Genomic DNA, 57,671 nt, shown 5'->3' on the forward strand with positions numbered 1-57,671 from the left:
GCGGGCGATCAGGGGATGATGTTCGGTTACGCCACCAACGAGACTCCAGAGATGATGCCGATGCCCATCGTTCTGGCACATAAGCTGGCCTCAAAGCTCAGCGAAGTTCGAAAGAGTGGGAAGATGGGTTATCTGCGGCCCGATGGAAAGAGCCAGGTAACAGTTGAGTATGACGACAACCACGAGCCGGTCCGCGTAGATGCCGTCGTTATCTCGACGCAGCACGCGGAAGATGTCGGCATTGACCAGCTTCACAAGGAGATCATGGAACATGTGATCAAGGCTGTGATCCCCGTCGAATTGCTGGATGAGAACACGAAATACCACATCAATCCAACCGGACGCTTTGTAATCGGCGGACCAATGGGTGACGCGGGATTGACGGGTCGCAAGATCATCGTCGATACCTACGGTGGTATGGGCCGTCATGGCGGCGGCGCGTTCTCGGGGAAAGATCCGACCAAGGTCGATCGCTCTGCGGCCTACATGGCTCGCTACATCGCAAAGAATATTGTGGCATCCGGTCTGGCGCGGCGATGCGAAGTGCAGCTTGCGTATGCGATCGGCGTCGCTGAGCCGGTATCAATTCGCGTAGGCACTTTTGGCACTGGCGAAGTCGCCGAGTCGAAGCTCGTTGAACTCGTTCGCAAGAACTTCGCTCTGACCCCGGCCGGCATTATCGAAAGCCTGAATCTGAGACGGCCCATCTTCCAGAAAACCGCTGCATATGGCCATTTTGGAAGAGAGGGCGACACCTTCACATGGGAAGTGACCGACAAAGCCCAAGTCATCAGAGATGGCACGAGGTAAGTCCCCATGAATCCGATCAGAGAGAGGAGCATGGTGTCGAATAGTAAAAAAGGCGCAGCCAAGAATAAGCGAGAGCAACCTGCGGAGTCCCCAGTCGCGGTCGAGCCGGCAGTCTTTCATCCGTCGCATGACGAGGTGGCACGACTGGCTTATCGATTCTGGGAGAACGAAGGTCGATCAGACGGCGATCAGGAACACTACTGGCATAAGGCGGAAGCGCAATTGCGAGCGATTGGACCATCCTAATCACCGCGGAGCGGAGACCGACCGTGTGAAGTAATGCAGGATTCTCTCCTTATAGTTTGCGGCTACTTTCGAGGTAACGTTGATTTATGGAGTGCTGGGCCATTTGCGACTTGGGGCACGTTCATTGGGGGACCGCCGGAGGTGCTGGCTTTCTCTTCCGCTACGTGCCGTTGGAAGGAGAACCCTGCTTTCTGCTTCAACAGCGTTCGTCTGCCGTTGATTATCCGGGCACATGGGGCATACCTGGCGGGGCCATTCGTGATCGAGAGTCGCCTGAAGCAGCTGCCAAACGAGAGTTTGGCGAAGAGATCGGGCGGCTGCCTTCCTATCGCATCACGGGGATAAAGATCCAGGATTGCGGAGGAAATTGGCAATTCCATGTGATCCAGGCGGACGTTGAAGAACCGTTTTCCGCTTACTGTAGTGCGGAAACGGATGCGACCGGATGGTTTACGCAAAACAACATGAGCAGTCTTCGGCTGCACCCGGGGCTCCAGAGCTGGCTTAGGGAACAGACTTGAGCTACCTAGTTGTTGCACTCGATGAGGCTCGCTCGACCACGTCATCCCATGTCTTGCGAAACTAAATTGGAAGCTGATAAGATGGTGGCCGCATCGATTGATGTCAACCAGATGCGACGGCGAAGGAGTTCGCCAAAACTGCTGTTCCATCCTGCTGCTTGATGGTCAGATGATGACTCCTGACGAGGCTCTCGTCGGGGTGTCTCCTGCCCATGTGAGAACCTCGATCAAATTTGAAGCCGCGCAAGGTTTCCAGTAAATCCTTGCGCCTCGAGGGCGGGCGTATGAAGATCGTTGTCGTCTCTGATATCCACGCCAATTTGGCTGCCATCAAGGCCCTTCCCGAAGAGAACTACGACTCGCTTTGGTGTCTTGGTGACCTAGTGGGTTATGGTCCTCGCCCCCACGAAACCATAAGGTGGGTGGACATACATGCCTCTGCAGTTGTCCGTGGCAATCACGACCACGCTGCAGGTTTCAACGTAACGCCGGACTGCTCTCCACCTTATCGCAGCCTAGCTGACGCTACGCGCCACTACACCCAAGAGGTCTGCACCAAGAACGACTTTGCGTTTCTACGGGAGCTGCCTCTCCGGAAGCAAGTCATCATCGACAAAACGAAGTTTCATCTCGTTCATGCGGTTCCATCGGATCCTTTGTTTGGATACCTCGCGGAAGACTCGGATCAGTGGTCCAACGAGGTGCAAAGGATCGATGCTGATGTTCTGTTTGTCGGCCACACTCACAAACCTTTTATTCGGCAAATCGACAGTTGTGTCGTCGTTAATCCGGGCAGCGTGGGACAGCCGAAAACAGGCCGCCCACTCGCCTGTTACGCCGTATGGGAAGACGGCCGGCTCGCACTCAAGGAGTACGAGTATCCGATCGAAGAGACGATCGAGGAGATCTCCCAGATGACAATTTCGGAACGGGATCGGCGCGCACTGACCTCGATTCTACTGACCGGTCAACTCGCTACTAACGGCGACATGATGGGGACATTCATCGGCTCTTAGGAGCCATGCTGAGTCATTTCATAAAGGAGCGTTTGATGATGCAGGTACTAGGAAAAGAACAAAGAACAAAAGCATTCAATAGCTTGTTCGGCGATTACGGTGGTCCGACTTTTGCCATTCATTTATGGGATGGATGGTGCTGGCATTCCTCAGAGAATCAAAAGCCCGCGTGCACGATTGATGTCCGCAGTGCCGATGCGCTCGGTCTGCTCATTGAGAATCCCGATGAAGTCGGCCTGGGAGAGGCTTTCGTTCGGGGCGATATCGATGTCAAGGGCGACCTCTTTTCTGTCTTCTCCGTCGGAGAGCATGTGCTAACCCGTCCGAGTACTCTTCGGCAAGAGCTATTTCAACTGCTCGCGGCGACCCTCGTCGGCGTCGGTAATTTCTTCCGCAATGGATCGCGCCACTCACCTTCCCGGGATCGTTCCGCAATCGAACACCACTACGATCAGCCGTTTGAGTTTTACCAACCCTGGCTTGGAAAGACGTTGACTTATTCCTGCGCCTATTTTCACGAAGAGGGTGAAACTCTGGATTCTGCACAAGAGCACAAGATCGATCTGCTCTGTCGTAAACTCCGGCTTCAACCGTTCGAGCAATTTCTCGACATCGGATGCGGGTGGGGCAGTCTCATCCTCCATGCCGCGAAGGAGTATGGAGCATACGCTCAGGGAATCACGCTCAGCAAGGAACAGGCTCGCGTGGCGGAGATGCGTATCGAGGAAGCCCACCTTACCCAGAGCTGCAAAGTGGAGCTGAGGGACTACCGCACACTAGACAATGTGACGGTCCCCTTTGACAAGATCGCGAGCGTCGGAATGTTCGAGCACGTTGGTCTCAAGAATCTGCCACAATACTTCACTACTGTCCGGAAGGCACTCAAACCAGGGGGTACTTTCCTCAATCACGGAATTGCCCGTGCCCATCATTCTCCAGCTCGGAAATCCTCGTTCATTGATCGCTATGTCTTTCCAGACGGGGAGCTCGTGACTCTATCGCAGGCTCTCACAGCGGCCGAGTCTGCGGGTTTCGAGGTAAGAGACGTCGAGAACCTGCGGGAGCATTATGACCTTACGCTGCGCCGTTGGGTTGAGCACCTGCAGCGTCATGCCAATGCAGTTCTTGAACATGTGCCTGAGTCTACCTACCGGACCTGGCTGCTTTACATGGCCGGTTCGGCTGCCGCATTTCGTCGAGGGGACATCGAGCTCTACCAGACTCTGCTCAGCCGTAGTACGGACCGAGGACAGTGCCATCTGCCTTTGACGCGGGAGGACTGGTATCTTCCCTCCGTTTGCAACGAAGGAGTAAAAGTATGAATGCCATCCCTCTCACTGCTCCTGAAGAATCGATCAAGCTTCTGATTCACGGCCTGGAATCACTGCATGACGGCGAAGGCGCCGAACGTGAACTTCTTTCCGCGGGCCAGCCAGCCGTACCTTTTCTGGCAGACTTTTTGCTGCACACACGTCCAAGGACCATCGCCGAACCGCGTTGCAGAGCGGTCCGGATCCTAGCAGGATTGGGGGCGTATGAGACCTTGACCGCCTATTTTCGTGAAGGGAAACTAGCAGCCGATGCCCAGGTCCTCTTTGCGGAGGACGCCGTGCGCAGTGCGGTGGCACACGCGCTTCTCCGATGGAAGACTCAGGAGACCTATGATGTCTTGCTGCATGCTGCAGAGCGGCGATCTACGGAAGGACTACTTTTCGCAATCGGAGAGTTCTGCCGCCCAGAGACTATACCTCTGCTATTCCGTTCTTTGGAGGATGACCTCTGCCGAGAAGCCGCGTTGGCCGCCTTGCGTAAGGTACCGGAGCAAGCCCGAACATATGCTGTGCATTCGCTCAAGGAGCTGACAAATGTCCAGGTCCGAGGAGGAAATGCACGATGGCGCTGCCGGGCGACCATGAAACTGCTACGGGAACTTGGTGTATCGGCGCATGACTGGCAAAAGATCCACGGCTTCCTTTTCGAGGAAGATGCAGGAATCGTGTTGAATGCCGCGCAGATCGGCTTGAAAATCGCTCCGAGCACCGAACACCCGGCGATCCTTCAAGCAGTTATACGTGTTGCAGACCGGTTCAATTGCTTCGAAGAACAAGAGGCTACAGAACTTTTCTTGTCCAATGGGCCTCTTGCGCGAAAAGCAGCGTCCTTAGCCGAGCAACAACGCATTAACCGCGGAGAAGAGCCGCGCTGGCAATTACCGTCGTGGAGAATTCTTCGGCATGTTCTCGATGGCAGCATAAAGGGAGGGACTATGGAACCGCATGAAACTCGACTGTTTGTCTCCGATGTAGATGGCACTCTTCTCAACGCACAGAAGGAGTTGACGGATGCTACCCGCAAAGCAATCAAGCGCCTGCGGGACGCAGGAATTCTCGTTTCCCTCATAAGTTCCCGCCCAGCCCGAGGATTGAAATGGTTGATTGACGAGCTTGAGCTCCAGCACGCGTGCGCGGCGCTCAATGGAGGCGTCATTATCGATCCACAATTGGACATTCTGTCGGCCTACCCTCTCCGCCCTGCGCTGGCTGAGGAAATCCACGGACTTGTCGAATCTCAAGGACTTTGGCCCTGGATCTATACCGAGACCAGTTGGTACGTACCGAATCTAGATGCAGACCATGTGCGCCACGAGACGGACGTGGTCAGATTCGAGCCCCTGCCATTCAAGACATTGGCTGACCTCGATGGTCCAATCATCAAGATCACGGGGATCAGCGATGACCATGACACGATCCTTGCAGCCCAAAATCTGCTGGCTAATAAGTTTGGTGAGCAGATCTCGCTTTCATGCTCTCTTGCGAACAGATTGGAGATCACTCATGCCGATGCCAACAAAGGGAGCGCCATCGAAGCGATCGGTGCAACGATCAACATTGCTCCCGAGGCGATCACGACGGCGGGGGATGGAGAGAATGACATCCTGATGTTCCGAAAGAGCGGCTTCAGTATCGCGATGGGCCAAGCTCCCGCAGAAGTAAGGCGTGCTGCTACTGTAACCGCGACGACATCCTCTCAGGATGGGCTGGCGTGGGCTATTGAGGAATTTCTTCTCAAACGTCGGACATAAGGCCGCATGCAAATCGGAGTGACCTCCGCTGCCCGGATGTTTCGTTCTAGCGATGATCATAGGGGGCTGGCGTGATACGGAAAACGAGCGCCTAAACGTGAAGACAAGACGGGCGCCGTCGCTTAAGACTTTACTGATCAGAATGTTCTGTCTTTCGGATATTAGGTCTTTCGCATATGGAATGGTTGCAATGTGACGCACACGACTTGATATAGCAGTCAAACCTCCATAGAATGGAGACGGCGATGGAATCCGCCCCAACTGCTTCCGACATGGAAAGCTGATGACTCCTACCTAATCGGGTAGGAGTTTGTATTTTCCCACCTAAAACGAAGCCGCACACGACGTCAGTGGATGTGTGCGATGAACGTTCAAGCATCTTCCCGTCGTTCCGGAGAGGAGGATCGCTTGGAGTTGTGTGCATCGAAAGGTGGTATCTGCCTTCATGAATCACGATCCTAGACTCTATTTTCTTGCCCTGGCAGAAGAGCGGGACCTGAAGCGCGCCGCACTTCGTTGGGGCGTAACTCAGCGCACGATCCGAATCTCCATCGCACAGCTGGAGAAGGATTACGGGACTGAATTGTGTGTTATTCAGACAAAAACAGCAAGTTTGACCGAGGCGGGAAGGCGTCTTCGCCGCTCATTATGTTCAGTTGATGTTGACGATGATGTCTTCCGTCGCATTGGCATCATGGAGGACGCTCAATCGGAACATGACATCGCGGACTGGATGAAACAGGCAGCAGTCGCCTCATGGCCTTTTATCAGAATCGGGGTATCGAGAGGCAACTTCAAAGAACAGGTTAGGGGGATCTACTCTGGAGCGATCGATATCGCATTGCTTTACGGCTGGCCAGCGGTTGACTTCTCCAGGCTGAGCTTTCGAAAGCTCTACGACCAGGAGATGATGGTTTTTTTGGTGCAGGAGCTGGCGAACAACGTTCGGCCCATTGACCTCGCATCGCTACGTCAAAGGACATGGGTGGTACCGTCAACCACCGTCATGCCGGGCGTCGACGATCTTCTTTCGTGGGAATGCAGGAAGGAAGGCTTTCGCCCGCGGCGGTCGGCCGCTCGTATCAAATCACATTTCCTCGAAGCGATTCGCCATGAGAGAGCGGTCGGTTTTGCGCCCGCTAATTTTCTAGCGGTCCTTCCGCCTGGTGTTGCGAGGCTTCCTTTGGACCGGCGAATCACCATCCCCTTTGGGTGTCTGCACAGAACTCATGAAGCCTCGACCTCGGTCCACCGATTTATTAACCTCATGTGCCGGTTGACCTCCATACAGAAAGGGACGGTACAACCGCTATTTCAGTCGCACGAGCTGACAACAGAGACAAGCGCTTCTGGAGAGGACGACCAAACGGCACTCGTCGTTGCGGGATCAAGATGCCGCAACGAGGCGCCACAAGACATTCAGTCAGACGATACAACGTACACAAGCTAGCAACCAAAACTTCGGAGGCATTGCAGTCCCCATGAATACATATGACCTATTCGTAATCGGTTCCGGACCTGCGGGACAGCGTGCGGCTATCGCCGGTGTTAAGAAGGGAAAGCGTGTCGCTCTTGCGGAGACACGAAATGTTGTTGGTGGAGTTTGTATCAACACTGGCACGATTCCAAGCAAAACTCTTCGTGAAGCCGTTCTCCATTTCTCCGGATATAGTTACCGGTCTATCTATGGTCTGAACTATCGCGTGAAGGAGAAGATCTCGATGGATGACCTCACGTTCCGAGTCCAGCATGTGATCAAAACGGAGATCGAGGTGATCCAATCCCAGTTGTCTAGAAATGGGGTCGAAGTCATGAATGGAACTGCGTCATTCCAAGACCCACACACAGTGCATATAGCCGGCCCGGACGGCGCGAATCTCATCCAAGCGGAAAACATCGTTATCGCGGTCGGGACCAAACCGGCAGCTTCACCGAAGGTCTCCCTCAACGGGAGGAACATCATCAACAGCGATCAGATCTTGGAGCTTAGGGAACTCCCAAAGACACTGATTGTGGTTGGCGGTGGCGTGATCGGTGTCGAATATACCTGCATGTTCGCGGCGCTCGGTATCCGTGTCGTGTTGATTGAGAAACGGCCAACATTGCTGGAGTTCGCGGACCACGAGATCGTTGAAGCTCTCAGCTATCACCTGCGGGATAGCCGAGTCACGATGCGATTGAATGAAGAGGTAGAGAGCGTCGCAGAGCAGGAAGATGGAACAGTGGTTGCAAATCTCGAAAGCAGGAAAAAGGTTTCAGGCGCAGCCTTACTTTATGCCGTAGGACGATCAGGAAATATCGAAGAACTCAACCTGACGGCCGCCGGAATCGAAGCAGACGCTCGAGGCAGAATTCCGGTTGATAAGGACTATCGTACCAACACCCCAAACATCTTCGCCGTTGGAGATGTCATCGGATTTCCCAGTCTGGCTTCCGTGTCGATGGAACAAGGCCGGATTGCAGTGGCTCGGATATTTGTTGATGAAACCGTGCGATCCCATGCGGAGGCATACCCATATGGTATCTACACGATCCCCGAGATCTCATTCATCGGGAAAACGGAGGAACAGCTCACAGAGGAAGACGTGCCCTACGAAGTAGGGGTGGCATATTACCGAGAGATTGCCAGAGGTCAGATCAGCGGCGACACAACCGGGAGATTGAAGCTCATTTTTCATCGCGAAACACGAGCGATTCTAGGGGTGCATATCATCGGAGAGGGCGCTACCGAGCTGGTACACATCGGCCAGGCGGTGATGGTGCTGAATGGAACGATCGACTACTTCGTCAATACTGTCTTCAATTATCCAACCCTCGCCGAATGCTACAAAGCGGCTGCATTCAATGGGATTAATCGCCTGGCCAGATTCGACTAGTTGCTGCTCGGCTCAAATAAAACCGTCAGAGCGCGTTGGCATCAGGAAGCAGTCTGTTCTAAACCAGAAGCTTGACTTTCAAACTCGAGAACAGCTACGCTTCCCATGATGATCGGACGGTGATGGAATCCACCGGAACCGCTGATGTTTCCCGCAGAGAGATCAGCTGATGACTCCTATGAAGGTTTCTTCAAGGAGCGCGTCTATGCCTATTTCTGTGCCCGGCTGCATCATCCTCATTTCAGCTTCCGTAAAGTCTACTGTCTGCGTGGGAGGTTGAAATGCCCACCTCTCAGGCTTTCTTGTCTTCTTCTGATACTGAGACAGCGACCCGCTCGCTGCCGGCCAACTTCCGCCATTACGCGGGGCCGCACTTCTCGTTTCGATTCTGGGACGGATCGATCTGGAGTTCGTCCTGCCAGCCAGCAACATTCATCATTTCGTTCCGGATTGAGGGTGCCTGGCAACAATTCATATCCTCGGCGAGCGACACCGCTGTCGCGGACTCTTTCATCACCGGAGAAATAGATGTTGAAGGAGACCTCTACACGGCGCTTCGTTCGTACAGGCTTATACGTGAAACGAGCGGTGGGGGTACTCACGCAATCATCCGCCGCGGGATTCGAACAGCCGAGAACCTGGCGATGCACGTTCGCACGTTTCTCCATCTCCGGCAGCAACGGGCAGTGGTCTCATCTTCCATTCGCCCCGAACGTCCTTATGAGTTTTACCGGCTGTGGCTTGGAAGCTCTATGGTCTTCTCTTCGGCGTATTTCCAGACACCTGAAGAAGACCTGAATCATGCGCAGGAGACCGGACTTGAACGAATATGCAACAAGTTGCAGCTAACCAAGACCGATCGGTTTCTGGACCTCAATTGCAACTGGGGAAGCCTCCTTCTACACGCGGGAGCATTTCACGAAACCCCGTCCCACGGGTTTTCGCAAAGCAACGAGCAGCTTACGACCGTCGAACTGAGACTTGTCGAGACCGGGCTCACTTCTCGTTGCGCTGTCCATCGTGGAACGTACAAAGATCTTCAGGAGGTCCGAGTTCCATTTACCAAGATCGCGAGTGTTGGGTTTACGGAACTGGCATTGGACGTTCAGCATTTGGATTACTTTCGGAGCATCTATCAGAAGCTGAGTCCGGGGGGCCTCTTTCTGGTTGATTTTGTTACGAGATCCTCTTCGCCGCTCGACCTTGAATTCGAAACAGGCTCGGGCTTCGCGTATCGCACCCTCCCGAAGCTTTCTCTAATTCTTGAGTCTGTAGAGAAGGCGGGTTTTGTCATTGCGAACATTGAGGAACTGAGAGATCAATTCGAAGCGACCCTCCGTCTTTGGTTTAGTGCCCTAGCGAAACATCGGCACGAATTATCGCGAATGACATGTCGAAGGTCGGTGAGAGCATGGGAGCTTTGTTTGGCTTGTGCCGTGGAATCGACACGAGCGGGTCAAATATCGCTTTATCAGATTTTGCTGAGACGGCCACTTGAGTATTCTCCTCAAAAGGAGGCCTCTGCTGCGGCGTCCCAAGCAGGCGGCGACCTCTATCCGCTGCCGGACAGCATGCCGGTTCGAGCAAGACGCGAAACTGGAAGTTGGTGAGCGGTCGAGTCACTTGCAGTATCTGCAGCGTTGGACAGCTTTTCCGTTCGTCTTGCGAAGTCTTGAACACACACCTCAGAAGAATGGTCGATCGATGATTCCATCCGGAACACCAGCAAAGGTTCACTTGCGAGCGATCCTTTTGATCGCCTCCTATAGCCTCATGTTTTGGCTATCTCTCATGGGGTTCGTGTTGAGCTTAATCGGGGCGTTCGTCAAACCCCAGCCTGAATTCGCATTCGGCTATGCATTCTTCGGCATCCTTCTTTCTGCTAGCCTCTTTGCTGCTGCCGCGGAATATCGCCGAAATGGTACGCAACACTTTGAACGTCGGGATAATGACATCGATTAGAAGCAACGGAGAGACTTATTGCTGGACAGGATCTATCAACTAGACGCGTACGAATATCGTTTGAGATACGCACTCCGGACCATCATGCGCGACCGCATCGTCAATGAGGGGGCCTTCAACAACTGCTTCGAAATGGGAGATGGAGGCAGGATCATTCTGGCCATCCTAAGGCGCGGCTTAAAAAATCCAAAGCTTCGCGTCGCGCTAGAAGGCAGCCATGTCATCGATCTGAATTCCTGGCTAATACGTTACCCGGAGTTCGTCATGAGATATCAGGAAGGTGGTAAGCGTCCGTTTGTCGCCGTATAGACGGACTTCCGGAAGCAGTTGCGGCGTAGGTCTCGGAACCAACCTGCAAACCTATCTCCGCCAGCTTCGCGTCGGGGTGGCAGTAAAGCGCTCGGCGTATCGTCGAAATACTCATCACTGGCTCGTCCACGAATAAATAAGCAGCTTGCGCTCCATCCTCAAGGCCCGAGTTCGTCATGGGATACAAGAAGACGATTCCTCCGAGATAGCAGTCAGGGAGTCCCAGGGATAGTCTTGAGTCTATGCAATGACTTGATAAGGCCGCATCATGTCGTTAGCCTCATGCTCCAAAATATGACAATGCCAAAGATATCTCCCCGAGTAGCCGTGGAAGGGTACGATGATTCGGGTGACCGTTCCTGCAGGGCATTGGACTACGTCCTTCCACCCAAGCTCATGAGGTTCAGGGAGCATCGACTCCCCCGTGTATCGCAGATTTCCGTCTGAGAGATAATCGTAGGTCGAGAAACTCCTCCGATCGAGAATTTGAAAACGCACCAGATGTAAGTGGATCGGATGAGTGTCTTCGGTCAGGTTGATCAAACTCCATATTTCAGTGGAATCCAGTTTCACGATCTCGGTCACGGGCTCTGCCCAATGCTTGCGGTTCAGCAACATGACCATCGCTTCGCCATTGTCGCTATCGAACTCGTTCAGGGTCAGCTCACGGGTCCGCACCGCCTTCGTTACATCGATCCGCTCGATCGGACGCAGCGCCATGGGAATTTGGTTATCATCGACTACGTGGTCACTGCCAACCCGGAACTGCATCAGCTGCAGATGATCGCTCATCAGGACGACAGCTTGACCGCGTGCCAGGCTAAAGTCCACGACGATGTCTGTGCGTTCGGCGGGAGCAAGCACCAGCCGCTTCATCTCCACCGGCGCAGAGAGCAGCCCCTGGTCAGATCCGATCACCTGAAAGCTCTGCCCATTCGAAAACGCAAGCGAAAAGAACCGCGAGTTTGCCGTATTGGCAATCCGTAATCGATACCGTCGCGGTTCGACATCGTGATACGGCTGGACCTTGCCGTTGACGATCATCGCATCCCCGATGAACTCCTGCGCCCACGCGCCTTCGTCGGGCGGATTCGGGTAGTAGAGCTGGCCGCGAGGATCGAAGCTCCTGTCATAGATCAGGAGCGGCAACTCATATTTCCCGGCCGGAAGGCGAAGCTTGTCCTCCACTTCATCGCGGATCAGATGCCAACCCATCAGGCCGGCGAATACGTTCATCCGGCTCACGCCCATCGCATGGTCATGCACCCATAGCCCCGCGGCGTCCTGATGGTTCGGGTAAAAGCACAACTTGTTCCGGCCGGGACCAAACCAATCTTCGGGATAGCCATCGCTGTCGGACGGCACGCGCGCACCATGCATATGTGCCACAGTGCGTGTCTCGGGAGCATCCTGCATATGAGGCATTGGGGCGTCGAGCGGCAGGAAGTGTTTCTCCGGCAACTCGTTCCACCAATCGATGAGGACGCCCTCGGCGCTACGGGTCTCAAAAACCACCGGAGCAGACGTTTCTCCATAACTCCACATCCGTGCCGGCGGGAGGTCACGATGCATGCTGCACGCGATCTCACGGATGTGGACGCGATAGTACGGAGCATTGACCGCCCGATGGATCTCTGAGGAACGCCGTCCGGCGGCGTGGAGGCGTTGCGGGAGTGGCAGAGGATCAACAAAAGCTTCCAGCTTCGTCGCATCCATCGTGCGAGGACGATGGGCAGGTGTTTCTTTCCTTCCACCCATCGCCATCCCGCCGCGTTGCATGGCGCGCACTTTTCTGCCGAACAGTCCGCTACCCGCGAGCATCCATCCTGCCTGTTTCATCAGGCGTCTGCGAGTCCACCTCTTCACCACTACCCGTCCCTCTGTTGGCCAGCGAATACTTGTCGCATCCGTCGAATCTCTCGCGATTACTTTGCCGAAGAAACCTCTCCCGTCTCCGGGTCGAGAAGTATTTTTCGCAGGTTTTGCGGTTTGCCCTTACTGAAGTCCAGCATACCCTTCAACGAGCCCGCCTTCTCATCGAAGGAGCCACCACCGAGACGCGCGCCATTCAGAAACGTGTCCTCAATCAGTCGCAGGATGGAGGTCTGGTCGGTCACGCTGTGGTCGACGTAGTTCGGCCTGGCCCACGGAGAGATCACAAGCAACGGAAGACGAGGGCCGTATCCACAGCGGCCAGCCGCGTGTTTTGTCTCGGGGCTAATGCCTCCTAGAGCGGTGGACATATCGCCACACTTGCCGGCGCCGCTTAGCTGGTCCAGTTTCGATTCGGAGCCATTCACCAATGGCCCCGTGAGATGGTCATACCAACCGTCCGAATCGTCGTAGGCAATGATCACCACGGTATGCTTCCACTCCGGCTGCTGCTGAAGGAAGTTGATCATCCCGACCACAAACTTCTGTTCGTCCAAGGGTGTCGAATATCCCGCGTGACCGTCCTGGTAGGCGGGTGCCTTCAGGAAGCTGACGGCGGGGAAGTTGCCGGCCTTCACAGCATCGACAAAATCATGCAGGTCGTACTGATGATTCGCGGCTCCATCCTGATTGGTGCCGATCGTCGCGACCGACTTCGGGCGAACATGTTCCGGGTTAGCGGTCGACTTGTAATACTGGAAGGGCTCATGATGCGGCAGATAGTCCCGCTTATTCAGCCCGGTCAGAGAGACCGAGCTGCGACGACAGCCCGTTGTCCCGTTGGGATTCACCACCGACAGGTCGAACCCTCCCTGGAAGAAACCCCAGGAGATATCCGCCTTGGTCAGCAGATCACCAACATTGCGGCCGGTCATATGAACCAGCGCGTCGGACGTGCTGGAGCAGACATCGCCCGATGGCTGCGGATCGGCGATGATGGTGAATCCGCCGCTCCCATCGGCAACGATGCCGCCTTGCGCGTTCTGGTCATTCACCACACCGTTCGTCTGGCCGGATGCGAGACTGATCGCGCCCGGTGTCGAAGGGCCAAATACCGTGTCAAACTGGTGGTCGCTCATTGCGTAATGCTGCGCATAGTTCCAGTACGCGGTCACCGTATTGCCGTCGTAGTACCCCATCGTCAGGCCTGTCGTGGAAGGAACTCCCGCTTTCTCACCGGGAATGCGCGGTCCGTCTGCGCTGCCAACCGACTTGGGAAACAGATCCATCTTGCCGCCGTCGTATGCAAGTTGTTCGGCCTGATAGTTGTGGTCCTGATCGGCAGTTGCCGCCTGATCGCGGCGGAGCCGGAACGGGTTCGCGCGACCGTTGCCATTCTCTTCATTGAGAAAATTGGGATTCCGGGTCAGCAGATCGCCGGAGAGACCCTCTACCTCCGGCGTCCCTGGCTGCGGAATGAACCTGGGATCTCCCGGTGGATTCAGAGCGACCGGATAGGTGGCGAAATAATGATCGAAGGAGACGTTCTCCTGATAGATCACGACGACGTGCCGGATAGCGTCTTTGGGCAGCACTTCGCTGGCACCATACATCGGAGCCGTCGCCGAAACTACGGTCGTAACGACCGCGACAAATTCACGCAAACTCTTCACCGCTCTCTTCTCCACTTTCGCGCCTTCGTATGCTGCATCAGATAATCGAATTTATTGGGCTAATGCACATCGAAGACATCGATGTGGGCCTTTTCGGCCTTTGAGGATGGGATCGCGAGCAGATATCTTCGTTGCCCAGGCAGCAGCAGCCCAGTCTTTGCGTCCTTCGCCGTGGCGACCCGTTGGATCAGCTCCACATGATTGGAGCGGGACACGTCATAGACATTCAATGAGCCGTCTCCGGGAACGAATAGCCGATTTGCCGAAGGATCGAGGTCCATATCATCTGGATCGGGTGGCGTCGGGATCGAAGTCTTTACCGATCCGCTGTCAGAATCCAATACGAACAAGACACCGGGATCGCCACACACGACAAACAGCCGATGATGTTCCCCGTCGAAGATGATGGGCGAGTTTTTCTTACACCCTGGGATCTTCCACGTCGAGATCCTTTGCAAGCTGTCGGCGTTGAAGATGCCGACTGCATTCTGATCGGCGAGATTGACAAAAAGCCGGTTGGTGGCGAGATCGAGAGCCATCGGCTGGAGGTGAAGCGCGTTCACAGTCACCGATTTCACGATCTCGCCCGTATCGGGGTTGATCGATTGCAGGATCGAAGAGGACTGATGCACACGATCGCCGCCAGCGGTCACATAGAGGCGCTTGCGCTGCGAATCGAAGAGGATGCAGTTTGCGCCTAGAGCAAGCTTGAGCTGACGAGTCTTCTTCAAGGTGACCGAGTTCACCAAAGCAGAAGCATCCGGGCCGCTGTCGGTGACCAGGATGGTTGAAGAGCCGGGACGCACGAGGATGCTGTGCGGGCTTTGAAATCCGGGGATATTCGCGATCCGCACCGCTTTCTGGAGATCGATCACTTCGATGCTTCCATTGTCTTCAGCAGCGACAAAGACCCTCTTTCCGACAGAGTCGTAGGCAAGATGATCGAATCCTCCCTGAACATTGGGAAGCTCAATCGATTGGGAGAGTCGCAGTATCGGCCGGCTCTCTGTCTGGCCGAGCCCAGCCATTGAAATGCTGGTGAGGACAATAGTCGAGAAAACGAAAGTCGAAACCTTCACGCCGTCACCTCAAAGACCTTTCTTGCGCAGGGAGTAGAAGAGCGCCGGTGTAATCACCAACGACAGGATCATTGAGATGACGACGCCCCCGATGACGGCAATCGCCAGCGGCTGAAGCAGCTGGGCACCGGAACCGACTCCGATTGCCAGTGGGAGCATTCCACAAACGGTGGCAAGCGCCGTCATCAGGATCGGGCGAAGCCGCCGGCGGCCGGCATGGAAGATCGCATCCCGAAGCGCATAGCCCTTCCCCGTAAAGTGGCTTTCGGAGTCCAGCATCAGAATTCCGTTCTTGTGCACGATGCCGATCACCATGATGATCCCCATAAAGGAAGAGATATTCAACGTTGTCTGGGTTATGAACAATGCGAGGAGACTTCCCGAGGTGCAGAGAACCGTCGCGATCAGGATCGCAATGGGATGGGAGAAGGACCGGAACTCAAATACTAGAATGATGAAGATCAAAAGCATGGAAGCCAGCAGGACGCGTGTGAGGCCGCTGAAGGATTCCTGTTGAATCTGGTACAGGCCACCAAACTCGATCTCTGTCCCTGGGGGAAGTTGAACTTCTTTATAGAGCCGTCGCTGAATCTCCTTCATCGCCGATCCAAGGTCCCGTCCCTCCAAATGTGCTGTTACTGCATCGAGGTTGCGAAGGTTTTCGCGATGGATCTCAGTTTGTTCCGGAGCCATCTCTTCATTGACCAGCGTGGAGAGGGCTACCGTCTTCCCCGTCGGGGACGTAATCAACTGGTCCTGAAGGTTCCGAAAGGAAGCACGATCTGCCAACGGATAACGCACGCGTAAACCGACGAGACGATCTCCCTGAATGATGTTCGACGCAAGCTTTCCGTCAAGAATCGTGGACTCGATATCGGCGATGTCACGAACGGAGAAGCCTGCCAACCCTGCCCGCTGCGGATCGACACGGAAGTTCATGCTGGGACCGATGGTTACGGTCTGATTTTCTACATCGACAACCCCCTTCACCTTCGGGAGCCATTCTTCAATGGACTTTGCTGCGGCTTTATAGGCGGCTTCATCCTGGTTGTAGATTTTGATTTCGATCGGTTGCGGGGACCAGGCGAGATCGCCTACGAGATCTTCGAGGATGTGGGGGAATTCAACCTGGATCGCAGGCTCTGTGTGATTGATCTTTTCCCGCAAGTCGGAGGTCACCTCCTCCAGCGAACGGGATCGCTTCTTCTTCAATTTGATGAGGAAGTCCCCGGTGTTGGGCTCCGCAATCGCGAGGGCGAGACGCGCACCGGTGCGCCGCGAATAGCTCTCGACCTCCGGCGTTTGCCGAAGAAATTGCTCGACGTGATTCAGGATGCGGTTGGACTCCTGCAGAGAGGTTCCCGGGGGCGTTCTGTAGTCCAGAACAAAGGCTCCTTCATCCATATCCGGTAGAAAACCGCTCCCCAGCCCGTTGTAAAGCAGAATACTCAGGACCAGGATTCCGGCCGCGATGTACATGATGGTTCGGGTATGGCTAAGACTCCACTCCAGGAGGCGCTCGTACTTTTCGGAGAAGAAGCGCAGGATTCGTCCCTCCTCCTGCTTCTCAGCCTCTTCTATCGTGGCGACACCTTCGCGCCGGTTTGGCCGAAGAAAGATCCCAGCCAAAACCGGCGTAAAGAAGATCGCGAGCACGAGCGAGGCGGCGAGGGCGGTCACGAGGGTCATCGCGAGCGCCCGGAAGAAGACGGCGGTGATGCCTCCAAGAAAGACGAGAGGGACGAATACGACGATGGGAGTAAGCGTCGAGCCAATGAGCGCAGGCGTGAGCTCCTGAATCGCGGTCTTCGAAGCATCCCAAGGGGAATTTCCGAGTGCCAGGTGAATGGAGATATTCTCAACGATCACGATGGCATCGTCGATGACCACGCCGATACATGCTGCAATACCTCCAAGCGTCATGAGGTTGAAGCTCATGCCTGTGAGCTTCATGAATACGATCGCGATCAGGACGGCGATGGGGATGACGACCGCGGCGACGATGGTCGTACGCCAGTTCTTCAGGAACAACAGGAGAACAATGACCGCGAGAAACAAGCCAATCACGATGCTCTCTGTCACACCGTCGATCGATTCGCTCACAAGCTGCGATTGATCGTAGTACGTCGACAGATGAATACCAGGCGGGAGTGACCGCTGCGCCTCCGCCAGAACTTCATTCACCGATCTCGCGATCTGGACGGTATTTCCGTCAGGCTGCTGCAAAACATTGACTAGCACCGAAGGCCGGCCGTTTGCAGTAACGATGTTGTACACCGGCTCTTCGCCGGGTACGACGGTGGCGATGTCTTTAATCTGAATGGGTGTGCCTTTGGACACATCCACTACCACGGACTCGACCTGCTCTTTGCTCTTGAGCATCCCAGTGACCGTGGTGAGGTAGAGATGATAATTCTCCTGAACCATCCCTGCGGGCTCGATAATGTTGCTGTTGCGTATCGCGTCCACGACCTTGGTGAGGGGCATATTCAGCGCGTTCAGCTTCGCTGGATCGACCAGGATGTGGAACTCGGGTTTGCGGCCCCCAACGATACGGGTATCGGCAACTCCCGGAAGGCGGTACAGGCGCGGCGCCAGATCGTAGTACGCAAGCGACCAAAGGTCAGACAGACTGCGCGTCTCCGATGTAATGCTGAAGCCAACGATCGGGAAGACCGAGAATGTCAGACGGTTGACATAGAAGTGCGCGGTGGGAGGCAATGTCGGAGCGATTTGCGCGATCCGGCCCTGCACCAGGTGAAGCGCATTCAGGATGTCTACATCCCAGCGAAAGAAGATATTGATCTCGGTCGAACCTCTTCCAGTGACCGATCGCACCGTTGTCACGCCAGGGACAAAGCGGACTGCCTCTTCGATGGGCCTCGTCACAGTCAGCATTTGGACATCGGTTGGGGTGATGCCGTTATCCACCAGGATGACGATGCGCGGGAAGTTCGTCTCCGGAAAGATTGAGACGGGTATCGAGGGGATCATGAGTGCGCCCGCGACGGCAAAAGTCAGCGCGACCAGCACGAGCGCCCGCCCATTGGATCTTACGAACTCTGCGAGCCGTCCGGTCATCGACTCACACCCGCCGGATTGACCTCTGTGCCGTCGGGCAATCCATATTCACCTGCGGTGATGACGACTTCGCCCGGCCTGACCCCAGAGAAGATGCGGACGCGTCCATCATCGAGAGCGACAGCTTTGACCTCTCTCAGATGAGCGATGTGGTGCTCATCGACGATAAATACTTTGGCCTGCTGAGTTCCTTCTTCGAACTCGACAGCGGATGCAGGCAGGACGATGGCGTTCGAGGCTTGCCCTGTAGCGATCTTCGCTGCACCAAAGAGCCCGGATTTAAGGACGTGGTCCTGATTGGGGATCTCGCACCACACCTCAATGGTGCGTCGGGCGGGGTCGACAGCCTGATTGACCACTGTCACCTTTCCGAAGCGCATCGTGTTGTTGATATCGCTGACAGAGAAGGAGCAGGCTTGACCGGTCTTGATCTCCGCGGCATCGTCGGCGTTGACCTGTGCCCGGGCAACGGCAGACGAGAGATCAACCACGGTGAACATGGCGGTTCCAGGGCTTGCGAGGTCACCGGGAAACACGAGTTGTTCTGTGACTGCGCCGTCGAAAGGGCTCCGCAACTCGGCGAAACTGAGATTCGCACTCGCGAGCGCTTCCCGCGCCTGCGATTGGGAGAGCGAATTCTGTGCCATGCGCAAATCCTCAGCGCTCGTATGCTTCTCCATCACATCGAGGTTCACGCGTGCCGCCTCGTAGTTCGCTTTCGCTTGAGCGAGATCGGATTCGCTGATCTGCAGCTCTCTACCCGAGATTGCGCCCTGGCCGAACAGCTGCTTGCGGCGGTCGTAGACCTTTTGCGCCAGATCCAGTGCCGCAGTCCTCGCGTTGAGCTCGCCGCGTACCTGGGTGAGTTGCGCGGGAATCGTGCCGGACTGCGTCCGCTGGAGCTGCGCTTCGGAACTCGAAACCGCCGCGGCGGCATCGGCTCTCTGCGCAGTGAGGTCCCTTTGGTCAAGGACGGCAAGCAGTTGCCCCTTCTTGACCATCTCGCCTTTGTGAACGAGTAATCGCTGGACGGTTGCCGTGATCCGCGCCGAGATATGCGCCTCCGATTTCCCTGAGATAGAAGCGGGTGCGCTCACCGAGAGAGGCACATTCGCCGTGACAACCCTTTGTACCGACACATTCACAACAGGCTTGGTGTCAGCCTTATCGCCCGACTTGCACCCCCACAGCAAGAGGCTCAACAGTAGTCCCGCAATAGGCCGTTTCATTGTCCACTCGCCACTTTCAGCGCCGATTGCGCATTGAGATAGTTTGCCCGGGTCGTATAGAAATCGATTTGCGCCTGCACCAGAGAACTCTGAGCCGAGACCACTTCAAGCGCTGTTCCTTCGCCGCCTTCAAAGCGGAGACGGCTCAAATTCAGATTGCTTCTCGCCAACTCGACCTGGTGCTCTGCAACAGGGATTTGGGCATAGCTCCCGCTAACCTGGCTGAGCGCGTCCTCATACTCCTTCGAGAACAGCCTCTTGCCGAGATTCATCCCGATCTCGGCTTGACCTGCGAGGGATTGAAACTGGCGTTGTTCGTTACGGGCTCGAAGGAAGTCGAAAACCGGGATATCGAGATGAACAAAGCCGGCATAGCCTCTGTCTCTACTGGTGACGTGCAGTGAGTCGATGCCATACTGAAACCCCAGATTGAGCTGCGGCAACATACGCGCCCGCGCCTGTCGAGCATCCGCTCGAAAGCCTTCGATCTGTGAAGAGAAAAGTTGAAACTCAGGCCTCTTGAGGTAAGGATTCTCCAGTTGGGGAAGGGATGGAGCCACGGGCAGGCTGTCGAGGTCGTCTGCAAGAACAAGAGGCGTTGCCCCATCTGTGGTCCAGAATGAGGCGAGATCATGGTTCGCTAGCTCTGCCTCCAAGGTCATCGCCTGCGCCGTCCGCTCGAGCAAGGCACTCTCTAAGGACGCTTTGGTCAAATCCGCTTCGGATGCTTCTCCGCCACGCACTAACTGGCTAACCTTGCTCTCAAAGTCTTTGGCCGCCTGCAGATTTTCAGTTGTCGAGGAGGCAAGTTGCCGGGCGAGCAGAAGGTGGTAGTAAGCAACAGAAACGTCCCGCTGCAAATCTCTCTCACTGATCACGACATTCACTTCGGCGGAGTGTCTGTTGGCCGAAGCGCGATCATAGATGGCACGAAGCCTTCCCGAAGTATCGACTTCTAGACTCGAGGTCGCCAAAGAGGAATACTCGCGCACTCCGTTGAGAGCCACAAAGCTGAAAGCGTTCCTGTCATAGAGGAGCGGGCTGTTATAGGTGAACCCATTCGAAATGGAGAGCTGTGGAAGGAAATTTGCTTTCGCGCCTCTCACTACGAATTTTGCGGCGTCCAATTGAGCGCGCGCCTGCTTAACGCTTGAGGGGGCATTCTTCGCCAGTTGAATGCATTGGGAGACGCTGAGAGGTTCTGTTGGAGATTTAGCTTGGACCGCTTGCCCAAGAGATGTGGCTCCGGCGAATACAAAGAGGAGACACAGGAGGACCTGAAAGGGTCGGATCGTGGGGGATTTGAGATTCGCCAGCTTGCAATGAGTCAGCGGCCGCTCTGAGCGGCCGACCGGCTCCAATAACGAATTCCTAAGACGCAAGAGGGCTCCTCAATTTGCACCGTAGGAGTCATCAGCCAGATTTCCGGCGGTTGCGGTGGAACCCCATCACCCTCGAATGTGAACCGATGCTATCAACTCTGGATTGCAAAATCAACGAACCCGGAAGCCTGCGCTCAACAGGCGGCCGCACTGCGTTAGATACTTATTATGTAAGTACCGACGAAATCATATGGTTCTCGAGGCTACATTCCACAGCTCATACTTGCTCGGCAACAGCCAAGGCACGCTCGATTCACTGCTCACGGCTCAAACTCAGCAAATCGCTCCGACGTTGGTGTCGGTCGCGGTTGTCTCCATACGCCGCGCCGCGTCTCTGGACATGGATAAGGTCGAGGATCCGTGCATGTGCTCCCGCCGCAGAATTGAAATGCTCAAATGGGTAACCCGTCTTCAGATCTCCAAATGGCGGTTATATGTTCAACGGGCAGAACATACTTCAGCGCCGGATGAGCGCCATCGCAGAGTGCAATGTCTGAAAGATACCCCAGAGAAATGGGATCATCACAACGGTCCAGGCTCCGATAATCTTCCAATTAGGCGTTCTTGCTTTAGCTTCCATCTTCCCTCCACTTCCTCGTTCGGCAGCAGATGCTGCATGTTCATCGTCGAGGCAATATGGCAGGACTAAAAATGAAAATGACTCCGGCCAGTTGCCAGGAGTCATCAGCCTCCCATTTCGGGAGGCGGTTACGGTGGATTCCATCACCTCTCGACTTTCGCCGAGTGCAAGAAAGTTAGCACGCGCGCGGAGCAATCGGCAAGTGACTGCTCCCTGCGACGTCGGCTAGACGGGGAAAATATAGGGGGCAGCTTTTACTGGATATCAGCCTGATCGTTCTTCTTGACACTGGGCACATGCGACGCCCAAATCCGCGCATAGCCTGACTTCCTCCATTCGAAGAAGCCCATGACGAGCAACGCAGCGAAGAAGCCTCCGCCCAACAAAAAAATGGGCCCCCGTTTCAGGTAGTACTCAACGACGCAGAATGGAAAGCCGAGGATACCCGCGCGAAAATTGATCTGGTTAAATCTCGACATCTGCTTCGGCTGGGGCTTATTGGTCTTGTCGTTTTCCATAGTTTCTCCTGCCCTACCGATATAACCCTCTCTGCCCGGCCAAAAACTCCGCGGCGTGGCCCAGGACGCCCCACCCCGCTCCCTCGATGTCTACCCCTTGTTGCTCCTGCAGACTGCGGATGAGCTTATCGCGGTAACGGGCAACCGCCCTATCGATCACAGGCGTATGAACCAGCGAGACCTGTTTCCGCAACTCAATGCTGTGCGGAATACATATCTCCCCATAGGTGTTCAGCCAATGCACCGTTGATAGTGTCTTGAAGGAAGCGCTGACCAGTCGAAGCTGTGTCCCATCTTCCTTAGCCAGCCGCAGGCAGATATCACAATCCATGGTACCCCCCAGCGACGCAGAAGAAAGCAGGTTCAGAAATACCTGAGACGCATCGAGACGATCATGGATCGCCGCGATTGCCCATGCGTGAAAGTTACAGATACCCTTGGGCCTGGGGTCTAGACTCGCCTGTACACACTTGGCCTGATAGTTTCGCATGTAACGGCAGAGCGGGCAGCCAGGTCCCGCGATGGCATCGAAAACTGACCGGTAAGGCTCGATTTTATGAGGCCTCATACTTGTGGCCTCCTTCGCTTAGGAGTACCAACTCTTCCAACAAGGAAGAGCTTCGATCTCGGAACGACGCTACAAATCCTACATCACGAACCATGGGTTAGTCGTCGTCGCCCTTCTTCATAAAACTCTCCGAGTGCTCAATCTCGAGAGCTGCTTCCAGCTCTTCCTTCTCTATCTCCGCTTCGTACTTCGCCTCTTCTCCTCGCAGAAAGACGGTGCGAACGGTCTTGAGATGGTCGCGATTGTGTTTCAGGAACGATTGCAAATCCTCTTCCTCGCCTACGAGCTCCAAACACTGCGGCAACCGCGCTGGAGGCATGTCGCTTGTGTCCATGACTAGATCCTGGTTCTTCAGGTATCCACCGATGACCCGATGCAGAAGAGCCTGCTCGATCCCATGGTCTTTCGCCTGGCGAAGCAAATAAGCGCCGAGACTCTGAGGTGCAAGTTTCTTCCACCACGAATCGGCACGCCGCATCTCCGATGCGGAAAAATAGAGCCTGAGTACACTGAGATGATCCATACGACTCCCTTCCATAAAACCGAAATTATCGATCTCCGCAAGGAGATCGTCATCAGGTCCTTCTCGCATCTTTGCCACCAACGCGAGTGACATACCTTCCTCTGCGGAATGATCGAGGTGTTTACTGCGACCGACGCGCTGCGCATGATAGATGCCGGCGTGCCCGGAAAACAGGTAGCTGACCACACAGGCGATTCCCGCATAGGCACCCGCTTCCGGCCCAAAGAGTTCCATCGCCATCAACGTCGATGAGATTGGAGTATTTGCTGCCCCGGCGAAGACGGCAACAAATCCCATCGCCGCGAGCAAAGACGAAGGCAAAGGCAGAATGTGGGACAGCGCGTTACCTAAGGTGGACCCGATGAAGAACAAAGGTGTAACTTCACCACCCTTGAAGCTGGCACCGAGCGTGACCGCGGTAAATGCGAATTTGCCGGCAAAATCATAGACGGGCAATTTGCTATTGAAGGCGGCCACGATCGTCGGTATGCCAAGACCGATATATTTCGTGGTTCCCAGGCCGAAGACGGCAGCGGTGACGATCAGGCCTCCGACAAACGGACGAAACGGCGCCGAGGCGATGTATTTCCGAGCAAGGTGGGAGACTGCGTGCGTTGCCTTCGCAAACGCCATACCCACCAAACCGAAAGCCATGCCTGCAACCATCGAAGACAAAATGCCGATGATGTTCAGTTGGGGAACGTTGGTCACATGATAAATCGTGTGGTGGACGCCCCAGGCTTTGGTTACGAGGTCTCCGATGAAGGCTGCGATAAAGCAAGGACCGATAGCGTCGTAGCTGAGTTTGCCAATCGCGAGCACTTCGATTCCAAAGACTGCGCCCGCTAGCGGCGTTCCGAAAACAGAGGCAAAGCCTGCGCTGATACCGGCCATCAGGAGAATACGACGATCGCTGTCGATCATCCGGAACGGCCGTGTGAGCTGGTCTGCGAGCGAAGCTCCGGTTTGAATAGCCGTGCCTTCTCGACCCGCCGAACCACCAAAGAGGTGCGTCAGGATCGTGCCGAGAAGAATGAGCGGCGTCATGCGGATGGGGATAACCGCGCGCGGATCATGAACCTCTTCGAGGATCATGTTATTGCCGGCTTCAACCGTACTGCCGAAATACTTGTACAGGTAACCTACCAGCAGACCAGCAGGCGCAAGGAACAGAATCATCCAGATGTGCTTCTCGCGAAAGTCCGTAGCCCAAACAAGAGACACAAGAAGAAATGCTGATGCTGTCCCACCCATGACACCGGCAAGCGCGGCGGGGGGGATCCAGCGGACCAGATCGATAAGGAGCCGAAACTGCTCGCCCCATACTTTTCTAAATGGTATTTCAGGCAATGAACCTCCTACGTTCTGTAGGAGTCATCAGCACCGGCAGAGGAGCCGGGCGGTTCAGGCGAACCCCATCGCATGAGGATTTTTCAAGCCCAAGTTTACATTGCCGCATAGGCATGGTCAACGATGCCTGCAGCCAATTTGTACTTCGCATCGATATTCGTTCTCCCTTCTCCGCTACAGTCAATTTGCTACCTTAGAGATCGTTCCCCCTGGAGCGCCTCTCATTCTGAAATCGAGATACAGGATGTGAACCTTAATCTGTTCCTCGAGCCGGTATTGCGGCAGTTTGGCCATCTCGATCATCTGCACGATTGCACCCGGATTCCCGTGGCTCATCTCGACCATCTCGTGTAAGGCCGAATCGAGATTTGCGGCCACGAGTTTGGCGTCCACCGCACGGTGGCGCGCAAACTCCAGGGCGACGACCTCTGGCCAGTTTTTGAGTTCGAGCCGCTCGCTTTTGTCAGAGCACAGAGAGCGCAACGAACCAATTTCCTCCATGTGTTGCGATCGAGCGGCGAAGATGATGGGCGTTCGTCCGTAGTAATTCAATTCCTTAATCAGGTGACTGAGCGCCATCGTCGGACTCTGCACGTGATCGATCACTAAAGTTCGATTGCCAGTTTCCAGGCCCCTCTGAGCGATTCCCTTCAAAGAGAGAACACTCAAACCCTGAGGATTCTTCACACGGACGGCTTTCGGCCCGCGTCCTCGCTCCAAAGCATCTATCAACGCGAGCAGAAACTCGCGCGGCGCATGGCCCTTGGCGACGTACAGAATATCTTTGTCGCCCGTAGCAAGCTGCTGAAGAAGGCGGGTTTTGCCCACTCCCTGGTCTCCGAAGAGCAGCAGGGATTTTCGCTGTGTGATTCGCTGGCGAAGATGGACGAGTTCCGCCGATCGCTCCAGGAGAGCATCGCTGCTGAATGGTGTCAGGAGTTTCGACATGGGGCTCCTTTGGATTGCCTGCGCAGGAGCGACGCAGCCTCCTACGGTCGTAGGAGTCATTAGCCTTCCATTTCGGAGGCGGTCCGGAGAGCCGGGGCGGATTCCATCGCCAGTTAAAGAGGTAGCACAGTACATCCAGGCTCCGCAATGAGGTAGCAGGTTGGTGGCGGAGGTGGAAGTCACTTCTGAATCACCTGACGAATCTCGACGATGACACTCGATATCACGAGGTAGCCGAATAACCCAATCCCAATGAGGAATGGGGCACTACTCTGCGATCGACGCGCATAGAAGATGCAGATCGGTAAACCAATGATTCCCACGGCAAGCAAGATCCGGTTCAGGATCATCGCATTCATAAATTCCTCCTCTGTCGTATCAAGCAATGTAACCTCTTGATTTCTTGCTCCAGGCTTCAACCATCCAGCGTTCCTTAAGTTCCTACTTCCCGGCGCAGATTCATTGATTTAGGAGGTACACACAGGATCGAGCAGCCTGAAGCTTGTTCCACATCCCAACGTCGCTGCATGGCGCTTCCAGGGACTCCGCGAGCGTTTGGCGAGCGTCTTCAATCTGCGATGTGAGAGAGCGTTCCAACTGTAGAAAGCTTCGTTCCATCCGTTCCAGATAATCGAATCGAATGCGTCCCGAGTTCCGGTCGAGCCTATCAGGGATACTGGCCCTCGCGCGTCGAAATACGAGTGGGCGCTGCAGCAACGGAGGGACTGCGAGAAGAAAGCTGTCCAGCGAATAAAAGATTCGTTCGATCGAATACGACACCCTGCTATCCATCGCTAAGCCACAGTTGACCTTCAGTTTCGTCACTGGCAGGTCGGTGAGCATACCAATACCCTCTGTCAGCGTACTTAGAATCTGATTTGCTCTTGCCGTATATCTCGAGACAATCTCGTCCAGCATCGCTGACATCTGAGCGTCTTCCCGCATTCTCCAATCGCGAAAGATCGTGGTGATCTCCTTATTGAAGAACTCCTCCAGAAGGAGGCCCAACGAGCGGCCCGAGGAAGAGGGATTGGCCCGTTGCAGGCTCGATAACCGCTCCTCAAGATAGGGCGTCGACATCCTTACGTGCGTTTCGAGATCCGTGCCAATCTTTTGCATCAAGCCCTGCTGTTCTTCGCGAAGTAAGGCTTGGATAGCAGCTCTACCTCTCGTCGTTTCTTCCAGCAGAAGTTGCATCGCCATTCGTTTCTCATGAATTTGGGATGCGCTCAGCGCCCCGAAGCTTCGACGTAGCGACAATGCAAACGACGCAAGATCGAGAACCTGCCCGGCGCCTCGAAGGACCGACAAAAGGAGCGTTTGGTCATGGCTGTACGTGGCAAACTCACGCAAATGATCTATGAAACTCGCCAATCCTGACGAAGGTGCTTCACCCGGGCCGCGAGTACGAGTTGTCAGCGGAAACACGTCGAAGTGCGATAACCCTAGTCGGTTCCCGAGTTCGTTCCGCAAAAAGGTGCACGCATCCTCAACATCCGCCTTCGAGACCAGATCGACTTTGTTCAGAACGAAGAAAAGCTTGGGTATGTCTTTCCGGAGCTCCCGGATAAAGTTCGCTTCGACTTCGGTGATAGGAGGATCGACAGAGAAGACAACAACCGCCGCGTCCACTTTTTCCAGGTACCCGAGGGTTGCGGCAGTATTGTGCGAGTACGTGGATCCGAAACCTGGAGTGTCAACGAGGACAAGACCATTCCGCAAGAGTTCGTTGGGATAAAGAAGATGGAGCGCGAGTACCCGCTTGCGATTCCCGGGATTCCTCAACTCTGTCACATATTCGGGAATATCAAAGAGGGCTATCTCTTCCAGGTTGCCACTCTGGTAGCGAACGCTGGCTTTCGGGGTCGATCCATATCGGATTTCGGTGACGACAGAGGTCAGGGGTAAGACGCCGGTTGGCAGGATGCTCTCCCCGAGCAAAGAGTTGAGTAAAGAGCTCTTGCCTCGTTTCATCTGTCCCAGAACCGCAAGGCGGACTTCGTCCGTCCTGAGCTTTTCCTTAAGACCGACGATGCGCGGGAGCAAACGCCGAAGCGGAGTAGCTTCGAAGATCGTCGAGATCTCGTCGAGAAGAGCCTCCATGGCCGCCTTGCGATCTGTTCTCTTTTCTCCCACGAATTTGGTCTCGCTCTATCACTGGTGCCAGCTAGGGGTTACGCCTGAGAGGAGGCGGTGTAAAGAACAACATGCACATCGGAGATCGCCACAATCCCTTCAGCGACCATGGAATCGAGATGCGGTAGCAAGGAATCCACCTGCAGCTGAGTATCGATCACGCTGACCATGATGGGGGCGTCTTTGGAGAAGGGCCAACTCCTTGCATGATGGACTCTGGCACTGGTCCCGAAGCCCTCCAGGCCCCGATACACGGTTACGCCCGCAATTCCCAACTCCAGACACTTGGCGAGAATCGCTTCATGTACCGGTTTGTCATGCCACTTGTCGGATTCACTCAAATGGATACGCACCATCTTGGCTTCAAACTCCTTCTTAGCCATATCAACCTTCCTGTTCTGCCGCTTCTCCAGGGGCCGTGCTGCCATATCTGTACTTGATGATGTCGACGTCGGAGATAACTGCCATCCCTTCCCGCACCATCTTTTCGAGGATCGGCATAAAGGCCGAGATGCGATCCTCGACATCGATGACCGAGAGCATCAAGGACGCATTGTGGGACATCGTCTTCTGTTCATGCAACTCTCGGTGAACGCCGTATCCAAGAATGCCCTTGTAGACGGTGACACCGGCCATCTCATTGGCGCGCAAGGCTTCGACCAACGCCTCGTGGAGCGGTTTATCGTTCCAGCGGTCCGCCTCGTCGATATAGATGCGCAGCAGTTTCGCCTTACCGGAGACCTTGCGGTGAGGTAGTTCCTCGTCCGTCTTTACCTTCGTAAGCGCAGGCTTTGCAATCAAGGTTTCCTGGATCTCGATCATTCCTGTGCCTGCGAGTTCCGAGAGTTTGCCCAGCAACTCATCGACCTTCTCTTTGGTCTCGATAAACTCGACCTTTACGGGTAGACGATCGGACAGTTCGACGGTTGAAGCGGTATGCAGATGATGGTCGACTCCGAACCCGGCAACCCCCTTCAGGACTGTTGCCCCGGCAACCCCACGGTAAAAGAGGAAATCCAGGATGCTCGCCTCGGTCGCGGCGCCATGATGTCTGGACCCTTCGCTAAGGTAGATCGATACTTTGAGTGCTTTGCCGGCTTCTAACATAAACACCTCCCGCTACAGAGCGCATTTGCGATGATGAGTCATGCGCGAGCGCTGTTTTCAGTTCTTATGAGAGCGCCTTCGCCAGTGCCACGCCGAGCGCGACAGAAATCAGTCCAGAGATCAGGCTGACCGCGACATAGAGAATAGCGATCCAAAACGTGCCATGGCTTAAGTTGGAAAATGTCTCCCACTCGAAGGTTGAAAAGGTCGAGTAGGCTCCGACAAAGCCAATGGGAACCAGAAACCTCCATGACGGGCTCAGATCGGCATGGTGGTTCAGGAACTCAAGAGACAAACCGATAATGAAACAGGCTGTAATGTTGATGACCAATGTTCCAAATGGAAACCGTGTGCCCATTCGACCGGCGACCGTTGTGCCAACCCAAAAGCGAGCTGCGGAACCCAAAGCGCCGCCGATCATGATGAAGAGATACTTCTGCAAGATTTATGCTCCTATCTGTTGAGCAATTTCTTTTGGATCTCTGTAAGAATCCGTCCATTGCTGCAAAAGTTCAAGATCCTGCTTCATCTTGTTGATATCTGATTCGGCGCTGCTGTGTCCGCTCAGCTCTTGAATCTCGGCGCGGTAACCGTCGGCGTACGAGCTGATCAAAAGTTCCAGTCGCTGGCTGAATTGCCGCATCCACTGCCAGAGCACGTGACTGTAGTCTTCCAGCTCTTGTTTGAGCAAACGATAGGTCGCATGATGCAACTTCTTTCGAATCTGCGTTCGCATAATAGACGTTCCGAACGCTGCCCAAATCCCCATGTCGATGTCGGCCGGGAGGGCGGCGATCTCGAACCTCGGCATATCTCGTAGAAGTGAATCGAGATCCTTCTCGTCGGGAACATCGGCTCTTCCGAGATCTTTGGCGACGCTCTTCAGACGTGATATTGCGTCCTTTCCAACCTCCCGGGCCGCTGTCGTAAGAGGGTCGATCTGATTGCTGACAGCGGTGTGCAACATCTCAGATAGGTACATCGATTCCAGTCTGTTCTGTTTTGTTTGGCGAAGCGAACTCGTTGCCTCATCAGCTACTCGGGAAAGAATGGAATCAGCCGAACCTCTAAGCTCATTGACCTGCCGATCAAGCGACGCGGCCAACACGCCCACGCGCCCCGAAATATCTCGAAGATCAACCTCTAGCTTGGATAGATCATCAGTGTTTCTACTGTCATGTCTCTCGTGTCTTCCGAGCCGGGAACGGAGGGTCGAAATCAGGGCTTGTCTCAGCAGTTCAGCCTTCCGGCTCACGGATTCATCTCTGAGCCTGCGCGCCTGCTGAAAACGGGGAAGAAGCTCCTGCTGGAAAAATCGATCGAGCAAGCCTGCAGAGGCGGGCATGGCACTGACAGCGTGTACAGCGATGTCCCGATGGAGTTCGCGCTTGAGCTGTTCTTGAATATATGAGATCGCATGCTCCAGGTCCTTCTCGCTGAGGAGATCGGATTTGCTGAGCAGGACGAGCGAAGGAATTCCGGCTTCCTCGATGATGCGAAGTGTTCCGACGTCCTCTTCGTTGAGTGTGCTTCCAGCGTCGACGAGGACGAGAGCAAGGTCGCAGGACGGCAGGTAGGCGAGTGTTTCGGCGGCTCCTCGTTTCGCCAGCGAGCCAAGACCTGGGGTGTCAACAAGAACAATTCCCTCACTGAGCCTTTCTGAAGGGACCTGGATCATGGCACGGGCTACATTCTTTTGATTTCCGGGATTACCTCTTTCAGAGACCAGATCCGCAAACTCCTGAATGGAAACTTCGTGCGCAGAACCGGTGCCGAAGGTCACGACGGCTTTGACGGCTGGACCATACTGCAGTCTTGTAGGCACTGCTGTGATCGGATTGATTCCAACGGGCAATAGATCATGGCCCAACAATCGATTCAACAGAGAGGACTTCCCGGAACTGACCCGGCCGAACAAAGCGACCTCGAAGTTATTGTCTTCGAGCCTAGAGATCAAGCCATCAAGACGCGGCCTGAATTCGACCATGCCGTGCCGGCTGGCGATCTCTTCCACTGTTCGAAGCAGCTGAACCTCGTGGCCTGCTGACTCCAGATGATCAAACCGCACTTTCAGATTGGAGTTCTGCCCCTGATAGATGTATGTACTGAGGCCCTCCGAAAGCGCTCTCAACTCTCGGACGACTCCCGTGAGTTCTAGCGCGACCTCTGGCGCAACGCTTCCGGAACCCCGCATTGTGCTGGGGCGGAGCTCATCCAGAGCGATATCGACGAATGTAGTACGGGTAGTAATGGCTCGGGAGGCGGGTATGGTTGGGGCGGGGATGTCGATGTGTTGCCACGCAAGCGTCCGGACCAACTGTGTTCGAAGACGCCGAATATAGTCCTCGATCACCCTGATCTGAGCGGGGCTCAGGTCCACAACATACCTGGGAAAGGGGGACTTTGAGCTTGCCGATTGAAGGATCTCTTCGACGCCCTCTAATAAATCGTCGATGTGCTGACAGCTAACGCGGAGGTACAGCTTCTGTGAGCTGTTCATTGTTCCCGCCGCCTCCGTGCTCGGAGGCGAAGTATCTTCTGGATCTGATTGCGGATTAGTACCGAATTCCGTCATGTCATTCTCCGCCAAATTCCGTCCACACGCTCAATTATTCCTCCAGCCGCGACTTCGCGCCGGAGGATAAGAAGCGTTCGATTGTGAAGGGATCTTGCTGGGGCGAAGAACATCCTCAGCAGGGGATCCCTGCGAGGAGTCATCATCTGCTCCCCGGAGGGAGCAGCAGTTAAGAAAGGGTGAACTCCTTCACCCGCTAACCATCTGCAACTACTTGATATTGAGATGCCCGTCTTTGTCAAGAGGGTTCCTCGCTGGGGCAGTTTCTGGTCGAGCGACCGGATCGAAGATTGCGATGTCCAATCCGACGTGATAAACCTCCGCATGGCAATCAGATACTCGAAACTGCGTTTTGGGGTAGCGATTTGGCTGAATTTCTCGGAGGAGTGAATGCAAGGCCCGACCACCCACAAATCCATCGTCGTCACGGAAAGCGTCCAGACTGGCAACCCGAACCGCCTCTCGATCCAGATCGGCGGGCGTACCTTTGTCGCGAAATTCGAAGATCAGGACGCCCCCAAAACCTGTGAGTTGTTTCGCCGGATGCTTCCCTTGCATAGTTCGCTGGTGCATTGCCGCTGGAGTGGCGAATCCATGTGGGTGCCGTACGACCCGCCATCGATCCCTGTCGCCTACGAAAATCAAACCAGCTATCCGCATCCTGGCCAGATTCTCCTCTACGCTCAGGAGATGAGCGAGCCGGAGATTCTGATCCCATATGGGGCCTGCCGCTTTTCGAGTAAGGTTGGACAACTCGCCGGCAATCATTTCCTGACGGTGATCGAGGGAGCCGAACACTTACGAGAGGTGGGACGATCGATTCTTTGGAGCGGCGCTCAGGAGATCCGCTTCGAATTGATGGATTAGGCCGTCCTGTGAGCGTGGAGTGATGCCAAACCGATTCAAATGATGGTTTCGACGACCCATGGAGAGGTCACACTACGATGACCTGCGAGCAAAACCATTGCTAACATGGCCGCCTGACGCTCTTCCGCACTGGTCAAGTAGCGCCGCAGCCCCTCAAATTTGATTGCAAATCTCTGGAGGTCTTCGGCAGTTCGTTCCAATAGACTGGCCTGCGATTGCACCAGCCTGCGCGCAGGCACTTCATCACCCAAGGATTTAACCACCATAGACAGGTGATACAAGCAAGAAACTGGCAAATGCTTTTCGTCCGTCTCCTTCCACTGCCGGATCATCTTGACGATCTCTTCGACGGCGCCTGCCTCTGTAGCGGTTCGTTGTTCACACATCGGACATGAGGTCTTAGTCGGAAGTAGTTTTTGGATGGCCTGATGCATTGCCTCGGTGTCCGCCGACGTTTTGGCCGCGCGTTGAAGTTCCTTTGCGATTCGGTGCGTGATGGTTGGATACGCTTCGCAGACACCTTGCGGAGACGCTATGGTCTCGTACTGCCACGTGTGCAATTGGCAAAAGCCGCCTCTTTCGGCGTGATCGCGCTGCACCTCTGGATCAATGGTGAGGTCATATTGATAATGGCTCAGAAACTTAAAACCGGCCTTCAGGATGATGCCGCAGATAGTACAGCCAGTACTCTTATCCACCTGCAACAGCGGGAACTCAAGGATACTTTCCTCTCCCGGCTCAGGAGCAAATCCCCCCTCTTGGACGGCAGTTCCAAACATCGCATCTCGCAATGCTCGGAGTCGCTTGACCAATGTCTTCAGAACTTCTGTGCTCTCGGATCCAGTATCGGCGCCTATTCTTCGTACAAGCAGCGCTAAAGTCCGCTCGTACATATTTTTTAAGAATGACTGCGCTCGTTCCTCAGTCAAAAAACGATGGAGTTCCTCCTCGAGCCCCGGCAACCCGCTCTTGTCGAGCAGTTCCGCCTGTTTCGCCATCTTTGCATCCAGCGCCTGTCGTGCCGACACCGAGAACACCGGGGGCATCTCACGGAAGGAATAGCTCTTTAGTCGCTCTTGTACAAACTGAACGGCCTCCGCGCGCTCTTCGACGTTTACGGTGTCCTGCTTGTTGACCACGACGTAGATTTTCTTGTCGGTGTTCTTGATTCGTTGAAGGATGCGGTCTTCGTCATCTGTCAACGGGCTCTCGAAACTCGTCACGAGGACGAAGGCATCTGCCTCTGGCAGGAATCTCTCTGTTGTTAGCGTGTTCTCAACGATGGGGGATCCTAACCCAGGAGTATCCACGAAGAAGAAGCCTCGGCGCAGGATCTCAACAGGCAACTCGATCTCGGCATAGGCGAGATTCTTCTCATTTCCCGGATTGCCCTTCTGTGTCACGTACGCGGGCAACTCAGAGAGAGGAATCTCTCGGCGCATACCGCTGTTGTTGAAGTTAAGTACAGCCTGTTTTCGGGTCCCATATCGAACCGTCGTAATCACGGATGTCAAAGGAACGATCCCTGTCGGAAGATGTTCGCCCCCCAGGATGGCATTCATGAGGGTCGATTTTCCTCGGCTGAACCTGCCCACGACGAGCAGATTGAATTTATCTTCGGCCAATCGGGCTTGGAGAGAGACACATTCCGATCGAAGAGGCTCGTCCTTTGTATCGAGAGCCCGAGCACTTCTAAGAATATCGGCGAAGCCAAACTTCCATTGCTCGTATTGCTTCAGATCCATTGATACTCCCCATCTTTTGGCCCAAGCGTGTCATCGTCTCAAAGAAGGTAAAGCCGCCTCCTCTATTGCCGCGAGGCCGTTTCCAGTGTCTGCGGTTCTTTACCTTCTTTCCACCGTTTGTAGACGTGCCTTCCCGCATAGCTTGCCTGGTTGCCCAGCTCGTGTTCGATTTCAAGAAGCCGGTTGTACTTGGCAATACGTTCACCCCGGCTGGCGGAACCGGCCTTAATCTGGCCCACGCCCGTCGCTACGGCAAGATCAGCAATGCTCGTATCATCGGTCTCGCCGGAACGGTGGGAGATGACCGCGGTGTATCCATGTTCGCGAGCCATGGCGATGCAATCCAAGGTTTCAGTCACCGTGCCGATCTGATTCAATTTGATCAAGATAGAGTTTGCGATGCCAGACTCAATTCCACGAAGAAAGAGCTCTGGATTGGTTACAAAGTTATCGTCCCCGACGAGCTGAATCTTGTCGCCCAATTCATTGGTCAGCTGTTGCCAACCGCTTCGATCATCCTCAGCAAGGCCATCTTCGAGGGACCAGATTTGGGGGTACTGACTTAGCCAATGTTTCCAGAGCGCGATCATCTCCTCTGAGGTTTTTGTGCTGCAGTCAGACTTGCGAAAGACGTACCCCGTCTCTTCATAGAACTCGCTCGCAGCCGGATCGAGCATTAGCGCAATGTCCTCGCCCGGCTTATATCCAGCTTTGAGAATGGCCTCAAGAATTAGTTCAATCGGCTCTTCGTTAGACTTGAGTTCCGGAGCGAATCCGCCTTCGTCGCCCACAGCGGTGTTATAGCCCTTATTTTGCAGTACAGCTTTAAGAACGTGAAAGGTCTCAACGGCACTTCTTAAGCCATCTCGAAATGATGGTGCGCCGACTGGAGCGATCATGAACTCCTGAAAATCGACGCTATTGTCCGCATGTCTCCCACCATTCAGTACGTTTAGCATCGGGACTGGCAATAGGTGGCCATGCTCGGTCGCAAGATCCAGGTAGAGCGGGAGGCCACGGTACGCCGCTCCGGCGCGGGCAACGGCGAGGGAAACGCCCAGGATCGCGTTCGCTCCAAGCCGGGACTTATTGGGGGTGCCATCCAACGCCCGGAGTTCATCGTCAAGTTCGCGTTGATTGCCTGCATACATCCCCCGCACCTTAGCTGCGATCTCGCCTTCGACATTCGCGCAGGCAACCAGAACACCCTTCCCCCCGTAACGAGACTTGTCACCGTCGCGCAACTCTACGGCCTCACGCTTTCCGGTGGAAGCGCCAGACGGTACCTTGGCAGTCCCGGTCGTCCCACTCGATAGCGTTGCCGTTACAGACAGAGTTGGGTTGCCGCGTGAGTCCAGAATCTCGAGGGCTGACAGTTTGGTTATTTCCGACATTTCCATCACCTTTTCCAACCGGGCCATCTTCCGGTTTACAAGAAAGTCAGATTGGGAATTGCCCAATCTGCGCACATCCACGCCACCACATGCAGAGCGACCGGTCAAAGACGGAGGCCTGCAGGTTCCACGCTTTAGATTTTCTTGGGGATCGCGCCGTAGACATGACTCCGCGACAGGATCCCCTGCCAGGAGTCATCATCTGTTCCACCTATTGGCAAAACAGCGGTTATAAGGTGAACTCCTTCACCGCTACACACACCATAACCTAAAGGTCACGGTGAGGCTTGTCAACCAGACCGTCTGATGGAGCGCACCGGATCATGCGTTCTTTCGCGGAATATTTCGCATCTCAAGGAGCGCAAGGTCACGCAGGCCGGGATGATGCTAAGTCGTTTCTTCACTTGACAGAGCGATCCGAGGCTGCGAGATTTGAAAGACACAATTCGCTCGGTGATGAGGTCCACCTTTAACCGCCCCTTGGGCTGATGACTCCTACCCCCCTAGGAGTCGTACGATGAAAAAAGGTCTGGCCCTTCAACTCGATCGACCTCAGAGAACACACAGTCCTCCCTCGCTTGATGCTCTCGTCGGCCCTTATCTCCGGCCGGGGAGGTCCACGTGATCCTTCCCAATCTGATCCTCCAGATCGGACAGGTCCTCTGCGTTCTTCTGCTCGCCCCGCTCCTGCAAGGATTCATCCTGAAGGCCGAGGAACGGGTACAGCGGAGCTCTGGACCCAGCATTTTCCAACCCTACCGCGATCTGTGGAAGTTATTCCATAAACAGACCGTTGCGCCAGAGTCTGCGTCGTGGATTTATTTTGTCGCTCCGATCATTGCATTTACCGCAATGCTGATCGTCCCGATCTTGATTCCAGTGCTCACGGACCGCCCGCTGCCGCTATCCGATATGGGAGACATGCTCGGCGGCGGCATGGTTCTGACGCTCGGTTCGTTCATCGTGATCCTGGCCGGGTTGGACACGGGAAATGTTTACGGTGGAATTGGGTCCAGCCGAGCAGTGATGTTGACCATTCTTGCCGAGCCGACCCTGATTCTGGTCCTGGTCGGCATTAGCCTACTCGCCAAAGCGATGCTGCCGTTCGTCGTGAACCATCTGTTGCTGTCCAGCCCCTCTCTTTATTGGAATCCTGCGCATCTCTTTCTGATCCTCGCGTTCTTCGCACTGTTGCTGGTCGAAACGGACCGGCTGCCCATCCATTCGAGTACGCATCTCGAGATCTACATGATCGATGAGGCGCGGATTCTCGAATACTCGGGTCCCCTACTTGGTTTGCTCAAGTGGTCATCCATGATGAAGCAGTTCATCCTGTACACCATCTTCTGCAACGTTTTCCTGCTTCCGTGGGGTATGTCACAACTCGGGACGGCGCTCGGTGAACTCGGTTCCGTAATCGCCATATTGCTCAAATTCCTTTTGGTAGCTCTGACCGTCGTTGTGGTGGAGACCGTGCAGTCCCGTCTCCGCTTCTACCGTTATCAGGAACCCTTGGCCGCGGGATTCCTTTTCGCGGTACTAGCCATTGTTTCGAGCCAGATGCTGTAGAGGAAAATACGATGTTCCTGGCACACGTCAATCCGCTTCAGGCTTCGATCTTCAGCTCGCTGGCGATCTTAAGCCTCCTGCTGACCTTCGTCATGCTGGGATCCCACTGGCTGCGCAACTATGTCTACGCGTTCGCGGTGCAATCGTGGCTGATCGCCGCGCTCTCTGCATCGGTGGGCTACTTTGCGGGATATTCCGAACTGTATGTCATTGCGGGGCTGACGGCGCTATTTCGTGGGCTGATCCTGCCGTACCTCCTGATGCGCATTATCGGCAGACTGAATGTGAAACGCGAACTGCATGCGGTTCTGCAACCGAGTTCCAGCCTTGTGGTCGGTGCTTTTTTGGTCATGTTCGCGTTCGTCATCTCCAACCACATGAACCGGCAACCGCCCCCAGCAGCCCATGTGGTGATCCTGGCTCTCACGATCATGCTCTCGATGAAGTTCCTGGGCTTCCTCATGCTATCGGTCCGGGACGAAGCGGTCAGCCAGATCCTCGGCCTGCTAGTACTAGAAAATGGCATCTTTCTAGGTTCGCAGATCCTTGTTCCCGGGATGCCACTGTTGATCGAGATAGTGATCCTGTTTGACCTGCTCATCGTTGTGGCGTGCTTTGGGATGCTCGTTCGCTTCCTGGTGGTGCACGCCGGCACCACCAGCAGCCGTGAACTCAATCGGCTGGTAGGTTGATGCCCATGACACAACGCTTATTGATCGTCCTATTTGCCGCGCCGTTTGCAGCCATCGTTCTTTCGTTGGCGCTACGCCGGTCGCGGGTCGCGGAATACGCCACGGTCGCGGCGGCAATCGTGGACCTGCTTGTCAGTGGGCCTTTGCTCCTTCGAGCATTGCAAGGCGATGCTCTCTTTGCACATGGATACCTTCGGGTGGACACGCTCGCCGCCTGGGTAATCGTCTGCATCTCGATTGTGTATACGCTTTCGTCCATCTATGCCGTCGGCTACATGCGACTCCTCAATGAAGAGCCGCGCCTTCCAGTGTTCTACGCTTTGTTTTCGGGCTTTGCCGCTACGATGCTGGCTGCGTGTGTCATGAACAATGTCGGCGTCTTCTGGATCGCCATCGAGCTGACGACGCTCATCAGTACATTCCTGGTTGGATTCGAGCGCGAGGCCGAGAGTACCGAAGCCGCCTGGAAGTACATCGTCGTCGTCTCCGGCGGTATCAGTCTCGCTCTCCTTGGGACGGTTTTCTTCTACTGGGGCGGCACATTTGTGCTGGGTCCAACCTACGCAATGACGTGGGCCGCGCTCCACGGGTCGGCTCCTGCGGTGTATCCACCGCTGCTCCTTGTCTCGTTCTTACTCGTCCTTGTGGGATACGGCACGAAGGCTGGCCTGGCGCCGATGCACACCTGGTTGCCGGACGCTCACAGTGAGTCTCCCGCACCCGTCTCCGCGATGCTGTCGGGAGCCTTGCTGAACACATCGATGCTTGGTATTGCGCGTTTCCTCGGCATAGTGAATGGAACTTCCGTCGCGCAGTTCGCGCATTCCGCGGTCGTGGCGCTTGGAATCTTCTCGTTTGTGATTGCAACACTGTTCATCGTTCGGCAAACGGGAATCAAGCGTCTGATGGCCTATTCCAGCGTCGAACACATCGGCGTCATTGCGCTGGGCCTGGGTTTCGGAGGCATCCTCGGTGTAGCGGGGTCCCTCTACCACATGCTGAATCACTCGCTGAACAAGTCCTTGATGTTCTTCGGCTCCGGCAATGCTATGCGAGCATATGGCACCAAAGAAATCTCGGGCATTCGACGTGTGCTCAGGGTCTTTCCTGTAAGCGGGACGCTCTGGCTGCTGGGCGCAGTAGGAATCGCCGGTGCACCGCCATTCGCGCTGTTTCTCAGTGAATTCACCATCCTGCGAGCCGGAATCGGAGGGCGCTATCGATGGGCAGCGCTTATCTTTGTCCTGTTCCTGATCGTCGTCTTCATCGGGTTTCTTGCTCACTTCCGTGCGATGTACTTTGACGAGGCTCCAGAACAAGAGATACAGCCTTTACCTTGGACGATCTGGCGAACACTCCCCATGTGGCTGGCTTTTGTTCCGCTGGTGGTGCTCGGCCTTTGGTGGCCTCACGGTTTGTGGAGCATCTTTACCCAGATCTCGTCTGAGTTGACTGGAGGTGCGCGATGAAGGGCGCATCCGAACAGATTCTTCAGGCCTCGGAGATCACCGCCGCCTGCGAACGTCTAGTGGCAGAAGGGGCTCGGCTCCAGATGGCCTATGCCTGGTTTCCGGAAGCTGGTGGCCCGGCCGAGGTTGTCTACCTGGCGGATCAAGGTCGGCATAAGCCCTTCCCGTTGCTACGTTGCCGTCTCCCCGAGAATGCACCATCACTCCCATCGCTCGCAACGAAGATTCCCCTTCTGAGCTGGTATGAGCGGGAGATGACCGATCTTTGTGGTCTCACCTTTTCGGGACATCCAGACCCTCATCCGTTAGTGCTGCACGAAGGAGCTCATCCTTCCATGCCTCCCCTCGACCCACGCTACCCGAAAGATGAGCCGATGCCGTATTCCGAACAGCCTTGGGACTTGCCACCGATAGAGGGCAGCGATGTGCAGGTCCTGCCCTTCGGCCCGGTGCGAGCGGACGTCCTCGAATCGGCACAGATCGTCTTCTACTATGTGGGCGAAGCGATCCTGCACTGCCATCCACGTCTGTTCTTCAAGCATCGCGGCATGGAGAAGCGGTTCGAAGGCCTTGATCCTGCGTTCGGAGTCCTCATCGCCGAACGCATATCAGGCGTCGACAGTGTTGCCCACTCCTTGGCCTTCTGCCAGGCCGTTGAAATCGCGAGCCAGTGTGAGGTCCCGGAGCGAGCGCTCCATCTGCGAACCGTCCTGGCCGAACTGGAGCGGCTCTATAACCATCTGCACTATCTCGGATATTTGTGCCATACAACGACGCTCAAAGTCGGCGAGGCGGAGGGCAGGCTGCTCGAGGAGCGATGCAAGAAACTGAATGGCATCTTTACCGGGAGCAGATTTCTCAGGGGTCTGCTTAAGCCGGGCGGTCTGCGACGGGATCTCGATCTGCACGATCTGCCGCACGAGCTACGAATGCTTGAACCGGAGATAGCGGGGTATATCGAGAAACTTGAAAAGACAAATAGTCATCTGGATCGGTTGATCACGACCGGCCATCTACCCGAGAACGTCGCTTTCGACCAGGGCGCTACGGGACCTATCAAGCGTGCTTCCGGCATCGAACGTGATCTGCGTCGTGATCACCCCTATGCCGCCTATGACCGATTTGAGATGGCGATTCCGATGCGCACAGAGGGAGACGCGCATGCTCGCGCGCAGGTTCGTATGGAGGAGATTAGGAACAGTATTACGCTCATCCTCAAAGCACTCGCGAGAATGCCACAAGGACCTGTGGCCACTCCCATCGAATATCCCGGAGGTGGAGAGGGACTCGGATGGTGCGAAGGCTCTCGAGGGTCGATTTATTATGCTGTGCATTTCGACAAGGATGGGAGATTGGGGCGTGTGAAAGTGAAGTCCGCCTCATTCTCAAACTGGCGCGTCTTTCCCTATACCGTGCACGACACCAACATGATGGATTACGCAATTAACGAAGCAAGCTTCGGCCTAACGATGGCCGGATGCGATCGCTAGAGACAGGAGGACACATGCCGGTCTGGACACTGTTCGGCTTGAAGCACGGGATCGCGACGAATTCCTGGCCCGATAACGGGGGCACGGACGAGCAGACGGGCGTCCTCGGGCTTCCGCGTCTTGAGCCCGATCGCTGTGAGGAGAACTGCAAAGCCTGCGTTGAGGTTTGCCTGCCCGGAGCGATAGGAATGAATTCATCTGAGGACGGCGACCGTCTGACGATCGATTATGGGAAATGCATCGCGTGCCAACTCTGCACGGAATCCTGCCCCAACGAAGTGTTGACCAAATCCAATGATTGGGCTTTTGGCGTAGGAAATCGGAAGGACTTGATCTGGGCAGAGACCTTGGCTTCTGAACCGGCACAGGAGCTTTCGGAGAACATCAAGAAATACTTTGGACGCAGTCTTCACATTCGTCATGTTGATGCCGGCTCCTGCAACGGTTGCGAGTCCGAACTCCAGGCACTCAACAACCCGTATTACAACCTCCATCGGTTAGGAATCTTCTTTACGCCCTCCCCGCGCTTCGCCGATCTGCTGCTGGTCACCGGATCCGTCACGTACGCGATGCATGAGCCATTGCTTGCAACCTATCACGCCATGCCGGAACCTCGGTGGGTGATGGCAACGGGTACATGCGCCGTCTCCGGAGGCGTTACCGGGGGTGGCTACAGCGGTGGAAACGGTCTGGACGGCGTCCTTCCGGTCGATCTGTATGTGCCCGGATGTCCTCCAAATCCATCGGCCATGATTCAGGCAATTCTCCTGCTGCTCAATCGCTCCAAACAACATGTATACGGAGGCCACTATGCAAAATGACCTCCTGTTGGCGATGGCCGTGCTCTGGGCCGTTTCGTTTCTGGCTGCTTTGCTGGATCCGAGTGCGAAGCTGGCGCGCATCGGAATCGTGCTTGGTTGCCTCTGTGGGATCGCGTCTTGCCTCACCGGCGGGACACACCCGACACCTGCCTCTTCCTTTGGATTTCGGGTAAGCGACACGTTGGTGCAGTTCCAGCTTGACGCCGGCGGCCACTGGCTTCTCCTGTTCGGCCTATTGCCCGCGCTCTTCGCCGCTGGCTTGAATACGACAGCACCTTCGAAGCCTGAAAGACGTTACTGGCTCGCAGGCCTCGCGATGACGCTTCTCGGCGCACTCGGAGTCTTCGGCCTTCAGGATTCCATGTCGTTCCTGATCGCTTGGGAGGTGATGAGCATTGGAGGAGCCGTCATGATTCTGGGCGAAGGTGTGTCGGCAAAGACCGGCACTCCGATGCTCTTCATGCTGTCCCTCCTCGAAGTGGGCGCGGTAGCCATCATGCTCGTGCTTCTGCTTCTGGGGAACCGCACCGGCTCCTGCGCCTTCGCGCTGTTCGCGGCGCCTGGAACCCTGGCGACTCCTGCCACTCTGGTCGCCGGATTGTTGCTGCTGTTTGGCTTCGGCGCAAAACTCGGCGTTCTGCCGTTCTACGAGTGGTTTCCGGCCGCATATGGGTCCGGGAGTGGAGCCACCGGCGTTATCTTTTCCGGCATTGTGCTGAATGCAGCCTTCTACTCGCTCTCCCGCGGGATACTCCAATGGCTTCCGCATACCGGGGTTTGGGTGATGAGTGTGGCGCTTGTCATGATCATCGCGGGGGTGCTGACAGCGATTCTGGCGATCTTCAACGCTTTTCAGGAGGAGGACTGGCGGCGAATGCTGAGTCTCTCCTCTGCCGAGAACGCAGGTGTCGCAGTGGCGATTCTCGGAACTTCTCTGCTCTTCGTTGCCAGTGGGCTGCCGGGTCCAGCTGCACTGGCGTGGATTGTCTGTCTGCTGCACCTCGCAGCGCATAGCCTGGCAAAGAGCACGCTCTTCCTGACTGCTGATGGAGTGTACGAAGCCAACCAAAGTTATGTCATCCGTCAGACTGGTCTGCTACGGAATACCTCGGCGATCTTCGGAGTGGGCGCGCTTTTGGCGACCATGAGCCTCGCCGCGATGCCCCCTCAGTCAGGATTTGTCAGCGAATGGTATATCTTTCAGACGCTGTTCCAGGGGATGCAGGTTCGGATCGTTGCCGCAAGACTCACGATCGCTCTTGCCGCTGCCGGTTTGGCGCTGGTTGTGGCCGTGGCTTTGGCGACCTTCGCCAAGCTCTTTGGCATAGGCCTGCTCGGTGACGGAAACACTGAGCCCTCTCGCCTTTCGGTAGCTCGTTGTGGAAGTGTCTTCTTTCTTGGTCTGTGCGTTCTCGGCTTAGCTGTAGGGATGCCATGGTGGCTCCCAGCGCTCGGACAAGGGAGCCTGAGTTTATTTGGGGTGGATGCGTCAGCTCCCATGAGGGACGGATGGCTGCTTGTGCCCCTGAGCGGAAAGTTCGCCTTCATCTCGCCCACAAAACTGATCATTGCCGGACCGCTCTTGGCCCTGATTCCGATTGTCCTATTGCTGCTGGGCAGAAAGAGATTTCCGATTCGCCGCGCGCCTGTCTGGTCCGGTGGCCGTAGAGAGGATTCTCAGCGCATTGCAACCACGTCGTTAGCTTTCTCAAATGCTCTGCGAACATTCTACGGATTCATCTATGGTCCGACCCACAACCTCGAGCGGGAGTACGACCACGGACCATATTTTGTGACGCGCCTGATCTTCAATCAGGAGGTCGCGCCCATATTCGGTCCATATCTGTTTGCCCCCCTCACCCGTTTCGTCCAGGCACTCGCGCGCAAAGTTAGCATTCTTCAATCTGGCTACCTCAACTTTTACAACGCGCTCATTGGGATGTTGCTGGTACTCATCCTCGGATTAGCACTGTTTTACAAATGAGAAGATCATTACTTGGTTCCTGTCGCGCTCATGTCGCTTAGTTAGCCACTTCACCTGGTCACACGGTCATACAGAAAGGGTCAATCGATTTTCATGAAGAAATTGCTCAATCAGTACAGCTCCGAGATAACGCAACCCAAAGCTCAGGGCGCGTCGCAGGCCATGCTTTATGCAACCGGACTCACCGAGCAGGACATGTTAAAGCCACAGGTCGGAATCGCGAGCATGTGGTTTGAGGGCAACCCCTGCAACATGCATCTCCTGAAGCTCGCAGAGAAAGTCAAAGAGGGTGTTGAAGCCGCCGGCCTGGTCGGCTTGCGGTTCAATACGATCGGTGTCAGCGATGGTATCTCGATGGGAACCGAAGGGATGAGCTACTCGCTACAATCTCGCGATCTCATTGCCGACTCGATAGAGACTGTGATGGCTGCGCAATGGTATGACGCGAACGTTTCCATTCCAGGCTGCGATAAGAATATGCCCGGTTGCATCATCGCCATGGGCAGGCTCAATCGACCCAGTCTGATGGTGTATGGCGGAACGATTCGTGCCGGTCATCACCAACAACAGAAGTTGGATATCGTCTCTGCCTTCCAGAGTTATGGGCAATTCATCTCACATGCGATTGATGACAATGAGCGGCAAGCGATTGTCCGTCATGCCTGTCCGGGAGCCGGTGCCTGCGGTGGAATGTATACAGCGAACACGATGGCATCGGCGATAGAAGCACTGGGGATGAGCCTTCCATACAGCTCCTCTACCCCAGCAGAGGACCCAGCGAAGGCGCAGGAATGTGTTCGCGCCGGAGCCGCGATTCGAAATCTCCTCGAACTCGACTTGAAACCGCGCGACATCATGACGAGTGAAGCATTCGAGAACGCTATGGTGATCGTCTCCGTTTTAGGAGGATCAACGAACGCCGTGCTTCATCTGATCGCGATGGCCAGGTCAGTGAATGTGCCCCTTTCCTTGGATGACTTTCAAAGGGTCAGCAGTAAGACGCCGTTGCTCGCGGACTTCAAACCAAGTGGAAGCTATGTGATGGAAGACCTCCATTCTGTCGGAGGGGTGCCCGCAGTCTGCAAGATGCTTCTCGAAGAAGGCCTGCTTCATGGCGATTGCCTCACGGTAACGGGACAAACCATGGCAGAAAACCTCAAGGATCTGCCTGGCCTTAAAGCTGGACAGGAAATCGTCCGACCTGTGTCAAATCCGCTCAAGGCCACCAGTCACCTCCAGATACTCAAAGGCAATCTGGCGCCGGAAGGGGCCGTCGCTAAGATCACTGGAAAAGAAGGGTTGCGATTCTCCGGACCAGCAAATGTATTCGATTCCGAAGAGGAGATGCTCAGAGCTCTCGAAGTTGGCACCATTCAAAAAGGTGAAGTAATCGTCATTCGCTATGAAGGGCCGAAAGGCGGCCCCGGCATGCCTGAGATGCTAACGCCAACCTCAGCAGTCGTGGGTGCAGGTCTTGGCAAGGATGTTGCTCTCATCACGGATGGCCGATTCTCGGGAGGTTCGCACGGATTCATCGTGGGACACGTCACGCCAGAAGCACAGGAAGGCGGTCCACTCGCATTGGTTGAGAGAGGTGACATGATCACTATCGATGCATCCACGAATGAGATTTCTTTCAATGTCACGGAAGAGGCGCTTGCAGTCCGAAGAGGTCAATGGACGATGCCCGCTTATAAGGCGACACGAGGAACGCTCGCCAAGTACATCCGCGCCGTAAAAAGCGCGAGTCTCGGTTGCGTCACCGACGAATAGCATCATCGTTCTGCCAGTGTGATAGCTAAGTAGTTTCGCGATTCATAACCAGACGGGATGAAGGGCAGGCAGATGATCGATACAGCATTCAAGACGATCTTGATCGGTGACAATGGCAGCACAGAAGCTGAGCGCGCAATGAAGGTAGCAGTTTCATTGGCCGGAAGTCTCAAATCGAAACTGATCGTTCTTGGCGTACTCACACCACCGAGCGCGGAATCGCAGGCGGAAGGCTATGGATTAGATAGTGCCGAAAAGGCAAGGACGATGTTGCGGGAGAAGTTCTCTCGCCTGGAGGAAATGGGCCGACGGGACGGGATCTCCATTGCGACAGAGATCGTCGAAGGAGACCCGGAGGAGATGATTGAACGCCGAGCGGAAGCGGACGACGTCGACTTGATCGTTGTCGGCCACCGGGATGTCACTCGAATGAGGCGGTGGTTGGAAGGGTCCACATCAGAAACCTTGGTGAAAAAATCAAAGACTTCCGTTCTCGTAGTTCGGGATGGTGACACGGATTAGAGAATTGTTTCTCACTTAGGTAGATCGCTGCTCAACCATGCTGGAAACACTGTTAGCCATGAATGGCTGCTTATGATGGGGATTTATTGTCAAACACTGAAAAGCATTTGGAACCACGCTGGCCGGCAATGCTCGGTCTGCTTGCGGTTGGTGGCCTTCGGCTTGCTCTTCCCGAAGCTCTCTCCATCGGCCCGAGTTGGCTGCTACTCTTGCTCGTTGCGATCCTCATCGTTCCCACAGTCTGGGCAAGAAAGCTAGGAAATGACAGGCTAAATCAGTTTCTAGGATATGTCCTTGCGGCTACCGTAACAGTAGATATGATCTGGTCGCTATGTCTTCTGGTGGCCGCTTTGCCTGCGCACAAGGAATCCCCGCTGGATCTTCTCCGTTCAGCAGCAGCCCTTTGGGTCACAAACATCCTTGTCTTTGCGTCCTGGTACTGGAGGCTGGACGCAGGTGGCCCGCGTGCCCGAGAATTACGCGTTGTTCATACTGACGGAGCGTTTCTGTTTCCTCAGATGACCCTCAACCCGAAATCAAAGAAAGAGATGGGAGAAGATTGCTGGAGTCCGGGTTTCATCGACTATCTCTTTCTAGCATTCAACATCAGTACCGCGTTCTCACCAACTGATACTCCTGTTCTAACCAGGTGGGCCAAGATTCTGATGATTGTGCAGTCTCTCATCTCTTTGACAACCTTAGCCCTACTTGCAGCTCGGGCGGTTAATATACTTTGACCGCACAAGCCAATTCTCACCCCGACCTAACATCAGTGCGCGATCGAGGAGAGTTATGCCCAGCCTTGCGTCTAATGAATCTACAGAGATTTGGTTAATCCGGCACGGCGAGACCGCCTGGAGCAGAAGCGGTCGACATACAAGCCGGACGGACATTCCTCTCACGCCGGCGGGTGAAGCAAGTGCTCATGCACTTCGCGAGCGTCTGAAAGGCATCCAGTTCGGAGGCGTTCTCACTAGCCCCTCACTTCGCGCGTTGGATACATGTCGCTTGGCGGGCTTCGCCTGGCAGGCCAGGATAGAACCCAATTTGAGCGAGTGGAACTACGGAATTTATGAGGGCAAGAGGACAGCAGAGATTCAAAGCGAGACTCCAGGATGGTCCGTGTGGACCGCGCCGATCCCGGACGGAGAATCGCTTGATCAGGTCGCGGCGAGGGCCAATCAGGTGATCGAGACGGCAACCGGCATCGGAGGACGGGTCGCTCTCTTCGCGCATGCTCACATTCTGCGGATTCTTGCCACATGTTGGATCGGAAATGTGCCTTCGCTCGCGCAGAATCTCATACTTTCCACGGGATCCATCAGTGTCTTGGGATACGAACGCAGTACCAGAGCCATAACACGCTGGAACTGTGTTTGATCGGGGGCTTCCATTGACGGTGGAAGCCCATTACCATAGATGCATCGACGGCGATGGATTCCGCCGCTAACCGCCTTCCGAAACGGATGGCTGATGACTCCTACCAATCTGGTAGGGTTCTGTCTCTCCTACCCAGCGCTAATCGAATACGTCACCACCGCCGTTCGTGGTGGAACGTTCCGTGCGTCTTCCAACGACGCGCAGAAACAGGGAGAGCCCTTGCGATCCAAAGCTGTCTTTGAGGCACATAACGTTATTCCTGGGCGCTTCGCCCTGTGCGCCATTGGGGCAAAAGCTGTCCGAGTTCTTCATCCGAAGAAAGAAAGAATGGGCAGGACGATCGATCGAGTTCTCAGAATTATCGGGGAAGGTACTCCGATCTCTGCAGACTCGGATGCCAACTCGTCACCCTCCCACGCCCCGAGCGATCTCGATTCTTTATATCGACCTCATTAGGTAGCCTGCGGCTTAGAATTCGCAACCCTTCACTACTCGGACCTCATCGAGGGTGTGCTTAAACCGTTTGTCTTTGGTTCCATCATCAGTACATGCGGCTGCCACTACGGAGTTGCCACGCAAGGAGGAACGCAGGGGCGGTCGAAGTACGACCCGCGTAGTAGTGACAGCATCGATATTTATTGTCGTGACCAGCTTCCTCATCAGTCGGCTCATGATCGGAATCTTCGGACGCTGATTAATTTGCTCACGGGAAGCTTGCAAAACGGGATGCCAGATGCGACCCTGATAAGGACATTTTTACGGCGAAGGGGTTCGCCGAAAACCGCTTCCTCGCGTGAGGAACGCTGATGACTCCTGGCATCCTGCTGGGAGACTCATGTCCGAATCCATTCAGGTTTCAGCTCCATCAAAGCTCCGCTGGCTTACGCGCAATGTCTTTGCGATAGGTATGCTGAGCCTCTTCTCCGACACAGGTCACGAGCTGACGACAGCGATTCTTCCGCTCTTCCTGCAGAGCTTTGGCGGCGGCGCCATCGCTCTGGGAACCATCGAAGGGGTTTCGGACGCGTCCTCCAGCCTTCTGAAGATGTGGATGTCCCATTACTCCGACCGCGTGGGCAAACGTAAGCCCATTCTCATCTTTGGCTATCTGGTAACAGCCCTGATGGGGTGCTTCGCGTTTGTGACACGTTGGTGGCAACTTGTCGCGATACGCGCGATAGCATGGATTGGACGAGGAGCACGCGGACCCGTTCGGGATGCTTTGCTCGCAGAAAGCGTCCCTGCCGAGGCGCACGGGCGGGCGTTCGGCTTCGAAACGGCAATGGATACCGTCGGAGCGATCCTTGGTCCGGCGATTGCCCTTTCTCTCATCGGCATCATCAGCCTCAGACACATTTTCCTGATCAGCTTTATCCCAGGATCCATCACCGTCTTGATCGCCATCTTCCTGGTCAAGGACATCGCCCGCGCTCCGCAGCCTCATCTCGAGATATGGGGATCGCTTCGCGCACTTCCGAAGTCATTCTGGCGCTACGTCTCCGCGGTTGGAATATTCGGTTTGGGCAATTTCGCTCACACCTTGCTCGTCCTCCGTGCTGTGGTGCTGCTCACTCCGAGGTACGGCGCGGTCACGGCGGGGAGAATGGGAGTTGCTCTGTACATCCTTCATAACGTCATCTACGCAGCCATCTCTTACCCGATCGGAGTTCTTGGAGATAGAACGAATAAGAAACGAATCCTGGCGACTGGATATGCGCTGTTCGGCCTGATGTGTGTCCTATTCATGTACAACACCACCAACCTTGTCGTCCTCGCCATCGTCTTCATCCTCGCCGGGATTTATATCGGCATCGTTGACTCGATGGAGCGGGCGCTGGCTGCCGATCTTCTTCCGCTCAGTCAGCGAGGGACCGGGTACGGCGCTCTCGCCACCGTCAATTCCTTCGGTGACCTTCTGTCCAGCATCCTGGTGGGCTTACTTTGGAACCGCGTCTCCTACACGGCAGGCCTAAGCTATGCGGCGGTCCTAACTTTGTGTGGCTCAATTTTTCTTTTTGTTTGGAAACCACAACGTTTCGATGGCTTCACAGGTTCTTGAATTCAATTCATCACGGAGGCGATTCCAATGCAGCAATCTGGCAAGACATCCTGGTGGAAGGTTCTAGTGGTAACACTAACCTTCAGTGCGCCATACGCAATCGGAATCTATCTCACGCTAAGAGACGCCATCCCTCTACTCGCGGCAAAGTGAACCGTCTAGGTAAGAGGCTGCTCGACATCGCGCCCCTCTACGAGCGGCGTGGAAGTGCGTGCCTCGGTTCAGGCACGTTTCGTCAATTCTTTCGAGACATTGTTCAGTGCACCATTCCGCCAACTGCGAACTCAGAGCTTCAGTGAAGGTTGCAGTCGCCGCGGAAATATGGTCTGCTTGTTATGGCGATGGAATCCGCCCTCGGCTTGTCCGGGACGCCTCCGAAATGGAAGGCTAATGACTCCTACCTGTGCGTAGGAGTGTCCTTTTCTGCTCCTGCCCACCTCAGCAGAAAGGACAATATGCCGGATTATCTTCGTTTAGAAATTGGCGACGAGTCTCCAAAGATCGTCACCGTTGTCATTGAAATTCCCCGCGACAGCACAAACAAGTACGAATACGACAAGAAGCGTCATGTCTTCAAGCTGGACAGGACTCTCTTCTCGCCGGTCCACTACCCCGCAGATTATGGTTTTATTCCGCAGACGCTCGCGGAGGATGGAGATCCGCTGGATATTCTCGTACTCGGAGAGCATCCTACGTTTCCGGGCTGCGTGTACGACGCTCTGCCAATTGGCCTCTTCCGCATGATCGACCAGGGCGTACCCGATGAAAAGATTCTGGCGTACGCGACCGGTAATCCCCGATTCCACGGAACGAAGGAATATTCCGAGGTGCAGCCCCACATCCTTAAGGAAATGGAACATTTCTTCTCCATTTACAAGGTGCTCGAAGGCAAGCAGACCAGCGTTCAGGGATGGAGTGATGCCGCAGAAGCTCAACGCATGATCGTGACCTGCCATAACCGCTTTGTGGACGCTCATAAAGGAGAGTAGGCACATGAATCCCCAGACGTTGAACAATGGATCCCATCGTGAAAGAGCGCGGGAATTGGATCCAGAAGCTCCGAAAACCATGACGGATGAAAAGATCGCCCGGAATATCAAGTCGATCATCTTCGCCGTCTTGGCGGTGCTTGGCTTAGGAGTTCTGATCGCCATCTGGATACTTCACCATCGTGGGCAGAAGATTGTTCCTCACGTCGCTCAAAAACAAGCAACTCATTTACGGCGCATCGAGCCTGCAAACCCGGGGCAGAGGCTAAGGAACCTGGCCTAGCTCGGAGGATCACATGAGAATTGCAATTATTTCCGATGTCCATGCAAATTTCCCCGCTCTTCGTGCCTTCTCGGAGACCTGGGATGAACTATGGGTGATTGGGGACCTTGTGAACTATGGACCAAACCCAAACGAAGTGATCGATTGGGTACAGACGCACGCTCACTGTGTGGTGCGGGGCAATCACGACCATGCGATCGGCTTCTCGACCGACCCGCGATGCTCCGCTCCCTATCGTGCAATGGCCTCCGAGACAGGAGCCTTCACGAACAAGGTTCTCTCCGAACAATCGAAACGCTATCTCGAGAGACTCCCTTTAACCGTGGAGAGGCGGCTGCGCGAGCATACGTTCTACTTGGTCCATGCCACGCCATCTGATCCGCTGTTCGGATACCTCGACAAAGATGCCCCGCAATGGGATGACGAGGTGAGAGCCACCGGAGCCAATATCGTGGTCACGGGCCACACGCATGTCCCGTTCATTCGAACCGTCGACAATCAGACACTCATCAATCCCGGCAGCATCGGGCAGCCGAAGACTGGAACACCCGATGCCTGTTACGCGATTTGGGAGGACGGGAGTCTGGAACTCCGGCGGTATGCTTACCCAGTTGCGGATACCGAGTCTGAGATCCGCGCTATGCCAATCTCGGAGTCGGTAAAAGCGGATCTCATTCAGTCTCTACGGACCGGGGGCGTCAGTGCTAAACAGGTGAGTGGATGATATATCGACCTCATAGATCGGACGAGGTGGCATCGTGATTGTTTTCTGCACAGAGTGCTGGCATGAGACTGATTCATCGCACCGAACTTGTCCGCGGTGCGGAGCTAACCTGGCAATCAATCCGCATTCTTACGAAGAGAAGCTGACCTCGGCATTGGACCATCCCCTTGCGGAGGCACGAGTGCGTGCCTGCTGGCTTATCGGTCTCAACAATGTTCAGGCAGCCGCCACGAAATTAATGTCTGTGGTAGAAAGCGACACGGACCTATTTGTTCGCCGGGCCGCGGTGCAGGCCCTCGGTAAGATCCACGCTCGGGTCGCAGTGCCCCTACTCCAGTCGCTAATCGGGTTGGAAGATCATTGGATGGAAGCAGAGGCACGAAAGAGCATTCATCATATTGAGCACGATTCCGCCACGGTAGAGCGATCGTCCGAACCGTAGTGCCTTCCTTTTCGCGGACGGGGGCGGCGTCAGAATCAGTCTTCGAAGCTAACATCCTGTTCCGTTTTGTCGAGGCCGCCTTTCCAGATCGTGATTGCCTGTACGAATCTGAGCTGAAGTTTTCCGTAGTTGCGTAGCAGAATATGACCGGAACCATGGTCCTCGTATCGGTCATAAATGTGCTTACCGTCTCGGAGAATAATCCTCAGCGGCGTACCACGCCTGAAATGGGTGTGCGGTGTTTTCAAGTTGTTTGACCTCACTGGCAACTTCTAAGCGATATGAAGCCATACACCGATGATCGAAAGTGCGATCCCCGCTGCAACGAGTGCGACGATCCAGACTACAGCCCTCCCCCTTACGATGTGCGCCAATGTCAGACCCAACAATCCCAACGCGACAATTGAGGGGATAACCGCCAGAAGAGCAGGCCCCGGCATGAATGATCCGAGGCAGAGGGGGAAGAGCGCCCCAAGGAAGTTTGCCGTACTTGAAATCAAAGCAGAAGCAAAAGCCTCGGCTCGGACCTGCTTCCCAAGTTGGGAGGTGACAAACTGTCCGCGACTCGCGAGGTTGAGCTGACCCTCCGCATGAATCAACTCTCCACGCAAACGTGCGTACTCTGCCGTGAAAAAGACGAAGACGCCACATATGGCAGAGCCGAGTGCTATTCGGAACGAAAGCCCAATCGTCGGCTTTGTGCCAGCGACGAGATGCCCGGATGCGAGCGTCAGAGCTGTAAGAATTCCGTCGGTGAGTCCAATCACGATCGCGAATGTCTGCGACTTGCTAAATGCAGCAGAGAATACGCTTTTCATCGTGCGCGCGCGACCTTTTCGATCAGGAGATTGCCGGCCGCTAGTTCGTCGATACTATGAACGACCGCTCCAGCGCCTTCGATGGCACGCACGATGGCATCATAGTCGAGCATTTCGCCCTGGATGGTGACTTCCATTCCCACGGTTTCGAGATCGATTTCGGTCACGGTAATGTTGAGCGCTTCAACGCCGGGAACCTCATTGATCGATGCGGCAATCTCTGGGAGCTGCGGCCGAGCGAGGGCCTTGTCCACGTCGAGAACTAGACGGCGAATATTCAGTGCTGCCATTTTTAAGCTCCTGTACATCGCCGCACCGGCTAGCGTGCGGCCAATCCCGGCTCACTTGCGCATGCCGGCTTTCCGTGTCCGCTGTCCAACGTCGCCTCCAAGTAACGACTCATTACCCTGCAAAGGACCGTGGCAGAATATCCTCCAATACAGATCTTCTCCGTAACTTGTCGGCAGCGGCGCGCCCTCAATAAGACGAAAGGTCCGTGTGCTGTCCTCGAGTCTTTCCGCCCTTAGGAAGAGTGAGTTCACCATCTTCTCTTGATAAAAGCCACCGGCCAAATCGAACATATGGGTCACATAGAAGACCTTGACACCACTGTCAAGAAAGCTGCGCACGATCTGCCGCGCGATCTCCGATCCTTCTCTCTCGTTTGTAGAACCAAACGATTCGTTGAGCAGCATTAAGCTGTGCGGTGTGATGCTATCGACGATGACGCTCATCCTGTGAAGCTCCTCATCGAGCTTTCCGCTCTTTAGGGTGCTGTCCTCCTCGCGTTTGAAATGCGTATAGAGGCCATCACGTATATTGGCACTAAACCGTTGCGCAGCCACAAACATCCCACACTGCATCATCAACTGAGAAAGGCCGACACTGCGAAGGAACGTAGATTTCCCCCCTCGGTTGGCACCTGTAATCAGGATGAGTGATTTTTCGTCGGCGTCGACGTCGCTGCCTACAGCTCTGTCCTCGATACTCAAGCTCAGGCTGACATCATAAAGAGCGCGGGCTGAGAATACCTGTTCGTCTGAAGACGTCGGCTCCGGAAAGCAGAATGTCTCTTTCTTATTAATCAATCGGTCTCGAAGGTTTAGGCAACCTACGTAGAATCCTAGCTCCATGCGCAGCTTCGTGAAGAAACTCAGTATATGATCGGTCGATTGAGCAAGTGCAGTCGCGACATTGCTGATGCCTCGCCCTTTCAGCTCGGTTAGAGCACGCATGCCAGCTTCGTCGCGATCGGCAACCTGGTACACGAAGCTCTCCTGGGTGCCCTTTGAAGACAGCTGCTCCATCCACCGCTTTAGGAGCTCACGCCACCCACGTTTCTCATCCTGAGGTTTTAGAAGTACAAATTGGCTAAGTTTGTTTCCCTTTCCCAGTTCTGCGCTGAGCAAGACACCTCGCTTAAACGTGAGCCGCTGCAAGTAACTCTTCACTGTGTCCAGATATGCGTCGTTGAGTTCGCGCGTGATCATCTCGAAAAACCGCTTCAGGCCTTCTGAATGAAACTCTTCGTCGCTCTGGTCTGCGATGACTCGTAAGCGCTCGAGCGAGCCGATAAAGATCCGAAGGACATCAATGGATCGGCTTAAGGAGCTATCAGGGTATCGCCCAAATATGGCCCCCCATACCTTCTTTTCTTGCTCGATTGCTTCCACTGCTATCGCATAGATATCTCTAATGACTGCTGCGTGTTCCAGGCATTCTCTGAGAACCTGTTGCCGATAAAGGATGTCTTCTGTCTGTGAGAGGCTTGCAAACAAGGTTTTCTTAGCCACATCGAATAGAAAAGCATCGCCAGCGGCCATCGCGCCAAGCAGTCGATCAATCTCAAGATCTTTCATCAAGGTGGCGGAGTGCGGTGGCAGTGGGCAGTTCGAATCGAAATCCCTGTCTCGATACAACAGAAATACCTTCATCTCAGAACCCGCCTTTTCACCCCTTCGTAGCTGAGCTGGTATTTTTCCGCTAATGCCATTGCGTACGCCAGGCCATCAGCGGGCTTTCGGACAATCTTGAATGTTCTCTGAGCGGAATCGTCGGGCCGTACCGTACTGACCATGCTTACCGTGGTTGCTCCGAGGGAGGCCAATTCATCTAGGAAGGTCACCGACACGCATAGCATGTCGAGTTCAATGATTTGTTCCATAATCTTTTTGCCGAGAAAAAGCGCATCCGTCAATGTCGTCGAGGCGAAGCTCTCATTCATGATCAGCACGCTCTTAGACGTTGCGCGCTCGAGGATCTTGTGAATTCGGATTAGATCATCTTCCAGCTTGCCACTGAGGTTGTTGAGGTTCTCTTCTCGTTCAAAATGAGTAAACAGATTGTCGAACAGAAAAAGTTTTGCCTCTTTACCGGGAATCGGACAGCCGATACTTGCCAAATAATGAAGCTGCCCGAACGTTCGGGCAAAGGTCGTCTTCCCCCCTTGGTTCGGACCAGAAACAACCAGGATTCGTTCCGGGTTCTTTAGATAAAAATCATTGGTGATTACGCTGCTCTTCGTGCTGAGAGAATTGCTCGCGAGCGCGAGATCAAAGCCTTGTCTCCCACATATTTCTTTAGATTGATCGGTAACGGTGGGTAGACAGAAATGGAGTTCAAGCTTCCTGTACAGCTCCATATGCTCTACGTATGCGACATAAAACTGCACCTCTCGGTCAAAGGTCTTGATCGTCCGATCGACGAAATTGCGATGGCGGAACGAGTATTCCGCCAATGTGGTGAAGGTCTCTGGAAATAGAAAGGCCACACGATCCAGAATGGCGGCTTCGACGTGGTTTATCTCAACAGAAGAGGGGAAATCAAAGTGATAGTCCTTGGCTTCAGCCTGCTTGAACTTCTCAAACGTTCGCAAGACCTCCGCACCATAGTCAGGTTGTGATTCGTACCTGCCGACTGTGATACGAGCACCGGCAATATGTAGGCAATATCTGATCTTCGAGAGGGCAGTCTTGAGCTTCTCAGTCTCTGCTACAAGCGAGCCAAACTCGCGAGAGTCGGCATAGCTGCTTACATACTTGCAGAACTCGGACAAGCCTCGCGAGCGAGGACCAGCGATCTTCAGATCGCGCGTCAGGCTTTTCACCGCCGTGCAGTAAATCACCACGGCAGACAAGAACCAACTCTGCTTTTGGCATTTATAGAAAAGCTTCTCCGACTGAGCGAGAGCATCACGCATCGACCTCAGCCGTTGAGCAAAGGATTGAATGTGCACCAGCAGAGCCTGGTTTTCAAAATCACGCAATATGTCATGGCGGTAGTGAATCGACGAGATGGTCCCCAATGGGACATAGAAGAAGGGCTTCAAATTGTATTCATCCCGGCCAGCGGTAATGGAATCGACAATCTGCTCAAGGTGCAAATCACCGAAGAAGTCAGGCGGCCTTCGGGCATCAATATCAGCATCAATTTCCATCTCGTCGAATAGAATGCTTCGAAACGACATAACTACCCCCACTTCGTGGGAAGAGCACTTAACTTCCAGCGAAGGACATAAGTGTGATTACCGAATTTGAGCTGATGCCGCCCTACAGCGAGCAGATGTATGTGGCATTACAAGGTCAATAGGATCGCCAAAGAGGTGTGGACTCCTATGTGATCACCCTGTTCGGTTTCAGCGATTAAAGTGGGATGGGCATGGGGGAACTCCTTCCGAGGTCGTCATCTCGTAGGAGTCATCTTCCCCGAAGGGCGGTTAAAGGTGGACTCCAACACCCATGCTCATCCAAGTATCCAAGTCCAGGATCACTGTGTCAACGGCACATGTCTTGCGGAGCTACGATAAAGAGTACGTTTTAGCGGGAACACCATGATGAGTTTTCTGCAGGCTCAATCGCAGGTCGCCAAACGACAGCTCTCGATCATCGAGAGGTTCTGCCGAACGCACTTCGTGGATGGAGTGAGCAGAATGGTAGTCGGAGCAGTCTGCCACTGACCCTATCTCGGCATCGTTTGCGCAAAGCACCAAAGGAGTACTCATGTCAGACATCCCTGTCAGGAAAAGCCCGAGGGTATCAGGCGCCCCCTTCGACGAAGGCACATTTCGCATAGAGACCGATTCGCTCGGAGAAGTGAAAGTCCCGATAACTCGCCTTTGGGGCGCGCAGACGCAGCGATCCCTGGAGCACTTTTCCATCGGAAATGACCTCATGCCAATCGAGGTTTATCGCGCTTACGGTTACGTTAAGAAAGCCGCCGCGATAGTAAATCAGAGCCTCGGTTGTCTGCCGATCGCCAAAGCCCTACTGATAACACAAATCGCCGATGAGATTATCGCTGGTCGCCTGGATGAAGAATTTCCGCTCTATGTTTGGCAGACCGGATCAGGTACGCAGTCGAACATGAACGTAAATGAAGTCATTTCCAATCGCGCCAGTCAAATCACGAACGAAATGCTCGGCTCAAAGACCCCACTGCATCCCAACGACGACGTGAACATGTCGCAATCGTCCAATGACACGTTTCCCACGGCCATGCACATCGCCGCGGTGTTCGAGATCGAGGGCTATCTTCTCCCCCGCGTGGAGGCCCTTGTCTCAGTCATCGAAGCGAGATCCACAGAGTGGCAGTCAATCATCAAGATCGGACGAACTCACCTGCAGGATGCGGTCCCATTGTCGGTAGGACAGGAGTGGTCCGGGTACGCCGCACAGATGTGGGATGCAATTGCAGTCCTCAAATCCTCCCTCGGCGGTTTGTACCGACTCGCCGCCGGCGGTACAGCGGTCGGCACCGGGCTGAACGCCCCGGCTGGATTCGGGGAGGCAATTGCACAGGAGATTGCCTCGCTAACCGGATTTCCTTTTGTCACCGCACCCAACAAGTTTGCGGCACAGGCCTCCTCGGATGCGGTTGTCGCCGCACATGCTGGTCTACGGGGATTGGCAGTTTGTCTGATGAAAATAGCTAACGATATGCGCTGGCTTGCCTCAGGACCGCGCTGTGGATTGGGAGAGTTGATTCTGCCGGAAAACGAACCAGGATCGTCGATCATGCCGGGGAAGGTGAATCCAACGCAGTGTGAGGCGATCGTCATGGTCGCAATTCAGGTGATCGGGAACGACACGGCGGTGGCTTTTGCCGGATCCCAGGGCAACTTTGAACTCAACACGATGAGGCCCCTCATCATCAATAATTTTCTCCATTCGGCACGAATTCTCGCGGACGGATGTGAAAAGTTCCGGGTT

At 54.9% G+C, this 57,671-nt stretch carries 52 protein-coding genes, 1 pseudogene and 12 riboswitches (2 of these 65 cut by a window edge); of the genes and pseudogenes, 28 read left to right on the forward strand and 25 right to left on the reverse strand.

All coding sequences use genetic code 11. The annotated features are described in order from the left end of the window. The 10 genes from metK to OHL19_RS05930 all read left to right on the forward strand — a co-directional run. Positions 1-810: the 3' portion of a methionine adenosyltransferase gene (gene metK / locus OHL19_RS05895; protein ID WP_263356685.1), read on the forward strand. The gene continues 342 nt to the left of window position 1, outside the view; the window shows 810 of its 1,152 coding nt (coding positions 343-1,152); the start codon falls outside the window, past its left edge; its stop codon occupies positions 808-810. Positions 811-816: 6 nt separating this feature from the next. Beyond that, entirely contained in the window at positions 817-1,056 is a 240-nt protein-coding gene (locus OHL19_RS05900; protein WP_263356686.1) for a DUF2934 domain-containing protein, read from the forward strand. 86 nt (positions 1,057-1,142) lie between these two features. Continuing rightward, positions 1,143-1,577, forward strand: a complete 435-nt coding sequence (locus OHL19_RS23020; RefSeq protein WP_396126644.1) for an NUDIX domain-containing protein — start codon at positions 1,143-1,145, stop codon at positions 1,575-1,577. A gap of 109 nt (positions 1,578-1,686) precedes the next feature. Continuing rightward, positions 1,687-1,766: riboswitch (Fluoride riboswitch) on the forward strand. A 95-nt stretch (positions 1,767-1,861) separates the two neighbouring features. Next, positions 1,862-2,593, forward strand: coding sequence for a metallophosphoesterase family protein (locus OHL19_RS05905; RefSeq protein ID WP_263356687.1), 732 nt, complete (start codon positions 1,862-1,864; stop codon positions 2,591-2,593). 35 nt (positions 2,594-2,628) lie between these two features. Beyond that, on the forward strand, positions 2,629-3,915 hold the full coding sequence (locus OHL19_RS05910; protein ID WP_263356688.1) for an SAM-dependent methyltransferase: 1,287 nt from the start codon (positions 2,629-2,631) through the stop codon (positions 3,913-3,915). Continuing rightward, on the forward strand, positions 3,912-5,675 hold the full coding sequence (locus tag OHL19_RS05915) for an HAD family hydrolase (protein WP_263356689.1): 1,764 nt from the start codon (positions 3,912-3,914) through the stop codon (positions 5,673-5,675). The genes OHL19_RS05910 and OHL19_RS05915 overlap by 4 nt, the downstream gene beginning before the upstream one ends. A 232-nt stretch (positions 5,676-5,907) precedes the next feature. Then, positions 5,908-5,975, forward strand: a riboswitch (Fluoride riboswitch). Positions 5,976-6,120: 145 nt separating this feature from the next. Beyond that, on the forward strand, positions 6,121-7,125 hold the full coding sequence (locus OHL19_RS05920) for a LysR family transcriptional regulator (RefSeq protein WP_263356690.1): 1,005 nt from the start codon (positions 6,121-6,123) through the stop codon (positions 7,123-7,125). A gap of 31 nt (positions 7,126-7,156) precedes the next feature. Continuing rightward, on the forward strand, positions 7,157-8,551 hold the full coding sequence (gene sthA / locus OHL19_RS05925) for a Si-specific NAD(P)(+) transhydrogenase (protein WP_263356691.1): 1,395 nt from the start codon (positions 7,157-7,159) through the stop codon (positions 8,549-8,551). Positions 8,552-8,660: 109 nt separating this feature from the next. Further along, a riboswitch (Fluoride riboswitch) is annotated at positions 8,661-8,737 on the forward strand. A gap of 458 nt (positions 8,738-9,195) precedes the next feature. After that, positions 9,196-10,161 (forward strand): class I SAM-dependent methyltransferase, encoded by a 966-nt coding sequence (locus OHL19_RS23025; RefSeq protein ID WP_396126665.1) that lies wholly within the window; start codon positions 9,196-9,198, stop codon positions 10,159-10,161. Further along, entirely contained in the window at positions 10,046-10,513 is a 468-nt protein-coding gene (locus OHL19_RS05930) for a hypothetical protein (RefSeq protein WP_263356692.1), read from the forward strand. Before OHL19_RS23025 ends, OHL19_RS05930 begins: the two co-directional genes overlap by 116 nt. Positions 10,514-10,775: 262 nt before the next feature. Here OHL19_RS05930 and OHL19_RS05935 read toward each other — a convergent pair whose 3' ends face one another. The 18 genes from OHL19_RS05935 to OHL19_RS06020 all read right to left on the reverse strand — a co-directional run bounded on the left by OHL19_RS05935 (position 10,776) and on the right by OHL19_RS06020 (position 31,443). Then, the gene (locus OHL19_RS05935) at positions 10,776-11,009 is read right to left on the reverse strand and encodes a hypothetical protein (RefSeq protein WP_263356693.1); all 234 of its coding nucleotides are present in this window, start codon (positions 11,007-11,009) and stop codon (positions 10,776-10,778) included. A gap of 53 nt (positions 11,010-11,062) precedes the next feature. Beyond that, positions 11,063-12,661, reverse strand: a complete 1,599-nt coding sequence (locus tag OHL19_RS05940; RefSeq protein WP_263356694.1) for a multicopper oxidase family protein — start codon at positions 12,659-12,661, stop codon at positions 11,063-11,065. An 86-nt stretch (positions 12,662-12,747) separates the two neighbouring features. Further along, positions 12,748-14,367: a phospholipase C gene (locus OHL19_RS05945; RefSeq protein WP_263356695.1), complete on the reverse strand. Its 1,620-nt coding sequence runs from the start codon at positions 14,365-14,367 to the stop codon at positions 12,748-12,750. 59 nt (positions 14,368-14,426) lie between these two features. Further along, entirely contained in the window at positions 14,427-15,446 is a 1,020-nt protein-coding gene (locus OHL19_RS05950) for a YncE family protein (protein WP_263356696.1), read from the reverse strand. Positions 15,447-15,455: 9 nt separating this feature from the next. Continuing rightward, positions 15,456-18,527, reverse strand: coding sequence for an efflux RND transporter permease subunit (locus OHL19_RS05955; protein WP_263356697.1), 3,072 nt, complete (start codon positions 18,525-18,527; stop codon positions 15,456-15,458). Continuing rightward, positions 18,524-19,756 (reverse strand): efflux RND transporter periplasmic adaptor subunit, encoded by a 1,233-nt coding sequence (locus tag OHL19_RS05960; RefSeq protein WP_263356698.1) that lies wholly within the window; start codon positions 19,754-19,756, stop codon positions 18,524-18,526. The genes OHL19_RS05955 and OHL19_RS05960 overlap by 4 nt, the downstream gene beginning before the upstream one ends. Next, complete coding sequence (locus OHL19_RS05965; RefSeq protein ID WP_317890543.1) at positions 19,753-21,138, reverse strand: TolC family protein; 1,386 nt, start codon at positions 21,136-21,138, stop codon at positions 19,753-19,755. Before OHL19_RS05965 ends, OHL19_RS05960 begins: the two co-directional genes overlap by 4 nt. Positions 21,139-21,153: 15 nt before the next feature. Continuing rightward, positions 21,154-21,218, reverse strand: a riboswitch (Fluoride riboswitch). Positions 21,219-21,595: 377 nt separating this feature from the next. Further along, the gene (locus OHL19_RS05970; protein ID WP_263356699.1) at positions 21,596-21,718 is read right to left on the reverse strand and encodes an MFS transporter small subunit; all 123 of its coding nucleotides are present in this window, start codon (positions 21,716-21,718) and stop codon (positions 21,596-21,598) included. Positions 21,719-21,806: 88 nt separating this feature from the next. Continuing rightward, positions 21,807-21,875, reverse strand: a riboswitch (Fluoride riboswitch). A 97-nt stretch (positions 21,876-21,972) separates the two neighbouring features. After that, entirely contained in the window at positions 21,973-22,236 is a 264-nt protein-coding gene (locus OHL19_RS05975) for a hypothetical protein (RefSeq protein WP_263356700.1), read from the reverse strand. Positions 22,237-22,249: 13 nt separating this feature from the next. Next, positions 22,250-22,804: a hypothetical protein gene (locus tag OHL19_RS05980; protein WP_263356701.1), complete on the reverse strand. Its 555-nt coding sequence runs from the start codon at positions 22,802-22,804 to the stop codon at positions 22,250-22,252. A gap of 97 nt (positions 22,805-22,901) precedes the next feature. Next, a complete protein-coding gene (locus tag OHL19_RS05985) occupies positions 22,902-24,677 on the reverse strand; it encodes a voltage-gated chloride channel family protein (protein ID WP_263356702.1) in 1,776 nt (591 codons plus the stop codon). 11 nt (positions 24,678-24,688) lie between these two features. After that, a riboswitch (Fluoride riboswitch) is annotated at positions 24,689-24,759 on the reverse strand. A 98-nt stretch (positions 24,760-24,857) separates the two neighbouring features. Further along, on the reverse strand, positions 24,858-25,625 hold the full coding sequence (locus OHL19_RS05990; protein ID WP_263356703.1) for an AAA family ATPase: 768 nt from the start codon (positions 25,623-25,625) through the stop codon (positions 24,858-24,860). A 43-nt stretch (positions 25,626-25,668) separates the two neighbouring features. Continuing rightward, a riboswitch (Fluoride riboswitch) is annotated at positions 25,669-25,745 on the reverse strand. Positions 25,746-25,804: 59 nt separating this feature from the next. Further along, positions 25,805-25,984, reverse strand: coding sequence for a hypothetical protein (locus tag OHL19_RS05995; protein ID WP_263356704.1), 180 nt, complete (start codon positions 25,982-25,984; stop codon positions 25,805-25,807). Between the two features lie 100 nt (positions 25,985-26,084). Beyond that, positions 26,085-27,761 carry a dynamin family protein gene (locus OHL19_RS06000; RefSeq protein WP_263356705.1) on the reverse strand — a complete coding sequence of 559 codons (1,677 nt, stop codon included), beginning with the start codon at positions 27,759-27,761 and terminating at the stop codon, positions 26,085-26,087. A gap of 38 nt (positions 27,762-27,799) precedes the next feature. Beyond that, complete coding sequence (locus OHL19_RS06005) at positions 27,800-28,144, reverse strand: DUF190 domain-containing protein (protein WP_263356706.1); 345 nt, start codon at positions 28,142-28,144, stop codon at positions 27,800-27,802. Position 28,145: 1 nt separating this feature from the next. After that, positions 28,146-28,868 (reverse strand): DUF190 domain-containing protein, encoded by a 723-nt coding sequence (locus OHL19_RS06010; RefSeq protein ID WP_263356707.1) that lies wholly within the window; start codon positions 28,866-28,868, stop codon positions 28,146-28,148. A 64-nt stretch (positions 28,869-28,932) separates the two neighbouring features. Continuing rightward, a complete protein-coding gene (crcB, locus tag OHL19_RS06015; RefSeq protein ID WP_263356708.1) occupies positions 28,933-29,310 on the reverse strand; it encodes a fluoride efflux transporter CrcB in 378 nt (125 codons plus the stop codon). A gap of 3 nt (positions 29,311-29,313) precedes the next feature. Then, on the reverse strand, positions 29,314-31,443 hold the full coding sequence (locus OHL19_RS06020; protein WP_263356709.1) for a dynamin family protein: 2,130 nt from the start codon (positions 31,441-31,443) through the stop codon (positions 29,314-29,316). Positions 31,444-31,833: 390 nt separating this feature from the next. Here OHL19_RS06020 and OHL19_RS06025 point away from each other — a divergent pair, with 390 nt between their 5' ends. Next, positions 31,834-32,310: a DUF3830 family protein gene (locus OHL19_RS06025; RefSeq protein ID WP_263356710.1), complete on the forward strand. Its 477-nt coding sequence runs from the start codon at positions 31,834-31,836 to the stop codon at positions 32,308-32,310. Between the two features lie 35 nt (positions 32,311-32,345). On the opposite strand, the gene OHL19_RS06030 is transcribed toward OHL19_RS06025, so the two are convergent. Continuing rightward, positions 32,346-34,055, reverse strand: a complete 1,710-nt coding sequence (locus OHL19_RS06030; RefSeq protein WP_263356711.1) for a dynamin family protein — start codon at positions 34,053-34,055, stop codon at positions 32,346-32,348. A gap of 62 nt (positions 34,056-34,117) precedes the next feature. Next, a complete protein-coding gene (gene eno, locus OHL19_RS06035; RefSeq protein WP_263356712.1) occupies positions 34,118-35,449 on the reverse strand; it encodes a phosphopyruvate hydratase in 1,332 nt (443 codons plus the stop codon). Between the two features lie 182 nt (positions 35,450-35,631). Further along, positions 35,632-35,709: riboswitch (Fluoride riboswitch) on the reverse strand. 183 nt (positions 35,710-35,892) lie between these two features. Beyond that, positions 35,893-35,954, forward strand: a riboswitch (Fluoride riboswitch). Between the two features lie 116 nt (positions 35,955-36,070). Here eno and OHL19_RS06040 point away from each other — a divergent pair. The 16 genes and pseudogenes from OHL19_RS06040 to OHL19_RS23035 all read left to right on the forward strand — a co-directional run bounded on the left by OHL19_RS06040 (position 36,071) and on the right by OHL19_RS23035 (position 51,646). After that, entirely contained in the window at positions 36,071-37,018 is a 948-nt protein-coding gene (locus tag OHL19_RS06040) for a respiratory chain complex I subunit 1 family protein (RefSeq protein ID WP_263356713.1), read from the forward strand. 11 nt (positions 37,019-37,029) lie between these two features. Next, the gene (locus OHL19_RS06045; RefSeq protein ID WP_263356714.1) at positions 37,030-37,710 is read left to right on the forward strand and encodes a hypothetical protein; all 681 of its coding nucleotides are present in this window, start codon (positions 37,030-37,032) and stop codon (positions 37,708-37,710) included. Between the two features lie 5 nt (positions 37,711-37,715). Continuing rightward, positions 37,716-39,179, forward strand: a complete 1,464-nt coding sequence (locus tag OHL19_RS06050) for a proton-conducting transporter transmembrane domain-containing protein (protein ID WP_263356715.1) — start codon at positions 37,716-37,718, stop codon at positions 39,177-39,179. Next, a complete protein-coding gene (locus OHL19_RS06055) occupies positions 39,176-40,669 on the forward strand; it encodes a hydrogenase large subunit (protein ID WP_263356716.1) in 1,494 nt (497 codons plus the stop codon). The genes OHL19_RS06050 and OHL19_RS06055 overlap by 4 nt, the downstream gene beginning before the upstream one ends. 14 nt (positions 40,670-40,683) lie before the next feature. Next, positions 40,684-41,490: an NADH-quinone oxidoreductase subunit NuoB gene (nuoB, locus tag OHL19_RS06060; RefSeq protein ID WP_263356717.1), complete on the forward strand. Its 807-nt coding sequence runs from the start codon at positions 40,684-40,686 to the stop codon at positions 41,488-41,490. After that, positions 41,480-43,474: a proton-conducting transporter transmembrane domain-containing protein gene (locus OHL19_RS06065; RefSeq protein ID WP_263356718.1), complete on the forward strand. Its 1,995-nt coding sequence runs from the start codon at positions 41,480-41,482 to the stop codon at positions 43,472-43,474. The genes nuoB and OHL19_RS06065 overlap by 11 nt, the downstream gene beginning before the upstream one ends. Before the next feature lie 93 nt (positions 43,475-43,567). Next, positions 43,568-45,247 (forward strand): dihydroxy-acid dehydratase, encoded by a 1,680-nt coding sequence (gene ilvD, locus OHL19_RS06070; RefSeq protein WP_263356719.1) that lies wholly within the window; start codon positions 43,568-43,570, stop codon positions 45,245-45,247. Between the two features lie 72 nt (positions 45,248-45,319). Beyond that, on the forward strand, positions 45,320-45,769 hold the full coding sequence (locus OHL19_RS06075; protein WP_263356720.1) for a universal stress protein: 450 nt from the start codon (positions 45,320-45,322) through the stop codon (positions 45,767-45,769). Positions 45,770-45,876: 107 nt separating this feature from the next. After that, complete coding sequence (locus OHL19_RS06080; protein WP_263356721.1) at positions 45,877-46,506, forward strand: hypothetical protein; 630 nt, start codon at positions 45,877-45,879, stop codon at positions 46,504-46,506. Positions 46,507-46,561: 55 nt separating this feature from the next. Beyond that, positions 46,562-47,149 (forward strand): histidine phosphatase family protein, encoded by a 588-nt coding sequence (locus tag OHL19_RS06085; RefSeq protein ID WP_263356722.1) that lies wholly within the window; start codon positions 46,562-46,564, stop codon positions 47,147-47,149. 40 nt (positions 47,150-47,189) lie between these two features. After that, positions 47,190-47,259: riboswitch (Fluoride riboswitch) on the forward strand. A gap of 382 nt (positions 47,260-47,641) precedes the next feature. Next, positions 47,642-47,740: pseudogene (locus OHL19_RS23030) on the forward strand (ABC transporter permease); the annotation flags it as partial. A 160-nt stretch (positions 47,741-47,900) separates the two neighbouring features. After that, positions 47,901-47,972, forward strand: a riboswitch (Fluoride riboswitch). 12 nt (positions 47,973-47,984) lie between these two features. Beyond that, entirely contained in the window at positions 47,985-49,208 is a 1,224-nt protein-coding gene (locus OHL19_RS06090) for an MFS transporter (protein ID WP_263356723.1), read from the forward strand. A gap of 455 nt (positions 49,209-49,663) precedes the next feature. Then, positions 49,664-50,197 carry an inorganic diphosphatase gene (locus OHL19_RS06095; RefSeq protein ID WP_263356724.1) on the forward strand — a complete coding sequence of 178 codons (534 nt, stop codon included), beginning with the start codon at positions 49,664-49,666 and terminating at the stop codon, positions 50,195-50,197. A 4-nt stretch (positions 50,198-50,201) separates the two neighbouring features. Next, positions 50,202-50,480, forward strand: a complete 279-nt coding sequence (locus tag OHL19_RS06100; protein ID WP_263356725.1) for a hypothetical protein — start codon at positions 50,202-50,204, stop codon at positions 50,478-50,480. 13 nt (positions 50,481-50,493) lie between these two features. Beyond that, entirely contained in the window at positions 50,494-51,204 is a 711-nt protein-coding gene (locus OHL19_RS06105; protein WP_263356726.1) for a metallophosphoesterase family protein, read from the forward strand. 34 nt (positions 51,205-51,238) lie between these two features. Further along, positions 51,239-51,646 (forward strand): HEAT repeat domain-containing protein, encoded by a 408-nt coding sequence (locus OHL19_RS23035; protein ID WP_396126646.1) that lies wholly within the window; start codon positions 51,239-51,241, stop codon positions 51,644-51,646. Positions 51,647-51,918: 272 nt separating this feature from the next. Here the strand turns inward: OHL19_RS23035 and OHL19_RS06110 are convergent, their stop codons facing one another. The 5 genes from OHL19_RS06110 to OHL19_RS06130 form a co-directional block, all read right to left on the reverse strand. Beyond that, the gene (locus OHL19_RS06110; RefSeq protein ID WP_263356727.1) at positions 51,919-52,464 is read right to left on the reverse strand and encodes a hypothetical protein; all 546 of its coding nucleotides are present in this window, start codon (positions 52,462-52,464) and stop codon (positions 51,919-51,921) included. Beyond that, positions 52,461-52,754, reverse strand: coding sequence for a DUF211 domain-containing protein (locus OHL19_RS06115; RefSeq protein WP_263356728.1), 294 nt, complete (start codon positions 52,752-52,754; stop codon positions 52,461-52,463). Before OHL19_RS06115 ends, OHL19_RS06110 begins: the two co-directional genes overlap by 4 nt. A 51-nt stretch (positions 52,755-52,805) precedes the next feature. Next, entirely contained in the window at positions 52,806-54,398 is a 1,593-nt protein-coding gene (locus OHL19_RS06120) for a MutS-related protein (RefSeq protein WP_263356729.1), read from the reverse strand. Next, on the reverse strand, positions 54,395-55,930 hold the full coding sequence (locus OHL19_RS06125; protein ID WP_263356730.1) for a MutS-related protein: 1,536 nt from the start codon (positions 55,928-55,930) through the stop codon (positions 54,395-54,397). Before OHL19_RS06125 ends, OHL19_RS06120 begins: the two co-directional genes overlap by 4 nt. 216 nt (positions 55,931-56,146) lie before the next feature. Beyond that, a riboswitch (Fluoride riboswitch) is annotated at positions 56,147-56,209 on the reverse strand. 51 nt (positions 56,210-56,260) lie between these two features. Beyond that, positions 56,261-56,464, reverse strand: coding sequence for a hypothetical protein (locus OHL19_RS06130; RefSeq protein WP_263356731.1), 204 nt, complete (start codon positions 56,462-56,464; stop codon positions 56,261-56,263). Here OHL19_RS06130 and fumC point away from each other — a divergent pair. Beyond that, positions 56,463-57,671: the 5' portion of a class II fumarate hydratase gene (gene fumC / locus OHL19_RS06135; protein ID WP_263356732.1), read on the forward strand. 237 nt of this gene lie beyond the right edge of the window; 1,209 of the gene's 1,446 nt are visible here — the first part of the coding sequence; its start codon is at positions 56,463-56,465; the stop codon falls past the right edge of the window. The genes OHL19_RS06130 and fumC overlap by 2 nt on opposite strands.

The organism is Acidicapsa ligni (genome assembly GCF_025685655.1).
GTDB classification, from domain to species: Bacteria; Acidobacteriota; Terriglobia; order Terriglobales; family Acidobacteriaceae; genus Acidicapsa; species Acidicapsa ligni.

Coding starts and splice junctions, on each gene's coding strand:
- OHL19_RS05900 (WP_263356686.1), top strand. CDS start 817: ATGAATCCGATCAGAGAGAGGAGCATGGTGTCGAATAGTAAAAAAGGC.
- OHL19_RS23020 (WP_396126644.1), top strand. CDS start 1,143: ATGGAGTGCTGGGCCATTTGCGACTTGGGGCACGTTCATTGGGGGACC.
- OHL19_RS05905 (WP_263356687.1), top strand. CDS start 1,862: ATGAAGATCGTTGTCGTCTCTGATATCCACGCCAATTTGGCTGCCATC.
- OHL19_RS05910 (WP_263356688.1), top strand. CDS start 2,629: ATGATGCAGGTACTAGGAAAAGAACAAAGAACAAAAGCATTCAATAGC.
- OHL19_RS05915 (WP_263356689.1), top strand. CDS start 3,912: ATGAATGCCATCCCTCTCACTGCTCCTGAAGAATCGATCAAGCTTCTG.
- OHL19_RS05920 (WP_263356690.1), top strand. CDS start 6,121: ATGAATCACGATCCTAGACTCTATTTTCTTGCCCTGGCAGAAGAGCGG.
- sthA (WP_263356691.1), top strand. CDS start 7,157: ATGAATACATATGACCTATTCGTAATCGGTTCCGGACCTGCGGGACAG.
- OHL19_RS23025 (WP_396126665.1), top strand. CDS start 9,196: ATGCACGTTCGCACGTTTCTCCATCTCCGGCAGCAACGGGCAGTGGTC.
- OHL19_RS05940 (WP_263356694.1), bottom strand. CDS start 12,661: ATGAAACAGGCAGGATGGATGCTCGCGGGTAGCGGACTGTTCGGCAGA.
- OHL19_RS05955 (WP_263356697.1), bottom strand. CDS start 18,527: ATGACCGGACGGCTCGCAGAGTTCGTAAGATCCAATGGGCGGGCGCTC.
- OHL19_RS05960 (WP_263356698.1), bottom strand. CDS start 19,756: ATGAAACGGCCTATTGCGGGACTACTGTTGAGCCTCTTGCTGTGGGGG.
- OHL19_RS05970 (WP_263356699.1), bottom strand. CDS start 21,718: ATGGAAGCTAAAGCAAGAACGCCTAATTGGAAGATTATCGGAGCCTGG.
- OHL19_RS05975 (WP_263356700.1), bottom strand. CDS start 22,236: ATGGAAAACGACAAGACCAATAAGCCCCAGCCGAAGCAGATGTCGAGA.
- OHL19_RS05980 (WP_263356701.1), bottom strand. CDS start 22,804: ATGAGGCCTCATAAAATCGAGCCTTACCGGTCAGTTTTCGATGCCATC.
- OHL19_RS05990 (WP_263356703.1), bottom strand. CDS start 25,625: ATGTCGAAACTCCTGACACCATTCAGCAGCGATGCTCTCCTGGAGCGA.
- OHL19_RS05995 (WP_263356704.1), bottom strand. CDS start 25,984: ATGAATGCGATGATCCTGAACCGGATCTTGCTTGCCGTGGGAATCATT.
- OHL19_RS06005 (WP_263356706.1), bottom strand. CDS start 28,144: ATGGCTAAGAAGGAGTTTGAAGCCAAGATGGTGCGTATCCATTTGAGT.
- OHL19_RS06010 (WP_263356707.1), bottom strand. CDS start 28,868: ATGTTAGAAGCCGGCAAAGCACTCAAAGTATCGATCTACCTTAGCGAA.
- OHL19_RS06020 (WP_263356709.1), bottom strand. CDS start 31,443: ATGACGGAATTCGGTACTAATCCGCAATCAGATCCAGAAGATACTTCG.
- OHL19_RS06025 (WP_263356710.1), top strand. CDS start 31,834: ATGCAAGGCCCGACCACCCACAAATCCATCGTCGTCACGGAAAGCGTC.
- OHL19_RS06030 (WP_263356711.1), bottom strand. CDS start 34,055: ATGGATCTGAAGCAATACGAGCAATGGAAGTTTGGCTTCGCCGATATT.
- eno (WP_263356712.1), bottom strand. CDS start 35,449: ATGTCGGAAATAACCAAACTGTCAGCCCTCGAGATTCTGGACTCACGC.
- OHL19_RS06045 (WP_263356714.1), top strand. CDS start 37,030: ATGTTCCTGGCACACGTCAATCCGCTTCAGGCTTCGATCTTCAGCTCG.
- OHL19_RS06050 (WP_263356715.1), top strand. CDS start 37,716: ATGACACAACGCTTATTGATCGTCCTATTTGCCGCGCCGTTTGCAGCC.
- OHL19_RS06055 (WP_263356716.1), top strand. CDS start 39,176: ATGAAGGGCGCATCCGAACAGATTCTTCAGGCCTCGGAGATCACCGCC.
- nuoB (WP_263356717.1), top strand. CDS start 40,684: ATGCCGGTCTGGACACTGTTCGGCTTGAAGCACGGGATCGCGACGAAT.
- OHL19_RS06065 (WP_263356718.1), top strand. CDS start 41,480: ATGCAAAATGACCTCCTGTTGGCGATGGCCGTGCTCTGGGCCGTTTCG.
- ilvD (WP_263356719.1), top strand. CDS start 43,568: ATGAAGAAATTGCTCAATCAGTACAGCTCCGAGATAACGCAACCCAAA.
- OHL19_RS06075 (WP_263356720.1), top strand. CDS start 45,320: ATGATCGATACAGCATTCAAGACGATCTTGATCGGTGACAATGGCAGC.
- OHL19_RS06085 (WP_263356722.1), top strand. CDS start 46,562: ATGCCCAGCCTTGCGTCTAATGAATCTACAGAGATTTGGTTAATCCGG.
- OHL19_RS06090 (WP_263356723.1), top strand. CDS start 47,985: ATGTCCGAATCCATTCAGGTTTCAGCTCCATCAAAGCTCCGCTGGCTT.
- OHL19_RS06095 (WP_263356724.1), top strand. CDS start 49,664: ATGCCGGATTATCTTCGTTTAGAAATTGGCGACGAGTCTCCAAAGATC.
- OHL19_RS06100 (WP_263356725.1), top strand. CDS start 50,202: ATGAATCCCCAGACGTTGAACAATGGATCCCATCGTGAAAGAGCGCGG.
- OHL19_RS06105 (WP_263356726.1), top strand. CDS start 50,494: ATGAGAATTGCAATTATTTCCGATGTCCATGCAAATTTCCCCGCTCTT.
- OHL19_RS06110 (WP_263356727.1), bottom strand. CDS start 52,464: ATGAAAAGCGTATTCTCTGCTGCATTTAGCAAGTCGCAGACATTCGCG.
- OHL19_RS06115 (WP_263356728.1), bottom strand. CDS start 52,754: ATGGCAGCACTGAATATTCGCCGTCTAGTTCTCGACGTGGACAAGGCC.
- OHL19_RS06120 (WP_263356729.1), bottom strand. CDS start 54,398: ATGAAGGTATTTCTGTTGTATCGAGACAGGGATTTCGATTCGAACTGC.
- OHL19_RS06125 (WP_263356730.1), bottom strand. CDS start 55,930: ATGTCGTTTCGAAGCATTCTATTCGACGAGATGGAAATTGATGCTGAT.
- OHL19_RS06130 (WP_263356731.1), bottom strand. CDS start 56,464: ATGAGTACTCCTTTGGTGCTTTGCGCAAACGATGCCGAGATAGGGTCA.